Genomic DNA, 57,488 nt, shown 5'->3' on the forward strand with positions numbered 1-57,488 from the left:
GAGCAGAAGCGGGTCCTGGCGGCGCTGTGCACGGAAGGCGTCGCGCCGCGCCCCTGCGGCTCGGCGGGGCTGGAGTACCTGCACGTGGCGCAGGGCTCGCTCGACGCGGTGGCCTTCTCGTGGGAGAACGCCTGGGACCACGCGGCCGGGCTGCTGCTGGTCGCCGAGGCGGGCGGGGTCAGTGGGACGGTCGCGGGGGAGCCGTTCCGGATCGCGGGCGGCAACGCCCTGCCGTTCAGCGCGGCGCGGGACGAGCCGACCCTGCGGCATATCCTGGGCCTGCTGGCGTCCGCCGGCTGACAGGCAGGGACGAGGGGAGTCCATCCGGTGGCCACCATGCTCGACGCCGTCGTCGTGGGAGCGGGGCCCAACGGGCTGACCGCCGCCGTCGAACTGGCCCGCCGCGGCCTCGCCGTCGAGGTGTTCGAGGCGGCCGACGCCATCGGCGGCGGAGCCCGCACCGAGGAGCTGACGCTCCCCGGCTTCCGCCACGACCCGTGCTCGGCCGTGCACCCGCTCGCGGTGCGCTCGCCTGCGTTCCGTGCGATGCCCCTCGACCGGCACGGCCTGGAGTGGATCCACCCCGACCTGCCCATGGCGCACCCCTTCCCCGACGGCACGGCCGCGGTCCTCTCCCGGCTCGTCGGCGAGAGCGCCTCCTCGCTCGGACCGCGCGACGCGGGCGCGTACCGGCGGCTGGTGGCGCCCTTCCACGGCCGGTGGGACACCCTCTCCGCGGACTTCCTGCGCACGCAGTGGGACGGGCTGCCGCGCGACCCGGTCACCTACGCCCGGTTCGGGCTGGTCGCCGCCCAGTCCGCCACGCTCCTGGCCAGGAGCCGCTTCCGGGACGAGAAGGCCCGCGGGCTCTTCGCCGGGCTCGCCGCCCACGGCATCGCCCCGCTCGGCGGCTTCGGCACGGGCGGCATGGCCCTGATGTTCGCCCTCGCCGCGCACGAGTGCGGCTGGCCCGTCCCGCGCGGCGGCTCGCAGTCCATCGCCGACGCGCTCGGCTCCTACCTGCGCGAGCTGGGCGGCACGATCCACACCGGCTTCGAGGTCAAGCACCTGGACGACCTGCCGCCGGCCCGCGCGTTCGTCTTCGACACCTCGCCGACCGCCCTCGCCCGGATCGCCGGACTCGGCGACGCCTACCGCCGCTTCCGCTACGGCCCGAGCGTCTTCAAGCTCGACTACGCCCTGGACGGGCCCGTGCCGTGGACGGCCGAGGCGGCCCGCCGGGCCGGGACGGTCCACATCGGCCCGACCATCGGCGAGATCGACGGTGCCCTGCGGGCCGCGATCGGGGGCGACGACCCGTCCGTCCCCTTCCTGATCACCGCCCAGCCCAGCATCATCGACCCCACCCGGGCCCCGGAGGGCAAGCACACCTTCTGGGTGTACGGGCACGTACCCAGTGGCTGGGAGGGCGACGGCACCGAGGTGATAGAGCGTCAGATCGAGCGCTTCGCGCCCGGCTTCCGCGATCTCGTCCTCGCCCGCGCCGCGGCCGGGCCGCCGGAGCTGGCGGCCCGCAACGCCAACTACGTCGGCGGCGACATCGCCACCGGCTCCGTGGCCGGCCTGCGCCTGCTGATCCGCCCCCGGCTGGCCCGGGTGCCGTACGCCACCTCGCACCCCGCCGTCTTCCTCTGCTCCTCGGCGACCCCGCCGGGGCCGGGGGTGCACGGAATGTCCGGGCACCACGCGGCGAAGGCGGTGTGGCGGAGCCTGCGCGACGCCTGACCGGGGCTCCCGCCCCTGGGCACCCGGCCCTCGGACGCGGTGGAAAATCAGGCGGCCTGCGCCAGGTCCGCCAGCACCCCGGACCGCAACGTCGCCGGATCCGTGCCCAGCCGCCGCAGGACCCCCGCCGTCACCTCGTCCTCCGCGTCCAGAATGCCCAGCAGCACGTGCTCGACGCCGATGTGCCGGTCCCGCAGCGCCAGCGCCTCCCGCAGGGATCGCTCCAGCGCCTTCTTGGCGCGGCGCGTGAACGGGACGTGCGCCTTGGTGCCGCCGCCGCGTCCGAACAGCCGGCGCGGGGCCGGGCCGGCCGGCGGCGCGTCGAGCGCGCCCGGGCCGAACGCGTCCTCCGCCCTGCCGCGCACGGCCTCGAGGTCGATGCCGAAGGCGCGCAGCGCCTCCGCGTCACCGTCGTCGAAGGGCCGGGGCGAGCCGATCGCGGCCCGGCACGCCTCGGGGGTGATCCCGAGCCGGGCCAGGGTGCGGGCACCCGGCGCCCCGGTGCGGGCGACCACCCCGAGCAGGAGGTGTTCCGGGCCGATCCACGCGTGGTCCAGGGCGCGCGCCTCTTCCTGCGCGCTGACGACGGCGGCGCGCGCGTCCTTGGTGAACCGTTCGAACATGCCTACCTCCTGGCGTGCTTCTTGTGAACTGCCTGCCTGCTGACGCCCAGCGCGGCCCCGATCTCCTCCCAGGACCAGCCCTGCCGGCGTGCGCTGTCGACCTGGAGTTCCTCCAGGCGCTCGACCAGCCGCCGCAGCGCGGCGACGGCCCGCAGCCCCACGTGGGGGTCCGCGTTCATGGCGGCCTCGGTGGTGCCGACCGCGTCCTTCGCATCCGTTCCGGCCATGCTGTCAACCTAGGATGACACCGCCGTCGTGTCAACCAGTGTTGACGTGTGCGGCGGGGAGCACCGCGAACGGTGATGTCGGATTTCCGCGAGCCCCGCTGCCCCGGAAGCCGGATCCTTGAGACATGCACACCGACTTCGACCGCTGCGTACGGGCCGTGCGCTCCAAGGACGCGCGCTTCGACGGCTGGTTCTTCACCGCCGTGCTGACCACGCGCATCTACTGCCGCCCGAGCTGCCCGGCCGTGCCGCCGAAGGACCGGAACATGACCTTCTATCCCAGTGCGGCCGCCGCCCAGCAGGCCGGGTTCCGGGCCTGCAAGCGGTGCAGACCCGACGCCAGCCCCGGCTCCCCGCGCTGGAACGAGCGCGCCGACCTCGTCGCCCGAGCCATGCGCCTCATCGGCGACGGCACGGTCGACCGCGAGGGCGTACGCGGCCTCGCCGACCGCCTCGGCTACAGCACCCGCCAGATCGAACGCCAGCTGCGCGCCGAGCTCGGCGCCGGTCCGCTCGCCCTGGCCCGCGCCCAGCGCGCCCAGACCGCCCGCGTGCTGATCGAGACCAGCGCGCTGCCCATGTCCGACGTCGCCTTCGCCGCGGGCTTCTCCTCCATCCGCACCTTCAACGAGACCGTCCTCGAGGTCTTCGCCCTCACCCCCACCGAGCTGCGCGCCCGCGCGTCGCGCGGCCATGCCCCGGCCACCCCCGGCACGCTGACGCTGCGTCTGCCGTTCCGCGAGCCGCTGTGCCCCGACAACCTCTTCGGGCTCCTCGCCGCCACCGCCGTCCCCGGCGTGGAGGAGTGGCGCGACGGCGCGTACCACCGCACCCTGCGCCTGCCCTACGGCCAGGGGACGGTCGCGCTGCGCCCCCGCCCCGGGCACGTCGAGTGCCGCCTCGCCCTCACCGACCAGCGCGACCTGGCCGGCGCCATCAGCCGCTGCCGCCGACTGCTGGACCTGGACGCCGACCCCGAGGCCGTCGACGGGCTCCTGCGCACCGACCCCCACCTCGCGCCCCTCGTCGACAAGAGCCCCGGCCGGCGCGTGCCGCGCACGGTGGACGCCGAGGAGCTGGCCGTCCGCGCGGTCCTGGGCCAGCAGGTCTCGACCGCCGCCGCCCGCACGCTCGCCGCCCGGCTGGTCGCCGCGCACGGCGAACCCCTCGCGATACCCGGCGCCCCCACCGGCGGCCCCGGCACGGGGCTGACCCACCTCTTCCCGACGGCCGGGGCGCTGGCCGACCTGGACCCCGCGGCGCTGGCCATGCCCGCCGGCCGCCGCGCCACGCTCGTACGGACGGTCGAAGCCCTCACCGGCGGCGAGCTCGCCCTCGGGCCCGGCAGCGACTGGGCGCGGGCCCGGGCGCACCTCGCCGAGCTGCCCGGCATCGGGCCCTGGACGGCCGAGCTCATCGCCATGCGGGGCCTGGGCGACCCCGACGCCTTCCTCCCCACCGACCTGGGCGTGCGGCGCGCGGCGGCCCGGACCGGACTGCCCGCCACCCCCGCCGCCCTGACCCGGCACGCCACCGCCTGGCGGCCCTGGCGCGCGTACGCCGTCCAGTACCTGTGGTCGGCCGACGACCACGCCGCCGCCCGACCGCCCCTCACCAGCTGAAGGAAGCCACCATGTCCCGCGTCCACACCGTCGTCGACAGCCCCTACGGGCCGCTCACGCTCGTCGCCGACGACGGCGTCCTGTGCGGCCTCTACATGACCGGCCAGCGGCACCGGCCGCCCGAGGAGAGCTTCGGCGACCGCGCCGAAGACGGCCCGTTCCCGGAGGTGGTGCGGCAGCTGGAGGCCTACTTCACCGGCGCGTCGGACCGGTTCGACCTGCCGCTGAGCCTGGCGGGCACCCCCTTCCAGCGCCGCGTCTGGGAGGCGCTGCGGGAGATCCCCTACGGCCGGACGGTCTCCTACGGCGAACTCGCGGACCGCATCGGCTCCCCGGGCGCCTCCCGCGCGGTCGGCCTCGCCAACGGCAAGAACCCCATCGGCATCATCGTCCCCTGCCATCGCGTCATCGGCTCCACCGGGAGCCTCACCGGTTACGGCGGCGGGCTGGACCGCAAGCGCCGGCTGCTGGCCTTCGAGCGGGCGGGGGAGCGGTTGTTCTGACGTGTACGACGCGTCGACGACCGGGGCCGACCGCTAGGTGTCGTCGCCGTCCCCGTCGCGGTCCCGGGCGCCCTCCGCCACCCGGCGCAGGCGGTGGTGGCGCACCGGGCCCTGTTCCAGGACGGCCTCGCCGACCATCGTGCGCAGGGCGTCCCGCAGGCCGTGCATCGCGTGGTGGCGGGCCGGCCCCGCGCCCGGGTCGGTGCGCAGCTCGCTGAGCAGGGACCAGCACAGCGCCAGCATGACCAGGACGAACGGCAGCGCGACCAGGATCGTCGCCGACTGCAGGGACTTCAGGCCCCCGGCCACGAGCAGCACGGCGGCGACGGACGCCATGAGCACGCCCCAGACCACGACCAGCCAGGTGCGCGGGTGGAGGGCGCCGCGGCTGGAGAGCGAGCCCATCACCAGGGACGCGGAGTCCGCGCTGGTGATGAAGTACGTCATCACCAGCGCCATCGCGATCCACGAGGACAGCGTGGCCAGCGGCAGGGTGTCCAGCAACGCGAACAGGGAGGCCTCCGCCCCCTCCTTGACCGTGCCCGCCATGTCGGCGGCGCCGGTCATGTCCAGGCGCAGGGCGCTGCCGCCCATCACGCAGAACCACACCACCGTCGCCCCGCTGGGCACCAGGAGCACCCCGACGAGGAACTCGCGGATCGTCCGGCCGTGGGAGATGCGGGCGATGAACGTGCCGACGAACGGGGCCCACGACAGCCACCACGCCCAGTAGAAGATCGTCCAGGCGCCCAGCCACTCCGAGTCGGTGAACGCCCCCGTGCGGGTCGCGAAGATCAGCAGGTCGTGGAGGTAGCCGCCGGTGGCGGCCGGGATGGCGTTGAGGACGAAGACGGTCGGGCCGAGCAGGAAGACGAAGAGCATCAGGCACGCGGCGAGCGCGATGTTGAGCGTGCTCAGCCACTTCACGCCCTTGTGCAGGCCGGAGAAGGCGGAGAGGACGAAGGCGGCCGACAGCGAGGCGATGATGACGAGCTCGAGGGATGTGGAGTCCTTGACGCCCGTCGTGATGTTGAGGCCCTTCGAGACCTGCAGCGCTCCCAGGCCCAGGCTGGTGGCCGTGCCGAAGACCGTGGCGAAGACGGCGAGGAGGTCGATGGCCCGCCCCGGCCAGCCGGCCGCCCGCTCCGCCCCGAGCAGCGGGACGAACGCCGAGCTGAGGCGGTTGCCGCGGCCCTTGCGGAAGCCCGCGTACGCGAGCGCCAGGCCGGCCATGCCGTAGATCGCCCAGGGGTGCAGGGTCCAGTGGAAGAAGGAGTACTCCAGCGCCGTGCGGGCCGCGGCCGGGGAGCCGGCGGAGACCCCGCTGCCGGGCGGCGGGACGACGAAGTGCTGCAGCGGCTCGCCGACGCCGTAGAACATCAGGCCGATGCCCATGCCGGCGCTGAACATCATCGCGATCCACGCGAGGTTGCCGAACTCCGGCTGCGCGTCGTCCGTGCCGAGCCGGATCCGGCCGTAGCGGCTGACGGCGATCACCACGCACAGCGCGAGGAACACATCGGCCGCGATCACGAACAGCCAGGCGAAATTGGACAGCACCCAGCTCAGAGCCGTCGTCGAGACCCGGTCGAAGGAGCGCTTGCCCAGCGCCGCCCAGGCGACCACCGCCAGGACCGCCACGCCGCCGATGACGACGAGCGGCACGTCCGGGGGCTCGTCCTGCGGTGTGCGCACGTCGGTGCTCTCGGTGCTCATGACGCCCCACTATGGCCGGGAAAGGCCGTATTGGGCGGCCTGGCACGCCGCCGCGGGGCATGGGCGGCGCGACAGTCCCCCGGGTAGGGTCACCGCGGCGCGACCCGGAAGCGAGGGGATGCACGGTGGCGGATGCGACACGCGTACGACACGTACTGATCGCCGCGGACAAGTTCAAGGGGTCGTTGACGGCCGTGGAGGTCGCCCGGCACGTCACGGCCGGCCTGCGGCGCGCCGTGCCGGGCGTGGCGGTGCGGGCGCTGCCCGTCGCGGACGGCGGCGACGGCACGGTGGACGCCGCGGTGGCGGCGGGTTTCGAACGGCGCACGGCGACGGTGACCGGGCCGGTCGGCGAGCCGGTCGCCGCCGCGTACGCGCTGCGTCCGGCCGACGGCACGGCGGTGGTGGAAATGGCCGAGGCGTCCGGCCTGCGCCACCTGCCGCGCGGGGTCTTCGCCCCGCTCACCGCCACGTCCCTCGGCACCGGGGAGCTGCTGCGGGCCGCGCTGGACGCCGGGGCCCGCACGGTCGTGCTGGGCGTGGGCGGCAGCGCCGGCACGGACGGCGGGGCGGGGATGCTGGCCGCCCTCGGGGCCCGGTTCCTCGACGCGGACGGGCGGGCGCTCGGCCCCGGAGGCGGCCCGCTGGCGGCGCTCTCGCGCGCCGATCTGTCCGGGCTGGACGCACGGCTCCCAGGGACCCGCATCGTGCTCGCGAGCGACGTCGACAACCCGCTGACGGGCCCGCGGGGGGCTGCCGCGGTGTACGGGCCCCAGAAGGGCGCCTCGCGGGAGGACGTCGCGGTGCTGGACGCCGCCCTGGCCCATTACGCGCGCGTGCTGGACGGCGGCGCGCGGGCCGGTGCGGCCGGGGCCGGGGCGGCGGGCGGACTGGGCTACGGGGCCCTGGCCGGCCTGGGGGCGGCCTTCCGGCCCGGCATCGAGGTGATGCTCGAGGTGCTGGGCTTCGCGGCGGCACTCGAGGACGCCGACCTCGTGATCACGGGGGAGGGCTCGCTCGACGAGCAGACGCTGTACGGCAAGGCGCCGGTGGGGGTGGCCCGGGCCGCCCGTGGCACGCGCGTGGTGGCGGTCTGCGGCCGCCTCGCCCTTGGCGGTGCCGCTCTCGCGGGCGCGGGCATCGAGCGCGCGTACGCCCTCGGGGACCTCGAACCGGACCCGGCGCGGTGCATGGCCGAAGCCGGGCCGCTCGTGGAGCGTCTCGCCGAGCGCATCGCGCGCGACTACCTGGCCTGAGGCCAGGACCCTTCCCACCCACCCACCCGTCACCCGGCAAGGAGACGCGAACCACCCGGCCCAGGGCCGGGGGCGGCCCCGGCCCCGGCCCCTGGCCCCGGGCCCGGCCCTTGCTCCGGCCCTGGCCCTTGCTCCGGCCCTGGCCCGGGCCTCCGGCTCCGTACCCACCCCGTGCCGGGTAACGGGCGGGTGGGTGGGAGAGGGCCCCGCGCAGCGGGGGTCGGGTGGGTACGCCAACGGCGTGGGGCCCGGGCGATCAGCCCGGGCCCCACGCCGTTCGCCGTCCACGCCGCCTACGGCGGCTACGGCAGCTGCGTCGCCCGTGCCTCGCGGCGGTTGTCGCGGAACGTGTTCACGCGACGCGCCGTGGCGAAGAGCGGGATCACCGCGCCCAGGACGACCTGCAGTGCGCAGCCCGTCTGGAGCAGGAGCTCACCGCCGGGGGCGTCGAAGGCCCACGCGGCCAGCAGGCCCATGCTGAGCACGATCCAGCTGAGCATGGCCACCGCCAGCGGCCCGCGCGGCTTGGGGTACTCGACCCGGCTGACCATCAGCCACGCCACACCCATGATCGCGAGCAGCGTCGGCACGAACGGCAGCTCGAGCAGCACGATCGAGACGACCGTCAGCGCCCCGAAGGGGCTCGGCATCCCCTGGAAGATGCCGTCCCGCAGCTGGACGCACGAGAAGCGGGCGAGCCGCAGTACCACCGCGAGCAGCACCACGATCGCCGCGACCGCCGAGACGCGCTGGTGGGCGTCGTCGGCGACCATGCCCCAGACGACCACGAAGTACGCGGGCGCCAGGCCGAAGCTGATCAGGTCGGACAGGTTGTCCAGCTCCGCACCCATCGCCGAGCTGCGCAGCTTGCGCGCCACGAGCCCGTCGAAGAGGTCGAAGACCGACGCGAGCAGCATCAGTATCACGGCCGTGGCCGCGCTGTGGCGGGCCATGCCGCCGTCCTCGTTGCCCGTCAGGTGCGGGATGAGGACGCCGGTGGTGGTGAAGTACACCGCCATGAAGCCGCAGATCGCGTTGCCCAGGGTGAGGGTGTCCGCTATTGACAGACGCGTGGACAGCGGCATGTCGTCCGTGTCGTCGGCGTCGGCTTCGGGAACCCAGGCGGCCTGTGTGTCCGGCTCAACCACGGTCAAGGCGTGTCACCCCTGCCGTGGTGGCCTGTCCGACCTCGACCGCGACCTCCACGCCCTCGGGCAGGTAGAGGTCGACACGGGAGCCGAAGCGGATCAGGCCGATCCGCTCGCCCTGCTCGACCTTGGTGTCCGCGTCGATGTACGGCACGATGCGGCGGGCGACGGCGCCGGCGATCTGGACCATCTCGATGTCACCGAGCTCGGTGTCGAAGTGCCAGATGACGCGCTCGTTGTTCTCGCTCTCCTTGTTGAAAGCCGGAACGAAGCCGCCGGGGACGTGCTCGACCGAGGTCACCGTGCCGGCCATCGGGGCGCGGTTGACGTGGACGTTGAGCGGGCTCATGAAGATCGCGACGCGGGTTCGTCCGTCCTTCCAGGGCATGATGCTCTGCACCACGCCGTCGGCCGGGGAAATGACCCGGCCCTGGGTGATCTCACGATCGGGGTCGCGGAAGAACCACAGCATGCCCGCCGCGAGTGCGGTGGCGGGCACGGCCAGTGCCGCCCAGCGCCCGGAGCGGCGGGCCTGGGTGAGGCTGACCGCCGCGGTGGCGACGGTGGGAAGGAGCCACGGCGATGCTCCGCGCGCGAGGCGGACGCGGCCGCGAGGTGCAGAGGAAGAGCTGTGGGGCATGGGTGACCTTCGTAGCGGAGGGTGCCGCGTAACGATATGGGGGACGGCGGCTTTCCGGGGATGCTATCGGTTTCGGACGGCAACTGGCTAAGCGCCGGGGCCAGTAGATGGCCGAACGCCGATGACAGGGTGTGATCTTCTTCTCTGTTAAAACACCCCCAGATACCTCCAAACCGGGCATTTACCCCTGGATTCGGTACTCCTCCAGTAGCCGGCGCCCGATGATCATTTTCTGGATCTCGGCCGTACCTTCACCGATCAGGAGCATCGGCGCCTCACGGTAGAGCCGCTCGATTTCGTACTCCTTGGAGAAGCCGTAGCCGCCGTGGATGCGGAAGGCGTCCTCGACGACCTCCTTGCAGTATTCGGAGGCCAGATACTTGGCCATGCCGGCCTCGAGGTCGTTGCGCTGACCCGAGTCCTTCTTCCGCGCGGCATTCACCATCATTGCATGGGCCGCCTCGACCTTTGTCCCCATTTCGGCCAGCTTGAACTGAATGGCCTGGTGCTGGGCGATGGCTTTTCCGAAGGTGTGACGCTGTTGTGCGTAGGAAACACCCAGCTCGAACGCACGCTGAGCGACGCCGCAACCACGTGCCGCGACGTTGACGCGGCCCACCTCGACGCCGTCCATCATCTGATAGAAGCCCCGCCCGGTGGCCCCGCCGAGCACACGGTCGGCCGGCACACGCAGCCCATCCATGATCAACTCGGTGGTGTCGACGCCCTTGTAGCCCATCTTCTCGATCTTGCCGGGGATGGTCAGACCCGGCTTGACTTGGCCGAAGCCCGGTTCCTTCTCGATCAGGAAGGTGGTCATCGACTTATGGGCGGGGGTGCCCTCGGGATGGCCCTCGTCCGTCCGGCACAGCACCGCCACCAGCGTCGACGACCCGCCGTTGGTCAGCCACATCTTCTGGCCGTTCAGGACGTACTCGTCGCCGTCCCGTACGCCCTTGGACGTGATGGCCGACACGTCCGAGCCCAGTCCGGGCTCCGACATCGAGAACGCGCCCCGCACCTCGCCCGTCGCCATCCGCGGCAGGAAGTACTCGCGCTGCTCCTGCGTGCCGTGCTGCTTGAGCATGTAGGCGACGATGAAGTGCGTATTGATGATTCCGGACACACTCATCCAGCCCCGGGCGATCTCCTCGACGCAGAGCGCGTATGTGAGAAGTGACTCACCCAGCCCGCCGTACTCCTCCGGGATCATCAGACCGAAGAGCCCGAGTTCCTTGAGGCCCTCGACTATCCGGGTCGGGTACTCGTCGCGGTGCTCCAGCTCGGTCGCGACCGGGATGATCTCCTTGTCGACGAATTCACGGACCGTGGCGAGAATTTCCCGCTGGATGTCCGTCAGTCCGTCGGTCTGCGCCAGGCGGCCCATCTCACTTCTCCCGGATGATCGGCTCGGGGCGGCCGGGCTGCTCCCCGCCGCGCTCCTTGATGTACGTGGCGGTGGGGACCATCACCTTGCGCCGGAAGGTGCAGACGACGGTGCCGTCCTGCTTGTAGCCGATGGTCTCGACGTACACGATCCCGCGGTCGCTCTTCGACTTCGACGGCGTCTTGTCCAGCACGCGCGTCTCGCCGTAGATGGTGTCGCCGTGGAAGGTCGGCGCTATGTGCTTGAGCGACTCGACCTCGAGGTTGGCGATCGCCTTGCCCGAGACGTCGGGCACGGACATGCCCAGCAGCAGCGAATAGACGTAATTGCCCACCACGACGTTCCTGCCGAAGTCCGTGGTCTTCTCGGCGTAATTGGCGTCCATGTGCAGTGGGTGGTGATTCATGGTGAGCAGGCAGAAGAGGTGGTCGTCGTATTCCGTGACCGTCTTGCCGGGCCAGTGCTTGTAGACGTCGCCGACGGTGAACTCTTCGTAGGTGCGGCCGAACTGCATCGCTCTCACGCCTCCGGGATCTCGAACTTCGACGTACGGGTCATCCCGGCCGCGCGGCCCTTGCCCGCGATGACGAGCGCCATCTTGCGGCTGGCCTCGTCGATCATCTCGTCGCCGAGCATCGCCGAGCCCTTCTTGCCGCCCGCCTCGGAGGTGCACCAGTCGTACGCGTCCAGGATCAGCTCGGCGTGGTCGTAGTCCTCCTGCGAGGGCGAGAACACCTCGTTGGCGGCCTCCACCTGGCCCGGGTGCAGCACCCACTTGCCGTCGAAGCCCAGCGCGGCCGCGCGCCCGGCGACCGCCTTGTAGCCGTCCACGTTCTTGATCTGCAGGTACGGGCCGTCGATGGCCTGCAGATCGTGGGCGCGGGCCGCCATCAGGATGCGCATGAGGATGTAGTGGTAGGCGTCCGCCGGGTAGCCGGGCGGCTGCTCGCCGACCACGAGGGACTTCATGTTGATGGAGGCCATGAAGTCGGCCGGGCCGAAGATGATCGTCTCCAGGCGCGGCGACGCGGCGGCGATGTCGTCGACGTTGACCAGGCCCTTGGCGTTCTCGATCTGCGCCTCGATGCCGATGCGCCCGACCTCGAAGCCCATGGTCTTCTCGATCTGCGTCAGCAGCAGGTCCAGCGCGACGATCTGCTGGGCGTCCTGCACCTTCGGCAGCATGATGCAGTCGAGGTTGGGGCCGGCGCCCTCGACGACTGTGATCACGTCGCGGTACGTCCAGTGCGTGGTCCAGTCGTTGACCCGGACGACCCTGGTCTTGCCCGTCCAGTCGCCGTTGTTCAGCGCGTCGACGATGGTGTGTCGGGCGCCTTCCTTGGCCAGCGGCGCGCAGGCGTCCTCCAGGTCGAGGAAGACCTGGTCGGCGGGCAGGCCCTGGGCCTTCTCCAGGAAGCGCGGGTTGCTGCCGGGCACGGCGAGGCAGGAGCGCCGCGGGCGCAGCCGGTTGACAGGGGCCGGCGCGGGGGTGGTCATGCGGAGACCTCCAGAGGGTCGAGCTGGTTCGCTTTGCGGATCTCGTCGACGATACGGCCGATGATCTCCGTGATCCCGAAGTCCTTCGGGGTGAATACGGCCGCGACCCCGGCCGCCCGCAGGGCGGCGGCGTCGGCGGAGGGGATGATGCCACCGACGATGACGGGCACGTCGTCCGCCCCCGTGCGGCGCAGCCGGGCCAGTACGTCCGGTACGAGCTCGGCGTGCGAGCCCGAGAGGATCGACAGGCCCACGCAGTGGACGTCCTCGGCCACGGCGGCCGAGACGATCTGTTCCGGGGTGAGCCGGATGCCCTGGTAGACCACCTCGAAGCCGGCGTCGCGGGCCCGTACGGCGATCTGTTCGGCGCCGTTGGAGTGCCCGTCGAGGCCGGGCTTGCCGACCAGCAGCCGCAGCTTGCCGCTGCGCAGCTCCTCGGCGGTGCGGGCGACCTTCGCACGGACGGTCGCCATCGGGGTACCCGCCTCGGCGGTCACGGCCACCGGGGCGCTGCTGACGCCCGTCGGGGCGCGGAACTCGCCGAAGACGTCGCGCAGGGCCCAGGACCACTCGCCGGTCGTGACGCCCGCGCGCACGCACTCCAGCGTGGCGGCCATCAGATTGTCGGAGCCCGCCGCGGCCTTCTTCAGGGCGGAGAGCGACTCCTGGGCGCGGCCCTCGTCGCGGTCGTCGCGCCAGGAGTGCAGGGCCGCCACCACGCGGGCCTCGTTGGCGGGGTCGACGGTCATGATGGCCGTGTCGAGGTCCGCGGTCAGCGGGTTGGGCTCGGTGGACTCGTAGCAGTTGACGCCGACGATCTTCTCCTCGCCGGCCTCGATGCGGGCCCGGCGCTCGGCGTGCGAGGAGACCAGCTGCGACTTGAGGTAGCCGGACTCGACGGCCGCCATCGCCCCGCCCATGGCCTGGATGCGCTCGATCTCCTCCAGGCACTCGGTGACCAGGGCGGCGACCTTGGCCTCGACGACGTGCGATCCGGCGAAGATGTCCTCGTACTCCAGCAGGTCGCTCTCGTGCGCGAGGACCTGCTGGATGCGCAGCGACCACTGCTGGTCCCAGGGCCGGGGCAGGCCCAGGGCCTCGTTCCAGGCGGGCAGCTGCACGGCGCGGGCGCGGGCGTCCTTGGAGAGGGTGACGGCGAGCATCTCCAGCACGATGCGCTGGACGTTGTTCTCCGGCTGGGCCTCGGTCAGGCCGAGGGAGTTGACCTGGACGCCGTAGCGGAAGCGGCGCTGCTTGGGGTTCTCGATGCCGTAGCGCTCGCGGGTGATGTGGTCCCAGATGCGGCCGAAGGCGCGCATCTTGCACATCTCCTCGATGAAGCGGACGCCCGCGTTCACGAAGAAGGAGATGCGGGCGACGACGTCGCCGAAGCGCTCGGCCGGGACCTGGCCGGAGTCGCGGACCGCGTCGAGCACGGCGATGGCCGTGGACATCGCGTACGAGATCTCCTGGACGGGGGTGGCCCCGGCCTCCTGCAGGTGGTAGCTGCAGATGTTGATCGGGTTCCACTTGGGGATGTGGTTCACCGTGTAGGTGATCATGTCGGTGGTCAGCCGCAGGCTGGGGCCCGGCGGGAAGACGTGCGTCCCGCGCGAGAGGTACTCCTTGACGATGTCGTTCTGCGTCGTCCCCTGCAGCCTGGTGACGTCGGCGCCCTGCTCCTCCGCGACCACCTGGTACATCGCCAGCAGCCACATCGCGGTGGCGTTGATGGTCATGGAGGTGTTCATCTGCTCCAGCGGGATGTCCTGGAACAGCCGCCGCATGTCACCGAGATGGGCGACCGGGACCCCGACCCGCCCGACCTCGCCGCGGGCGAGGATGTGGTCGGGGTCGTAGCCGGTCTGCGTCGGGAGGTCGAACGCGACCGAGAGGCCGGTCTGGCCCTTGGCGAGGTTGCGCCGGTACAGCTCGTTGGACGCCTCGGCCGTGGAGTGCCCGGCGTAGGTCCGCATCAGCCACGGACGATCCTTCTGACGCTCAGTCATCGCAGGTTTCTCACACGTTCCTGAAGCGGTTGATGGCCTCGATGTGCTGCGCGCGCATCTCCTCGTCGCGCACGCCCATGCCCTCCTCCGGCGCCAGGCACAGCACGCCGACCTTGCCCTGGTGGAGGTTGCGGTGCACGTCGTAGGCCGCCTGGCCGGTGTCGGCCAGGGCGTAGGTCTTCGACAGCGTGGGGTGGATCTTCCCCTTGGCGATGAGACGGTTGGCCTCCCACGCCTCGCGGTAGTTGGCGAAGTGCGAACCGACGATCCGCTTCAGCGACATCCACAGATAGCGGTTGTCGTACTGGTGGTTGTAGCCCGAGGTCGAGGCGCAGGTGACGATGGTGCCGCCCTTGCGGGTGACGTACACCGAGGCGCCGAAGGTCTCGCGGCCCGGGTGCTCGAAGACGATGTCGACGTCCTCGCCGCCGGTCAGTTCGCGGATGCGCTTGCCGAACCGCTTCCACTCGCGCGGGTCCTGCTCGTGCTCGTCCTTCCAGAAGCGGTAGCCCTCGGCGCTGCGGTCGATGATCGCCGTCGCGCCCATCCGCCGGCAGATCTCCGCCTTCTGCTCGCTGGAGACCACACAGATCGGGTTCGCCCCGCCGGCGAGCGCGAACTGGGTGGCGTACGAGCCGAGTCCGCCGCTCGCGCCCCAGATCAGGACGTTGTCGCCCTGCTTCATCCCGGCGCCGTTGCGGGAGACCAGCTGGCGGTAGGCGGTGGAGTTGACCAGCCCGGGCGCCGCGGCCTCCTCCCAGCTGAGGTGGGCCGGCTTGGGCATGAGCTGGTTGGACTTCACCAGCGCGATCTCGGCCAGGCCGCCGAAGTTGGTCTCGAAGCCCCAGATGCGCTGCTCGGGGTCGAGCATCGTGTCGTCGTGGCCGTCGGCCGACTCCAGCTCCACCGACAGGCAGTGCGCGACGACCTCGTCGCCGGGCCGCCAGGCGTTGACGCCGGGTCCGGTGCGCAGCACGACGCCCGCCAGGTCGGAGCCGATGACGTGGTACGGCAGGTCGTGCCGCTTGCCGAGCGGGGAGAGCTTGCCGTAGCGCTCCAGGAAGGCGAAGGTCGACACGGGCTCGAAGATGGAGGTCCACACCGAGTTGTAGTTCACCGAGCTGGCCATGACGGCCACGAGGGCTTCGCCGGGTCCCAGTTCGGGCACCGGCACCTCCTCGAGGTGCAGCGACTTGCGCGGGTCCTTCTCCCGGGTGGGGAGTCCGGCGAACATCTCCGCCTCGTCCTTGTGCACGGTCACCGCGCGGTAGGACTCGGGAAGGGTCAGCGCGGCGAAGTCCTCGGCGCTGGTGTCGGGCGCGAGTATCGCGTCCAGGATCTGGTTCACGGTTTGCCTCCGGCGAAGCACGTGTGGAACGGGCTTGAGGGAACGTCGGGGGTGGTGCAGAGGCGGTGCCGTCGGTTCGGCGATGGTGCTCGGCTGCGCGGGTGAGCGCGGTGGGGCCTGGTGACGCAGGCATCCGGGCGCACGGCGTACGGGTACGTAGTGGGGACAGCCGGCACACGACGGTTGTGTCTGCGCGCCGGCCGCCCGGACACCCACAAGGTATGGCACCGCGTGCCACGCGACAAGACACTGGGTGCCAACAATTTCTCTCAGATGTCATCCGGAGGGCACGTATGAGCAACAACGGCCGCCCCGATGGGGCGGCCGTTGGAGGACTTCTATTCGTTGATATCCGCTTATGTCTTAGTTTTTCTTGAGCGCCTTCTCGATGGCGCGCATGACATCGCCCAGCGGTGCGTCCGTACGGGCCACCGCCACCAGCACCTCGTCCTCGGTCCGCACCGACGCCGCGGGCGCGTCCGCGGCGCCGGAGCGCCCCGCCCCGATGCCCGTGCCGAAGGTCTCGCGCACGATGGCGAAGGCGTGGTCGAGCTGGGCCTCCACGTCCCCCTCGCCGCCGTTGCGCAGCCAGCGGCGCAGGACGTGGTTGTGCGCGGTGACGACCGCGGAGGCGGCGACCTCGGCCAGCAACGGGTCGTCGTCGCCCACGTGATGGGCGCTCTCGTCGAAGTGGCCCAGCAGATAGCGGGTGAACAGCCGCTCGTAGCGGGCGACCGAGGCGATCTCGCGCTCGCGCAGGGCGGGCACCTCGCGGGTCAGCCGGTAGCGCTCGACGGAGACGGCCGGGGAGGCCGCGTACATCCGCATGACCTCCTTGATCCCCCGGCAGACGGTGTCCAGCGGGTTCTCGTGCGGAGGGGCGGCGTCCAGGACGCCCGCGGCACGGACGAGCGTGTCGTCGTGATCGGGGAAGATCGCCTCTTCCTTGGAGCGGAAGTGGCGGAAGAACGTCCGCCGGGCGACCCCGGCCGCCGCGGCGATCTCGTCGACGGTCGTCGCCTCGTAGCCCTTGCGTGCGAACAACTCCATGGCCGCCGCGGCCAGTTTGCGGCGCATCGTGAGCCGCTGGGCGGCGGCACGGCGGGATCCGGCGCTCCCGGGGACGTTCTCGTGCGGGTCCTGGACGGCCTTCGGGCCCTTGACTCCCCTGGACTCGGTGGCGGCCCCGCGCGGTGCGCGGGCGGACTTGGCGGGCTGGGACATGTGGGGAACGTAACACGCGTCCGTATGGGTGTGCCGGGGCGGACTTCCCGACGGTTCGAGCAGTCCGCCCCACCCCACCGCTTGATCGAGCACGGCCCGGTCAGGCCTTCGCGTACTCACGGAAGCCGCGGCCCGTCTTGCGGCCCAGGCAGCCCGCCGCCACCAGGTGCTCCAGCAGCGGAGCCGGCGCGAGGCCCGGATCGCGGAACTCGCGGTGCAGCACCTTCTCGATGGCCAGGGACACGTCCAGGCCGACGACGTCGAGGAGCTCGAAGGGGCCCATCGGATAGCCGCCGCCCAGCTTCATCGCCGCGTCGATCTCGTCCAGGGAGGCGTAGTGCTCCTCGACCATCTTGATCGCGTTGTTGAGGTAGGGGAACAGCAGGGCGTTGACGATGAAGCCGGCCCGGTCCCCGCAGTCCACCGGGTGCTTGCGCACCTTCGCGCACACCGCGCGCACGGTGGCGTGCGCGTCGTCGGCGGTCAGCACCGTACGGACCACCTCGACCAGCTTCATCGCCGGCGCCGGGTTGAAGAAGTGCATGCCGACGACGTCCTGCGGGCGCGAGGTGGCGCGGGCGCAGGCCACGACCGGCAGCGAGGAGGTGGTGGTGGCCAGCACCGCGCCCGGCCTGCACACCTTGTCGAGCGTGGCGAACAGCTGCCGCTTGACCTCCAGGTCCTCCGCCACCGCCTCGATGGCCAGGTCCACCTCCGCGAACGCGTCCAGCGAGCCGGCCGGGGTCACCGCCGCGAGGGCCTCCTCGGCCTGCCCGGCCGACAGCCTGCCCTTGTCCACCGCACGCGCCAGGGACTTCGCGATCCGCGCCTTGGCCGCCTCCGCCTTCTCCTGCGAGCGCGCCGCGAGCACCACCGCGTAGCCGGCCTTCGCGAAGACCTCGGCGATCCCGCTCGCCATCGTCCCCGAGCCCGCGACCCCCACGGACCGCACCTCGCGGACGCCCGCCTCCCGCGCCGCGGGCGCCGGGGTGTGCGCGTCCGGCACGACGACGGCGGAGCCCGCCGCCTCGTACGTGTAGAAGCCGCGCCCCGCCTTGCGCCCCGTCAGCCCGGCCGCGGCCAGCTGGCCCAGGATGGGCGCGGGAGCGTGCAGCCGGTCGTGCGAAGCGGCGTACATCGCCTCCAGGACCGTGCGGGCGGTGTCGACGCCGATCAGGTCCAGCAGGGCGAGCGGGCCCATCGGCAGCCCGCAGCCCAGGCGCATCGCCGCGTCGATGTCCTCGCGGGTGGCGTAGCGGGACTCGTACATCGCGGCGGCCTGGTTGAGGTAGCCGAACAGCAGCCCGTCGGCGACGAAGCCGGGCCGGTCGCCCACCGCCACCGGCTCCTTGCCGAGCTCGCGCGCCAGGGCGGTGACCGCGGCGACCGCGCCCGGCGCCGTCAGCACCGAGGAGACGACCTCCACCAGCTTCATCGCCGGCGCGGGGTTGAAGAAGTGCAGGCCCAGCACGCGCTCGGGGCGCGCCGAGTCCGCGGCCAGCCGGGTCACCGACAGCGCGTTGGTGCCCGTCGCCAGGATGGCCGTGGGGCGGACGACGGCGTCGAGGGCGGTGAACACCTCGTGCTTGAGCTCGTAGTGCTCGGGCACGACCTCGATCACCAGATCGGCGTCGGCGGCGGCCTCCAGCTCGCGCGCGGTACGGAAGCGGGCGAGCGCGGCCCGGCGCTCCGCCTCGGTGATCCGGCCGCGTTCGACCGCGCGGGCGGTGGCGGCCTCCAGCGCGGCACCGGCCCGCAGGGCGGCGGCGTCGCTGACGTCGATGCCGACCACGTCACGGCCGGCCAGGGTGAGGACCTCGGCGATCCCGGTGCCCATGGTGCCGAGGCCGATCACGGCTATGGTCCTGAGGGGGGCGGGCGATGCCGAGGAGCTGAGAGGGGACGGCTCAGGGGTGGACGTACGGTCCATCGCGAGACTCCAGGGGATGTTCCCCGTACGCAGGGGAGACGGCGGTTGGCGGCGGCCCCGGCCAGGGGGCGGCGACTGAGAGAATCCGCGGACGGGTAAGGGGCGTCCACGGAGAGGGAGTTGTACGACCGGCAGGCCCTGTCCCGGGGCGGTGCCGTACTCGAAATGCCGAACCGACGTCAACGCTGTGGCGGCTGCGTCACCAGAACGCCAGAGCGGGAATGCTGCTCTTGCCGGGAGATTAACTCACGGGTAACCAAGAGCGCCAGGGGCGTGCGCGCGACTTACGATGTGGCCCAGGCCACTCGGGGAGGAGAGCGGGAAATGGAAGAGGAATTCCGCGCGCTGCTGAAGCGGGTACGGGCCGAACTGGTCTCCCCGGCCGAATTCGCGGCGCACGACAAGCTGATCGCGCTCGTACGCTCCGACAGCCGCGCGGCGCGCGACCGGCTCGCCCAGGTCCTCGTCGCCCCCGAACAACCGCTGTGGGCCCGCGAGATCGCCGCCTTCGCCCTGGGCACCAAGGGCGACCGGCGCGCCTTCGAGACGCTGATCCTCCTCCTCAACTACCGCGAACCCGTGCGCTGCGCCACCGCCGCCCACGTCCTCGCCCGCCTGCGCGACCCCCGCACCGCCCGCGCCGCGGCCGCGCTCGCCACCAATCCGCTGCGCACCGCCTACGCCCTCTACCCCGTCCGCCTGCTGACCGAGCTGCGCGCCCCCGAGTCCGTGCCGGCCCTGCTGGCCACCCTCGAGCGGCTGCTGGCCGCCCGCGACCACTGCTGGCCGGTCGCCCGCGCCTGCGTCGAGGGCCTGGGCGTGCTGGGCGACCGGCGCGCCGAGGCCACGCTGGTGGCCGCGCGCGAACACGAACGGCTGCGGCCGGCCGCCGTCGTGGCGCTGACCCGGCTGACCGGCCGCGGCGGCACTCAGGGGCTGCGCAGCGGATCCAGTACGTAACGCACCTCCGGCACGGCGGCGCCGTCGATGTCGTCCGTCCGCTCGGCGCCGTCGCGACTGCAACCGGCGCGTTCGTAGAAGCGGCGGGCGTGCGCGTTGCCCTTCAGCACCCACAGCACCATGCGCGCATCCCCGCGCTGCCGTGCGCCCTCGAGCGCCGCCTCCCACAGGGCGCGGCCGATCCCTGTGCCGATCAGGTCGGGCCGCACGTAGACCGCGTACAACTCGGCCGTCCCGGGCGGCTGGTCGGCGTCCCGGCACGGCCCGTGGCAGACCCAGCCCACCACGCCGCCCGCCGCCTCGGCCACCGCGTTCACCGCAGGATCGACGCCGCTCGCCAGGCGCGCCCGGTGGGCGGCGGCGTTCGCACTCGCGTCCATGGCGTCCAGATGGCGCCGCGGCACCAGGCCGGTGTACGCGTGGCGCCAGCCGGCCACCCGGAGGGCGGCCACGGTCTCGATGTCGGCGTCCGTCATCTCCCGTATGTTCACCATGCGCGGAGGCTAACGCCCGGCGCCCAGGATTTGGGCGGTTGTGACGAGGGTGGTTGGCTTTGCCCGCACACGCACAACGGCAAGCACAGCTTTTATCGTCCCGGAGGACTAGCCATGGGCCAGGTCGAGGCCACCACGGAGCGGATCATCGCGGCGGGCGCGGAGGACGTCTTCGACGCCCTCGCGGACTACAGCGGCACCCGCGCCAAGCTGCTGCCCGAGCACTTCAGCGAGTACGAGGTGCGCGAGGGCGGCGACGGCGAGGGCACGCTGGTGCACTGGAAGCTCCAGGCCACCAGCAAGCGCGTCCGCGACTGCCTGCTGGAGGTCTCCGAGCCGTCCACGGGACAGCTGGTGGAGAAGGACCGCAACTCCACCATGGTCACCACCTGGACCGTCACCCCGGCGGGCGAGGGCAGCTCGAAGGTCGTCGTCACCACCACCTGGACCGGCGCCACCGGCATCGGCGGCTTCTTCGAGCGCGCCTTCGCCCCCAAGGGCCTCGGCCGGATCTACGACGCCGTGCTCGCCCGGCTCGCCGCCGAGACCGAGGGCAAGCCCAGCGCCGCCTGATCCCCGGGGCAGCCCGGGCCCCCACCGGTCCGGGCTCACCGGTTCGAGTGGTTCTCGCCGTGCCGTACCAGTGCACCGAAACCGCCTCCGACCGGCCGAAAGCCCCTCGTTCGGCGCTCCCACGCAAATCGTCGCGCTTGCTGGCCGTTGTCGCGTAATGCGAGAAATGGGCGGCAGCGCAGGCGCGACGAGGGGAGCGGTACGTGGGCGGGTCCACCTTCGAGACCACCTTGGAGAAGAGCGACAGGACGCTCGCCCTGCCCCCGTCCGTACCGGCCCCCAGCGGCCCCCCACCCCCGCCCGGCCCCGCCAGAGTGCGGCTGGTGTTCACCGGGCTGATGCTCACGCTGCTGCTCGCGGCGCTCGACCAGACCATCGTGGCCACCGCCCTGCCGAAGATCGTGGGCGAACTGCACGGCCTGGACCGGATGTCCTGGGCGGTCACCGCCTACCTGCTGACGTCCACGGTCGTGCTGCCGCTCTACGGCAAGCTGGGCGACCTCTTCGGCCGCAAGGCCGTCTTCGTCCTCGCGATCGTCGTCTTCGTCGCCGGCTCCGCCCTCGCCGGCTGGTCGCGCACCATGGACCAGCTCATCATCTTCCGCGCGGTCCAGGGCATCGGCGCCGGCGGCCTGCTGATCGGCGTGCAGGCGATCATCGCCGACATCGTCCCGCCCCGCCGGCGCGGCCACTACATGGGCGTCATCAGCGCCGCCTACGGACTCGCCTCCGTCGCCGGCCCCCTGCTCGGCGGGTTCTTCACCGACCACACCGGCTGGCGCTGGTGCTTCTACGTCAACGTCCCCTTCGGCCTCGTCACGCTCGCCGTCGTCGTCCTCGCGCTCGAGCTGCCCCGGCCGCCGCGCCGCGCCCGCTTCGACGTCCTGGGCGCCCTGCTGCTCACGGCCTCCTCCACCTGCCTGGTGCTGCTGACCACCTGGGGCGGCAGCGAGTACGAGTGGACCTCCCGCACCATCCTCGGGCTCGGCGCGGGAGCGGTCGGCACCGCCCTGCTCTTCGCCGTCGTGGAGCACTTCGCCGCAGAACCGATCATCCCACCGCACCTGTTCCGCGACCCGGTCTTCACCGTCACCGCGCTCGTCGGCGCCGTCGTCGGCGTCGCCCTCTTCGGCGCCGCCACCTATCTGCCCACCTTCCTGCAGATGGTCGACGGCGTCGACGCCACCGAGTCCGGAATGCTCATGCTGCCCATGATGGGGGGAATCGTCGCCGCCTCGCTCGTCGCCGGCCACCTCATCAGCCGTACGGGCCATTACAAGCTGCTGCCCATCCTGGGCGGCGCCCTCTCCGCCGAGGGCATGTACCTGCTCTCCCACCTCGACGCCCAGACCGGACGGCTCGTCTACAGCCTCTGGATGGCCATCCTCGGCGTCGGCATCGGCCTCGCGCTGCCCGTCCTCGTCCTCGCGGTGCAGAACTCCGTGCGCCCCGCCGACCTCGGCACCGCCACCAGCGCCCACAACTACTTCCGGCAGATCGGCGGCTCGGTCGGCGCGGCCGTGTTCGGCACGCTCTTCGCCCACCGCCTCACCGCCGCCCTGGCCGCCGAACTGCCGCCCCGCGCCGGCCTGCCCGCCCCCGACTCCATCACCCCGCAGCTGGTGCACGCCCTGCCCGCCCCGCTGCGGGACGGATACGTCCGGGCCTACGCGGAGGCCATGCCACGGATCTTCCTCTACCTCGTACCGGTGCTCATCGTGGGCTTTGTGCTCGCCTTCCTGCTGAAAGAGAAACCACTGGTGTCCCACAACGCCCCCGAAGCCGCCATTCCGTCCGCGCGCACCGTCCCGCCGGCCGATCCGGCGCCCTTCGTCGCGGGCATCCCCGTGACCGGCGCCGTCCAGCACCACGACGGCACCACCGTCCCGCGCGCCGCCCTCACCCTCATCGACGTCCAGGGCCGCCAGATCGGCCGGGGCGCGAGCGGCGAGGACGGACGGTACGCGATCAGCACCCCCGGCACCGGCTCGTACGTCCTGATCGCCGCCGCCGGAGGGCACCAGCCGCAGGCCGTCACCGTCACCGTCGGCGAGCGGCCCGTCGAGCTCGACGTCGTCCTCGGCGGCGCCGGACGGCTGGCCGGCACCGTCCGCACCGCCGACGGCACCCCCGTCCGCGAGGCCCTGGTCACCCTGACCAATGTGCACGGCGAGGTCGTCGCCTCCACCCGCACCGGCCCCGAAGGCGGCTACGTCATCGACGAGTTGATCGCCGGCGAGTACACCCTCGCCTCCAGCGCCCCCGCCTTCCGCCCGGCCGCCCTGCCGGTCACCGTCCAGTCCGCCCGCGAGACCCGCCAGGACGTCGAGCTCGCCGGCGGCGCGGTCCTGCGCGGCACGGTGCGCGCCGGCGGCGGCCGGCCCGTGGAGGACGCCCGCGTCAGCCTCCTGGACGCCGCCGGCAACGTCGTGGACTCCACCATCACCGGCGCCGACGGGGCATTCCGCTTCGTGGACCTCTCGGCGGGCGAGTACACCGTCGTCGCCGCCGGCTACCCGCCCGTCGCCACCGTCCTGCAGGTCGCCGGCGGCGGAAGGACCGAACGGGACCTGCAGTTGGGCCATGCGGACCATTGACCTCCAGGGCCGTCCGGGCACGGCGGACGGCCCGGCACCCCGGTGCACGACATATTCCGTTATTGGCCCGCGCCCGGTCCCGCGCGGCCTCTACGGTGGTAGGCGGTGGGGAGATCTTGCGTACGCGTGCGAAGGAGCAACCGCCCATGGACCGTGGCACGTCCGGACCCGTGCCCGCACAGCGGGAAGCCGCCTTGGGGCGCGTCCCCCTCGCGGTGGTGGTGGCGGGCGCCTCCGGGCTCGTCACCCACTGGAGCAGCGGCGCCCGCACGCTCTTCGGAGCCGGGCGGGCGGACGCCGTCGGCAGGCCCCTCGCCGATCTCCTGCCCGTCTACGGGGCGTTACACGAACCGGGCGACCCGGACGGACGTGACGCCTACGCCGGTGGACCCGACACCGGCCTCGGCGCCGAACCGCCCGGCATCCCGGCCGCACCCGGCTACCCCCGGGCCGGACGCGCCCGGGCCGGCGACGACGACGGCACGATCGACATCCTGTGGTGGGCCTACCCCCTGGCCGGCCCCGGCCCGGAGCGGCTGCTCGTCCTGGCCGCCGACGCCACCGCCCTGCCCGGCCTCGAACGGGTCCTTCCGGCCTTCGCCCCGCACACCGCGTTCCCCGACGCCGACGGCCTCGCCCGCCGCCTCCCCGACATCCTGCCCGGCATGGGCCCCGCCGCGAGCGAACGCATCGTCGCCCAGGTCCTCGAACTCGGCTACCCCGCCCTGGAGATCAGCCACCACGAACAGATCCCCGTCACCCACGACTGGGGCGTGCCCGAGTACGTACGGCGGCGCGCCCGGCAGCAGCACACCCGGGCCGCCGCACAGCGGACGGCGGCACCACAGGCGGCGGGGGAGCCGGCAGAGGAGACCGACCTCGAACACGCCGCCGTGCGCGAACGCCTGGAGTTCCTCAACGAGGTCAGCGGCGGCATCGGCACCTCCCTGGACCTGGAGCGGACCATCCGCGAGGTCACCAGCGCCGCCGTACCCCGCTTCACCGACTTCGCCGGCACCCACCTGCGCGCCGCCGTCCTCGCCGGCGAGGGCTTCCCCGACGGCCCGCCCGACGTCACCACCGTCTGGCACCGCGTCTGGGTCGAGCACAACGACGAGCCCGGCCGCTGGGACGACACCGTGCCCGTCGGCGAGGCCATCGCCTTCCCCGAGCACACGCCGTTCTTCCAGTGCATGGTCTCCGGCGAACCCGTCCTCATCCCGCGCATCGGCGAGGAACTGGCCAACCGCATCTCCGGCCGGTTCGAGAAGCGGGACCTGCGGCCCCTGATCACCGGCCGCTCGATGCTGGTCGTCCCCCTCAAGGCCCGCAACGTCGTCCTCGGCTTCATGGTCCTCATGCGCCGCGACGGCCGCGAGCCCTTCGACGACATGGACCGCACCACCGGCGCCGAACTCGCCGCCCGCGCCGGGCTCGTCCTCGACAACGCCCGCATGTACACCTACCAGGAGAACGTCGCCGACACCCTCCAGGACAGCATGCTGCCGCAGCTCACCCCGCGCACGGCGGGCTGCGACACCGCCACCCGCTACCTCCCCGGCACCCGCCTCGGCCGGGTCGGCGGCGACTGGTTCGACAGCGTCAAGCTCCCCGGCTCCCGCACCGCCCTCGTCGTCGGCGACGTCATGGGCCACGGCCTGAACTCGGCCGCCATGATGGGCCAGCTGCGCACGGCCGTACAGACCATGGCCGCCCTCGACCTGCCGCCCGGACAACTCCTGCGCAACCTCGACGACCTCGCCCAACGCCTCGGCGAGCACTACCTGGCCACCTGCCTGTACGCCGTCTACGACCCCATCCGCTCGGAGCTGCGCATCGCCAACGCCGGGCACATCCCGCCCGTCCTCGTGCGCGCCGAGGACGGCCGCAGCAGCCTGCTGGACCTGCCCACCGGGGCACCCATCGGGGTCGGCGGCGTGCCCTTCGAGACGACGACGGTACGCGTGGCCCCCGGCGACCGGCTCGTGCTGTGCACCGACGGGCTGGTGGAGGTGCGCGGCCAGGACATCGGCACGGGACTCGCCGCCCTCTGCGAATCCGCGGCCCACCCGGCCGCCTCCATGGACGCCGCCTGCGACACCATCATCCGCGCGCTGAACACCGGCGACAGCCGCAAGGACGACGTCGCCCTGCTCATGGCCCGCCTCAACGGCATCCCGCCCGGGCACGTGGCCCAGTGGACCTTCCCGGCGCAGGCCCACGAGGTGCCCCGGGCCCGGCGGCTGGTCCGCGACCGGCTGGCGGCGTGGGGACTGCGGTCGGCCGCCCCGGTCGCCGAGCAGCTCGTCGGCGAGGTCGTCGGCAACGCCGTGCGCCACGCCGACACCCGGCAGGTGGGGCTGCGCCTGGTCCGCACGGAGGTGCTGCTGTGCGAGGTCACCGACGACGACCACACCCTGCCGGGGCTGCTCGACGCGGCGGCGGACGAGGAGTACGGACGCGGCCTGCGGGTAGTGGGCGCCCTGGCGCGCGAGTGGGGCGCCAGCCATACGGGACGGGGGAAGACGGTGTGGTTCGAGCAGACGCTGGTGCGCCCGTGAGCGTGACGGACCGGTACCTGAACGCCTGGGAAGGATTCTGGAGCGAGACCTCCGACGAACAGGGCGACGCGATCTGGGACTCCGACCCCTCCCTGACCGCCGCACCCCACCTGGACCTCCTCGTACCCCACGCCGACCGCACCCTGCCGGTCGTCGACCTCGGCTGCGGCAACGGCACCCAGACCCGCTTCCTGGCCGGCCGCTTCGCGCGCGCGGTCGGGGTGGACCTGTCCCGGGCCGCGGTGGAGCGCGCACGCCGTGCCGACCGGCGGGCGCTGGCGGAGTACGCCCGGCTGGACCTGGTCGACGCGGCTGCGGTCCGCGCCCTGCACGAGCGGCTCGGCGACAGCAACGTCTACCTCCGGGCCGTGATCCACCAGAGCGACGCCCAGGACCGGGCGCCCGTCGCGCGGGCCGTCGCACGGCTCGCCGGCCGGCGGGGGCGGGCCTTCGTGGTCGAGCCGACCCGGGCGGCCGGCGACGTACTGGCCGGCCTCGCCCAGGGCCCGGACGGCCCGCCCGCCAAGCTGCGCCGCGTCCTGACGCACGGTCTGCGGCCCGCCGCCGCCCCCGACGGCGAGGTGTCCGCACTGCTGCGTTCGGCCGGGCTGGAGATCCTCGCCGAGGGGCACACGGAACTGGCCATGACGGCCTTCCACCCGGACGGCCGACGGATCCACCTGCCGGCCCAGTGGTTCGCCGCCGGCCGCCCCTGACACCACCGCACTGCTGCCGCGAGCACCCCACCTGAGATAGAACGGGTGCATGGTGAAGATCCTGATCTCCGCGGACATGGAAGGTGCCACCGGTGTCACCTGGCCCGGTGACGTGCTGCCCGGCGCATCGCAGTGGGAGCGGTGCCGACACCTGTTCACCTCCGACGTGAACGCGGCGATCGCCGGGTTCTTCGACGGTGGCGCCGATGCCGTCCTCGTCAACGAAGCGCACTGGAGCATGCGCAATCTGCTGCTGGAGCAGCTGGACGAGCGAGCGGAAATGCTCACCGGAAAGCACAAGACCCTGAGCATGGTCGAGGGGGTTCAGCACGGAGACGTCGACGGCATCGCGTTCGTCGGCTACCACACGGGGGCCGGCACCGAGGGGGTGCTGGCCCACACCTATCTGGCCAACTCCCTCACCGGCGTATGGGTGAGCGGCGCGCGGGCCAGCGAAGGGTTGCTGAACTCCCTGGTCGTCGCCGAATACGGTGTTCCGGTGGTGCTGGTGACCGGTGACGACCGTACGTGCGAGGACGCCAAGGGCTATGCGCCCGAGGCCCGTTCGGTCGCGGTGAAGGACTACGTCTCGCGGTACGCGGCCGTGTGCCGTCCCCCGGCCCGTACGGCCCGGGAGATCAGGGCCGCGGCGAAGGCCGCCACCGCGCTCGCGGTGCGGCACGAGCCGGTGCGCGGCGGGCCGTTCGCCATGGAGCTGGAGTTCGACGCCGAACACCTCGCCGGCGCGGCCACGGCCGTGCCGGGCGTCGAACACAGCGGCGAGCGCCGGGTCTCCTACACCATGCCGACCATGTACGAGGCAATCCGCTGCTTCAAGGCGGTCACCACCGTCGTGTCCGCGGCGGTGGAGGACCAATATGGCTGATGCGATCAACGGGGGGCACGGGGGTCACGGGGGGCACGGGGGCGTCGACGAACGGGCGCTGGAGGAGGTGGTGAGGTTCACCTCGGACCTGATCAGGATCGACACCACCAACCGGGGCGGCGGCGACGGCCGGGAGCGGCCCGCCGCCGAGTACGTCGCCGAGCGGCTCGCCGAGGCGGGCCTCGAACCGCTCCTGCTGGAGAAGGAGCCCGGGCGCACGAACGTCGTCGCCCGGGTCGCCGGCACCGATCCGGGCGCGGACGCCCTGCTCGTCCACGGCCACCTCGACGTGGTCCCGGCCGAGCCCGCCGAGTGGAGCGTGCACCCCTTCTCGGGCGAGGTCCGCGACGGCCAGGTGTGGGGCCGGGGCGCGATCGACATGAAGAACATGGACGCGATGGTCCTGGCGACCGTACGGGCCTGGGCCCGTGCCGGGGTGCGCCCGCCCCGCGACGTCGTGCTCGCCTTCACCGCCGACGAGGAGGACAGCGCCGTCCCCGGCGCGGGCTTCCTCGCCGACGAGCACGCCGCCCTGTTCGAGGGCTGCACGGTGGGCATCGGCGAGTCCGGCGCGTACACCTTCCACGCCGACGGAGGGCTGCGGCTGTACCCCGTGGGCGCGGGGGAGCGCGGCTCGGCCTGGGTCAGGCTGACCGCGCACGGCACCGCCGGGCACGGCTCGAAGGTCAACCGCCGCAACGCGGTGGTCGCCCTCGCCGCCGCCGTCGCCCGGATCGGGTCGCACCCGTGGCCGGTGCGGCTGACCCCGACCGTACGCGCCGCGCTGCGCTCGATCGCCGCCGCGCACGGCATCGAGGCCGACCCGGACGCACCCGGTCTCGACATGGACGAACTCCTGGGCAAACTGGGCAGGGCGGCCGCGCTGGTGGCCGCCACCGTCCGCAACAGCGCCAACCCCACCATGCTGGACGCCGGGTACAAGATCAATGTCATTCCGGGGGCCGCCGTCGGCTTCGTGGACGGGCGGACCGTGCCGGGCGGGGAGGAGGAGTTCCGCACCACGATGGACATGCTGACCGGCCCCGACGTGGAGTGGGAGGTGTACCACGGGGAGTCCGCGCTGCAGGCCCCGGTCGACGTCCCGGTGTTCGCGCGCATGCGTGCGGCGCTGGAGCGCTTCGACCCGGAGGGACAGGTGGTGCCGTTCTGCATGTCCGGCGGTACGGACGCCAAGCAGTTCTCCCGCCTGGGCATCGCCGGCTACGGCTTCTCACCGCTCAAGTTGCCCGTGGGCTTCGACTACCAGGCGCTCTTCCACGGTGTCGACGAGAGGGTGCCCGTCGAGGCGCTGCACTTCGGTGTCCGCGTGCTCGATCATTTCCTGATGGACCGTTTTGAGGAGGCGTAGCAATCATGGTGTCCACGGCGCCCTACGGAGCCTGGCAGTCACCCATCGACGCGGAGCTCGCCGCGGCGCACGACGGCAGGCCGGACTACGTGGGCACGGTCGGTGACGAGGTGTGGTGGGTCGCGCCGCGCCCGGCGGAGAACGGCCGCTCGACCCTGGTCCGGCGGCTGCCCGACGGACGGGAGGTGGAGGCGCTGCCCGCGCCGTGGAACGTCCGCAGCCGGGTGCTGGAGTACGGGGGCGTCCCCTGGACGGCCGTCCCCCGGCCCTCCGGCGGGCCGCTGGTGGTCTTCGCGCACTTCGCGGACCAGCGGCTGTACGCCTGGGAGCCGGACGACCCGGCGGGCGGCGCGCCCAGGCCGCTGACCCCGGTGTCGGAGGTGGGCGGCGGGCTGCGCTGGGCCGACCCGGTGCTGCGGGCGGACGGCGGCGAAGTGTGGTGCGTGCTGGAGGAGTTCACCGGCGAGGGGCCGTACGACGTGCGGCGGGTGATCGCGGCCGTGCCGCTGGACGGCTCCGCCGCCGGGGACCGCGCGGCCGTGCGCGAGCTGAGCGACGACGGCCACCGCTTCGTCACCGGCCCCCGGCTCTCCCCGGACGGCCGGCGCGCGGCGTGGCTCGCCTGGGACCACCCGCGCATGCCCTGGGACGGCTCGGAGCTCAAGCTCGCCGACGTCACGGCCGGCGGGGACGGGCCGCGCTTCTCGGGCGCCCGGACCGTCATGGGCGGTGCCGGGGAGGCCGTGGCGCAGGTGGAGTGGGCGCCGGACGGCAGGCTGCTGGCCGTCACCGACCGCACCGGGTGGTGGAACCTGCACCGTCTCGATCCGGAGACCGGCGAGAGCGTCAATCTCTGTCGCCGCGAGGAGGAGTTCGCGGGGCCGCTGTGGAAGGTGGGGCAGCGCTGGTTCGTCCCGCTGGCCGCCGGGCCGATCGCCGTCGTGCACGGCCGCGGCGCCCAGACGCTGGGGATACTCGACCCCGAGACCGGGGAGTTGGTGGACGCCGCGGGGCCGTGGACGGAGTGGGCCGCGACGCTGGCGGCCGGCGACAGCCGCGTCATCGGTGTGGCGGCGAGCCCGCGCACGGCCTTCGAGGTGGTCGAGCTCGACACCCGCACCGGCAGGGCCCGGGCGATCGGCGCCCGGCACACGGACGCGGTCGACCCGGCGTACTACCCCGAGCCGCTCATCCGCACCTTCACCGGACCGGACGGACGCGAGGTGCACGCCCACATCTATCCGCCGCACAGCCCCGACCACACGGCGCCCGCCGACGAGCTGCCGCCGTTCGTGGTGTGGGCCCACGGCGGCCCCACCAGCCGCTCGCCGCTGGTGCTGGACCTGGAGATCGCCTACTTCACCTCGCGCGGCATAGGCGTGGCCCAGGTCAACTACGGCGGCTCCACCGGCTACGGGCGCGAGTACCGCGACCGGCTGGCGGGGCGGTGGGGGATCGTGGACGTGGAGGACTGCGCGGCCGTGGCCGAGGCCCTCGCCGACGAGGGCGGTGCCGACCGGCACCGGCTGGCGATCCGGGGCGGCAGCGCGGGCGGCTGGACCACGGCGGCCTCGCTGGTCTCCACGGGGCTGTACGCCTGCGGGGCCATCAGCTTCCCGGTGATGGACCTCATGTCCTGGGCCGACGGGGGCACGCACGACTTCGAGTCACGCTATCTGGAGACGCTCATCGGGCCGTTCGCGGAGTTCCCCGACCGCTACCGCGACCGGTCCCCGCTCAGCCGGGTGGACCGGGTCACCGCGGCCTTCGTGCTGCTGCAGGGCCTGGAGGACCCGGTGTGCCCGGCGGCGCAGAGCGAGCGGTTCGTGACGGCGATGGCCGGGCGGGGCGTGCCGCACGCCTACCTCGCCTTCGAGGGCGAGGGCCATGGCTTCCGGCGGGCCTCGAGCGTGGTCCGCGCGCTGGAGGCGGAGCTGTCCCTCTACGCCCAGACCTTCGGCATGGAGGTGCCGGGCGTCCCCGTCCTCGAACTCGTCAAATGACCGTCAGCTGACGGCGGCCGCCGCCGTGACGGGCGCCCCGGCGGCGCCCGTGCGGGCGGCGGGGACGACGACGGGGGAGCCGTCGCCGGGGGCGGCCAGGACGTCGGCCTCGATCCCGTACAGCTCGCGGACGAGGGCGGCGTCGACGACCTCGCGGGAGGGGCCGTGCGCGACGATCCGGCCGTCGCGCATGGCGACGATGGTGTCGGCGTAGCGGGCAGCGCTCGCCAGGTCGTGCAGCACCATCACCACGGTGCGGCCGGCGGCGGCGACCTCGCGGACGAGTTCGAGGACGTCCACGGCGTGCCCGAGGTCCAGGGCGCTGGTCGGCTCGTCCAGCAGCACGATGGGCGTCTCCTGGGCCAGGACCATGGCCAGCCAGCAGCGTTGGCGCTGACCGCCGGAGAGCTGGTCGAGGCGGCGCGAGGCCAGGGCGGCGGTGCCGGTGGCCTCCAGCGCCTCGCGGACGGCCCGCTCGTCCTCGCGCGACCACTGGCGGAAGAGGCCCTGGTGCGGGTGGCGGCCGTAGCGGACGAGCCCGGCGACGGTCACGGCCTCGGGCGCCTGAGGCGACTGGGGGAGCAGGGCGATGCGGTGCGCCGCCTTGCGGGGGGTGAGCGCCCAGACGTCGGCGTCACCGATGCGGACCGTGCCGGAGTCGGGCTGGTGCAGGCGCGCGATGGAGCGCAACAGGGTGGACTTGCCGCAGCCGTTGGGCCCCACGACGGCGACGACCTGTCCCTCCGGGACGGTCAGGTCCACGCCGTGCACGACCGGGTGGCCGGGATATCCGGCGGTGAGCTGTTCGACGACGAGTCGCATGAGGTTAGCCTAACCTAATGGTTGCCTTCTGTTTCTCCCCCGGTTTTCCCCGTCCCCTTGGATTCTGACGCGTCGGGACGTCATGGCCTCGCACGTCAATTCCCTTCGAGCGGGTCTGTCATGTAAGGTAAGGCTTACCTTAATTCAAATGGAATGGGGGAAACCGCCGTGGAGCAGTCCGAACTCGCCGGCCGTATCGCGCTGGTCACCGGCGCCGGCCAAGGCATAGGCGAGGCCGTGACCCGCGCCCTGGTCGCAAAAGGGGCGCGGGTCGCGGCCCTCGATTCGACGCCGGACGGCATCAAGGAGCTCGAAGCGGAATACGGCGCCGGCTCGGTGACCGCGTACACCGCCGACGTCTCCGACAGCCATGCCGTCGAAGCCGTCGTCGACGACGTGGAGCGCACGCTCGGTCCGCTCGGCATCCTCGTCAACGTCGCCGGAGTGCTGCGCACTTCGCCCGTCGTCGAGATCACCGACGAGGACTGGCAGCGGACCTTCGCCGTCAACTCCACGGGCGTCTTCAACACCTCCCGCGCCGCGGCCCGCCGCATGGGCGAGCGCCGCAGCGGATGCATCGTCACCGTCGGCTCCAACGCGGCCGGAGTGCCGCGCACGAGCATGGCCGCGTACGCCGCCTCCAAGGCGGCCGCCACCATGTTCACCAAGTGCCTCGGGCTCGAGCTGGCCCGCAGCGGCGTCCGCTGCAACGTCGTCTCGCCCGGCTCCACCGACACCGCGATGCAGCGCCAGCTGTGGACCGGCGACCAGGTCCCGGACCGCGTCATCGACGGCGACCCCGCCTCGTACCGCGTCGGCATCCCCCTCGGCCGCATCGCCGACCCCTCGGACGTGGCCGAAGCGGTCCTCTTCCTGGTCTCGGACCGCGCCCGCCACATCACCATGCACGACCTCTACGTCGACGGCGGCGCCACGCTGCGCGCCTGACGGCGCGCGATCGACCGGACCGGCCGAACCCGGCCGGTCGCCGGGCGTGCCGCCGGACGGCCCTTCGGGCCGCCGGAACCGGTCGCGGTACCGCACCACGGCGCGGCCGGCCCCTCACGGGGGCGGTGGCCGGACCGGCCGTCAGGCGGCCGCACGGCCGGGCCCTTCGGCCCGTGCCGGGCCATCGGCCCGGCGCGCAGCGCCACCAGGGCGTCCGGCCCCTGGCGGGGCCGGTGCCCGATCCGCCGTCAGGCGGTGCAAGGCCCCTAGGGCGTCCATCCCCGCGTAGGGGCAGTCGTCCGACCCGCCGTCAGGTGGGCGGGTGGTCGGGCCCTTTCGGGCCCGGTGCCTGTCCGTGGTCGGCGGCGCCAGTGCCACCAAGGTGGCCGGCCTCCCGCCGGGGCCGGTCGTCCGACCGCCGCCAGGCGGCCGGGAAGCCGGGCCTTTGGGCCCGTCGTCCGGGCCCCTGTCCGACGGCGCAATGCCATCCGGGCGTTCGGCCCCGCCGCAGGGGCCGGTCGTCCGACCCGCCGTCAGGCGGCCGGGTAGCCGGGGCCTTTCGGGCCCGGCGCTTGTCCGCCCGGCGGTGCCAGTGCCACCAGGGCGTGCGGCCCCTCGTCAGGGGCCGGGCGTCCGAACCCCGCCGTCGTGGCGGGATCGCCCAGGGCGGCAGTGCCCCACCGGGTCCGTCCGTCCCTACCGCCCTCGTGGCGGGAGGCGGGGTGCCCGAACCGGGGCGGTCCGTCATTACTTCACAGCCTTGCCCGGTGCGATCCACCGGGGGAACGGAGCAGCAGGTGACCACGGTTCACCACGTCGCCGGCCGGCCGAGCGAGCCCGCCGCCCGCCCGGACGGGCGGTCCGGCACCCGGCCCGAGGGGCGGGCCGCAGCCGTCGGCGCGGCGACCTCGCTGCTCGACGCCTTCGAACCCGGCCGCGCCCGTTTCTTCGCCTCGCCCACCCGCACCCTCCTCGCCCACGGCACCCGGGCCGAAGTACCGCACGGCGACGCCCCGCTGGCCCGCCGCGTGGCCGACACCCTCGACGCGCAGCTGCTCGCCGGCAACCCCGCGCCGCTCGTCGTCGGCGTCGTCCCCTTCGACCACACCGCCCCCGCCGCGCTCGCCGTGCCCGAGGCCGTCCGCTGGGCGCCGCCGCTGGCCGAGGACCCGCTCATCGCGCTGCCCGCCGCCGAGCCCGCCGCGGCCGACTGGGACATCCGGCCCGTGCCCGAGCCCGCCGGCTACGGCGACGCCGTCGCCGAGGCCGTACGCCGCATGAAGCGCGGCGACTTCAGCAAGGTCGTCCTCGCCCGCACCCTGGAGCTGCGCTCCTCCCGCGACCTCGACCTGCCGGGGCTGCTCCAGCGCCTGGCCCGCCGCGACCCGTCCGGCTACACCTTCGCCCTGCCCTCCGGCCCCGGCCGCACCCTCCTCGGCGCCAGCCCCGAACTGCTGGTCTCCAGACGCGGCGGGCGCCTCGTCGCCAACCCGCTCGCCGGCTCCACGCCCCGCAGCGCCGACCTCGCCGAGGACGTACGCCGGGCGGCCGCGCTCCTGGAGTCCGCGAAGGACCTGCACGAGCACGCCGTCGTCGTGGACGCCGTCCGCGAGGCCCTCGCCCCCTACTGCCGCACCCTCGACGTGCCCGCGCGCCCCACGCTCGTACGGACCGCCACCATGTGGCACCTGTCCACGACCGTCACCGGCGAACCGGCCGACCCCGCCGTCTCCGCCCTCGAGCTGGCGTGCGCCCTGCACCCCACCCCGGCCGTGTGCGGCACCCCCACCGCCACCGCCCGCGAGGTCATCGGCGAACTCGAACCCTTCGACCGGGGCGCCTACACCGGCATGGTGGGATGGGGAGACGCCGGTGGCGACGGCGAATGGGTCGTCACCATCCGCTGCGCCGAGGCCGAGGAGCGCACGCTGCGCCTCTTCGCGGGCGCCGGCGTCGTCGAGCAGTCCTCGCCGGAGGCCGAGACCGCCGAGACCGGCGCCAAGTTCCAGACGTTCCTGCAGGCAGTGGGGGTAGACCAGTGACCGTGCCGACCATCGACGCGCCGGGGTACCCGGCCGAGTTCGCCGAGCGCTACCGCGCCACGGGCTACTGGCGCGGCGAAACGTTTGGTCAGATGCTGCGCGACCGCGCCGAGAAGCACCCGGACCGGGTGGCGGTCGTGGACCCCTCGGGCGAGGGCCGCCGCTGGACCTACGGCGAGCTCGACGAGCGCGCCGACCGGCTGGCCGCCGGCCTGCTCGCGCGGGGCATCGGCAAGGGCGACCGCGTCGTCGTCCAGCTGCCGAACGTCGCCGAGTTCTTCGAGGTGATCTTCGCCCTCTTCCGCATCGGCGCCCTCCCCGTCTTCGCGCTGCCCGCGCACCGTGAGACCGAGATCCGCCACTTCTGCTCCTTCAGCGAGGCCGCCGCCTACGTCATCGCCGACGTCGCCGAGGGCTACGACTACCGGGAGCTGGCGACGAAGGTGCGGGCCGAGGTGCCCACCCTCGAGCACGTCTTCGTGGTCGGCGAGCCCGGCGAGCACACCGCCCTGGCCGACGTCCCCACCGAGCCCGTCGCCATCGAGGACGCCCCCGAGCCCCACGAGCTGGCGTTCCTGCAGCTCTCCGGCGGCTCCACCGGCGTGCCCAAGCTCATCCCGCGCACCCACGACGACTACATCTACTCGCTGTGGGGCTCCAACGAGATATGCGGCGTGGACGAGAACAGCGTCTACCTCTGCGCGCTGCCCGCCGCCCACAACTTCCCCCTCAGCTCGCCCGGCACGCTCGGCGCCCTCTACGCCGGCGCCCGCGTCGTCCTGGCCCCGCGCCCGAGCCCGGACGTCGCCTTCCCGCTCATCGCGCGCGAGGGCGTCACCATCACCGGCCTCGTACCGCCGCTGGCCCTGGTGTGGACCGAGGCCGCGGCGGCCGGCGAGCACGACCTCTCCAGCCTCGACGTCCTCCTCGTGGGCGGCGCGAAGTTCAGCGAAGAGGCCGCCCGCCGCGTGCGCCCGGCGCTCGGCTGCACCCTGCAGCAGGTCTTCGGCATGGCGGAGGGCCTGGTGAACTACACCCGGCTCGACGACCCCGAGGAGACCATCGTCACCACCCAGGGCCGCCCCATCTCGCCCGACGACGAGGTCCGCGTCGTGGACGACGAGGACAACGACCTGCCCGTCGGCGCGACCGGACACCTCCTCACCCGCGGCCCGTACACCATCCGCGGCTACTGGCGGGCGCCCGAGCACAACGCCGCGTCCTTCACCGCCGACGGCTTCTACCGCACCGGCGACATCGTCCGGCTCACCGGGAGCGGCCACCTCGTGGTCGAGGGCCGGGCGAAGGACCAGATCAACCGCGGCGGCGAGAAGGTCGCGGCCGAGGAGATCGAGAACCACATCCTCGCCCACCCCGCCGTCCACGACGTCGCCGTCGTCTCCATGCCCGACGACTACCTGGGCGAGCGCACCTGCGCGTACGTCGTGCTGCGCGAGGGCGCGGAGCCGGTGAAGTCCATCGCGGTCAAGAAGTTCGTCCGCGAGCGCGGCCTCGCCGCCTTCAAGGTCCCCGACCGCGTGGAGTTCGTCGACGCCTTCCCGCAGACCGGCATCGGCAAGGTCTCCAAGAAGGACCTCCGCGCGGCCATAGCCGCCCGGCTCCGCGACACCGCCGCCGCCCCACAGCACTGAGAAAGGCCCCACACCACCATGGCGCTCCCTGCCATCGCCCCCTACCCCATGCCCACCGAGGCCGACCTGCCGGCCAACAAGGTGGACTGGACCGTCGACCCGGACCGCGCGGTCCTGCTCGTGCACGACCTGCAGAATTACTTCATGGACGCCTTCACCGCCGGCGCCTCGCCCGTCACCGAACTGCTGGCGAACATCGGGCAGCTGAAGAAGGACTGCGCACGGCTGGGCATCCCGGTCGTCTACTCCGCCCAGCCCGGCGGCCAGAGCGCCGCCGAGCGCGGCCTCCAGCAGGACTTCTGGGGCCCCGGCCTGCCCGACGACGCCCGCGCCAAGGCCATCGCGGAGGCGGTCGCCCCCGATGAGGGCGACACCGTCCTCACCAAGTGGAAGTACAGCGCGTTCGTCCGCACCGACCTCGCCGAGCGCATGGCGGCACAGGGTCGCGACCAGCTGATCATTGTCGGGGTATATGCCCACATCGGTGTCATGATGAGCGCCTGCGACGCCTGGATGCGCGACATCCGGCCCTTCCTCGTCGCCGACGCCGTCGCCGACTTCTCCGCGGAGGACCACGCCATGGCACTGCGCTGGGCGGCCGCCAAGTGCGCGGTCGTCACCACCACCGACCGCGTCTTCGAAGGAAAGTGACCCCCATGGCCCTCACGATCGAACAGATCCGCGCCGACGTAGCCGACGTCCTGGGCGAGGACCCCGCCGACATCCCCGACGACGAGAACCTCGTGGACTACGGCCTCGACTCCGTCCGCATCATGACGCTCGTCGAGCGCTGGCGCCGCGACCACGGCACCGAGGTCACCTTCGTCGACCTCGCCGAGAAGCCGGCCATCGAGCAGTGGGCGCCGCTGCTGGGGGCCCGGGCATGACCGTCCCCGCTCTGGAGCGGCCCGTCGACGGCACGGCCCCCGCCCGGCGCCACGCGCCGCGCGGCGGCCTGCCGCTGACGGCCGCTCAGGCGGGCATGTGGCGCGCCCAGGCCCTCGACCCGGGCAGCCCCGCCCTCAACACCGCCGAGTACCTCGACATCCACGGCGACGTCGACCCGACGCTGTTCGCCGAGGCCCTGCACCGCACCGTCGGCGAGGCCGACGCCCTGCGCGTCCGCATCGCCGACACCCCCGCCGGACCCCGCCAGCTGCCCCTGGACATTCCCGCGCCCGGCCACGGCTTCCCGCTCCACACCGCCGACCTGCGCGAGCGCAGGGACGCCCGGGCCGCGGCCCTGGCCTGGATGCGCGCCGACTCCGCCACCCCCTTCGACCCGGCCGCCGGACCGCTCTTCGCCCACGCCCTGTTCCGCGTCGGCGACCACCGCTGGCTGTGGTACCACCGCGCCCACCACGCCGTCCTCGACGGCTACGGCCACTCCCTGATCGCCCGCCGCGTCGCCGAGACCTACACCGCCCTCGTCGCCGGCGGCGACCCCGGCCCGAGCCCCTTCGGACGGCTCGCCGCCCTCGTCGACGAGGACACCGCCTACCGGGCCTCGGCCACCTACGACCGCGACCGCGAGCACTGGCTCGGCCACCTGGCGGAGGGCCCCCGCGTCCCCACCCTGGCCGGCCGCACCGCCCCGCCCTCGCGCACGTCCCTGCGCCACACCGCGCACCTCGACCCCGCCGCGAGCGCCCGGCTGCGGGAGCTGGCCGCCTCCGTCCGCGCCACCTGGCCCGACGTGCTGCTGGCCGCGCAGGCCCTCTACCTCGCCCGCGCCACCCGCAGCGAGGACATCGTCCTGGGCCTGCCCATGATGGGCCGCATGGGCTCCGTCGCCCTGCGCGTACCCGGCATGGTCATGAACGTCCTGCCGCTGCGCTTCACCGTGACCCCGGACGCCACCTTCGCCGAACTCGCCCGCCAGGCCGACCTCGGCATCCGGGCCGCCCGCCGCCACCAGCGCTACCGCGACGCCGACCTGCGCCGCGACGCCGCTGCCGTTGGCGTTGCCTCCGTCGGCCCCCTTGTCGGCCCGCTCGTCGGTCCTCTCGTCGGTCCTCTCGTCAACGTGATGCCCTTCGACTACGGGCTGACCTTCGCCGGCGCCCCCTCCGAGGCCCACAACGTGTGCGCCGGGCCCGTCGAGGACATGGACGTCAACATCTACGACCGGGCCGACGGCTCCGGCCTGCGCATCGACTACGACGCCAACCCGGCCCTCTACGACGACGCCGAAGTCGCCGCCCACCAGCGGCGTTTCCTCGACCTGCTCACCCGCATCGCCGACGGCGACCCCCACCGGCCGCTCTCCGCGCTGGGCCTGGCCACCGGCGAGGAGCGCGAGCGCGTCCTGGGCGAGTTCAACGACACCACCGTCGCCCTGCCCCCGACGACCCTGATCGGCCCCGTCGAGGCCCGCGCCGCCCGCACCCCGGGCGCCCTCGCGCTCGTCACCGACGGACAGCGCCTGACCTACGCGGAGCTCAACTCCCGCGCCAACCGCCTCGCCCGCCACCTCATCGGCCTGGGCCTGCGCCCCGGCACCCGGGCGGCCGTGGCCCTGCCGCGCTCCGCCGAGCTGGTCGTCGCCCTGCTGGCCGTCCTCAAGACGGGGGCGGCGTACGTCCCCGTGGACCCCGGCCACCCGAAGGACGGCCTCACGTTCCTGGCCGACGACGCCGCGCCCGTGTGCGTCTTGACGGACACCGCGGGCCGGGCGGCGCTCCCGGACACCGCGCCCCCGGCCGTGGCGCTGGACGACCCCGCGCTGACGGCGGAGCTGGCCGACCACTTGCCCACCGACCCGGGCCGCGCGCTCACCCCGCAGCACCCCGCGTACGTCCTCCCCGCCGCGCCCCGTGACGTCGTCGTGCCCCACTCGGCCGTCGACAACCGGCTGCGCTGGATGCAGGACCGGTTCCGGCTGGAGCCCGGGGACCGGGTGCTGCAGCGGACCGGCGCCGGCGCCGACGCGTCGGCGTGGGAGTTCCTCTGGCCGCTGCGGGAGGGCGCCACCCTCGTCCTCGCCGGGCCGGACGCCCTGGCCCGTACCATCCGCGAACACGGCGTCACCACCGCCCACTTCGCGCCGTCCGCGCTGGCCGGCTTCCTGGCGGAGGCGGAGGCGGATTCGGGTACGGAGGTGGCGCACTGTGCCGGGCTGCGCCGGGTGCTGTGCGGCGGTGAGGTGCTGCCGCGCGAGACGGTGAACCTCTTCCACCACGTGCTGCCCGGCGTCCGGCTGCACCACCTCTACGGACCCGCGGAAGCGGCCGCCGTGGCCTCCCACCACCGGTTCGAACCGGCGGAGCCCGGCGCGCCCGTACCGCTGGGGCAGCCCGTGTGGAACACCCGGCTGTACATCCTCGATGCCGCGGGGCAGCCCTGCCCGCCCGGCGTCACCGGCGAGCTGTACGTCGCCGGTGACCGGCCGGCGGACGCGGGCCGCGGCGAGGGGTTCGTGGCGGACCCGTTCGGGCCGCCCGGCGCGCTCATGTACCGCACGGGCGACCTCGCCCGCTGGCGGGAGGACGGCGCCGCCGAGTACGCGGGCCGCGCCGACGGCGACCGCACGGCGGTCGCCCCTGTGACTCCGGCCTCGGCGGATGCCGCCGCCGAGGCCGGGCCGACGGAACCCGCGCGGGCGGGGGAGCGCGACCGGTGCGCCTGAGGGTGCTCGGCCACGACCCGCTGCCCGGCCCGTGGCCGGCCGGCGGCGGGTCGCCGCACGCCTGGCTGCTGCGCATCCCGGCCGACGGCGCGCGCTACCGCGCCGACGTGCTGGACGCGCAGGAGCGCTCCCGCGCCGCCGCGTTCGTACGGCCGTTGCACCGGGAGCGCTTCGTGGCCGCGCACGCGGGGCTGCGCCACCTGCTGGGCGCCTACCTGGGCCTGGACCCGGCGGCGGTCGAGCTGACCCGTCGGCCGTGCCCCGGCTGCGGCGGGCCGCACGGCCGCCCGGCCGTCGCGGGCCCGGTGCCGCCGCTGCACTTCAACCTCTCGCACGCCGGGGACCTGGCGCTGTTCGCGTTCGCCGGCACCCCGGTGGGCGCGGACGTCGAGGAGGTCCAGCCCCCGTCCGTGGCGGCCGAGGTGGCGCGCGTCCTGCACCCGGCCGAGACCGCCGAACTGGACGCCCTGCCCGACGCGGAGCGCCCCGCGGCCTTCGCGCGGTGCTGGACCCGCAAGGAGGCCTACCTCAAGGGCACGGGCCGGGGGCTGTCCGAGAGCCCCTCCGTGACGTACGTCGGGACGGGCCCGCAGCCCGCGTCGCCGCCGGGCTGGGCGCTGCGCGACACCGATGCCGGGCCGGGGTACGCGGCGGCCGTGGCGCTGTCCATGCCGCTGTCCGTGCACTGACCGTCTGCTGCTTGCGGGAGGCAACGCCGGTTCTTCAGGAGAGGGGGCCGTTCAGCAGGGCCGGTACGTCCGCGATCGAGTCGACCGTGTACCGCGCCCCCACCGCGAGCCCCTCGGCGGCCTGCCCCGCGTACTTGCCGGTGCGCACCTGGATCGTGGTCGCGCCGATCCCGTTCCCGCCGGCGTTGTCGGTCGTGGCGTCGTCACCGACGACCGCCGTCTGGTGCGCGGTGAAGCCCGTCGACGTGGCGGCGAGCCCGAAGTACTCGTGGGAGGGCTTGCCCAGCAGCCGGGCGGAACGGCCCGTGCCGTACTCGAGGGCGGCGACGATCGCCCCGGTGTCGATGAACTCCTCGCCCTCCGGGGTGCGGTAGAGCGCGCCGCGCTGCAGCGCGATGAGCTCCGCGCCCGCGCGAACCGCCCGGAAGGCCCGGTTCAGGAGCTCGTAGTCCAGCACCTTTTGGCAGTCGCCGACCACCACGTGTGTAGGGCCGTTGCCCTCTGGCCCGTCGGGATGCAATGACCTGCGCAGCTCCTCGGACATCAGCGACAGCACGCGCGGGGCGGCGCATGTCTCCAGCAGCGTCCGCGCGGCGACCACCGGCGTGAAGAGTTCGTCCCGCTTGATGTCCAGACCGCAGGCGCACAGGCTCTCCAGCGTCGCCTCGACGGTTTTGGACTCGGTATTGGTGAGAAAACGCAGCGCATATCCACGGTCCCGCAGGCTGTTCACGGCCTCCGGCGCGCCTTCTATGGCAATTCCGTGGTCGAAGACGGTTCCATTGATGTCGATCAACAGTGCTCGGATGTGAGACTGCACGTGAGTTCGAACCTGGGATTCCATGGCTGTCTCCCCTCGTGCGATGGAGAAACGCCTGTCGATCCTACCCCGGCGGGCGGAACACCACGACCCCTGCCATCCTGAGAGCGGCCGGTCACCTTTCTGGCCGAACGCTGTCCTCCGTGCCGCACGGAAGGGGGCTCGCAAATGACCGCAGGCTTTGATCCGGCAAGGACGATGAGACCGTTCCGGCGAATAGGGCTCGCGGCGGAGCATGAATCACCGGAGAATCCATGTGGCTCCGAGATGCGGGTCGCGCTGACCCCTGGCGGTGTGAAAGCACTGGTCAGGCATGGTTGCGCGGTAGCCGTCGAGCGTGGCGCCGGGGCGGCCACGGGATATCCCGACACCGCCTACGTCGCGGCCGGTGCGGCCATCGAATCACGGGCCTCCCTCTACCGCTCGAAAGACCTGGTCATCAAGCTCAAAGGGCCGGCCCATCACGACCTCGCGCACATGGACCCCGGATCCAGCCTGCTCTGCATGGCGCATGTGCAGTCCATTCCCGAAAGAGTGGCCGTCGCCGACGAGAACGCGGTGAACATCGTCGCCATGGAATTGATATGCGAAAGCCCTGAACTCCTCGCGGATCCTTACGTTCGTAGTCGGCTGGCCATGGAGCGGATTCTCGGCGGGCACCACTCCGCACATTCCGTGCCGCCCGCGCCCGATGCTCGGTCCCTCGCCTTCGTCGGGTTCCCCGCCGACTCCTATGGGGCCCTCCAGTACGCCGCCCGCTGTCTGCCGCGCTCCCTCCAGGTGCTTCAGGCCCACCCCCCGCGCCCCGCGGACCCTGCCGTCCTCGCCATCGGCGCCGACGAGCTCGCGGAGATCGCCGCCGCCATTCCGCCGGACCGCGTGGACGAGCACCGGGCCGGCCGGACCCTGAAGGCGTACGGCGGGAGACGGATCCACTGCCTGCACGAGACCGGGCGGGCCGGCGCCCGCTTCGGCATCGACCTCGTCCTCGAACACAACCGGCACATCCCGGGCCCCGCCGCCGTCAGGACCACCGTCCTCGGCTACGGCAACGTCGCCTTCGGCGCCCTCGACGAATGCGTCCGGCAGGGTGTGGCCACCGTCGACATCCTCACCAAGCGGGCCACCGCCCGCCCGGCCGTCCGCCGCTACCTGCGGTCCAGCGACCTCATCATCAACGGGGTCGAACTGGCCGCGCAGTTCCGCGGAACGCACTACATCGTCACCGACGACGACCTGAAGTCCGTCCTGCGCCCCGGCACGGTCGTCGTCGACCTGGTGGGCGGCTGCGCCACCAACCGCACCCCCGTGGAGCCGATCGTCGAGTGCACCCACCCCGCCGACCCGTACATCGTCCGCGACGGCGTCTGCCTGGCCTCCGTCTGGGGCTGGCCCCTCATGGGATTCCAGCGCGAATCCGTGGAGCGCTACAGCCGCCAGATCGTCCGCGTCCTGCTCGGCGAGGAACAGCTGATCAACGGGCTGGCCACCGCGCCTCCCGGCGTCCAACGCGCCCTCGTGGCAGGTCCGGTGCTGTCCGGGCGGCCCTCTTCCCAGTCGATGGCACTCAGTGCCACACTCGGGGGATGATCAAGAGATCGACCGATGCGACGGACCACGTCTGGGCGCTGCTCGGCGGGGACCCCGCCCTCACGGCGGCCGTCGGCCTCGGCGGGCCCGGGCCCGGAGGCGCGCTCCGGGCCCGGCTGCCTGTGCGCGAGATGGCCCGGTCGACCGTGGCCGTCTGCGCGCTCGCCGCGGCCGAGCTGGCCGCCGCGCGGCGCGGCGGCGGCCCGCTTCCCGCCGTACGCGTCGACGACGGCGCCGTGGCGGCCGCGTTCGTCAGCGAACGGCACCTGCGCGTCGGGGGACGGGCGGCCACCACGTTCGCGCCGCTGTCCCGCTTCTGGCGCACCGCCGACGGGTGGGTGCGCACCCACGCCAACTACCCCCACCACCGGGCGCGGCTCCTGGCCGCCCTCGGGCAGCCGGACGCCGGTGCCGGCGGCGACGAGGCGCTCGCCGGCCGCGTCGCCGACGTGCTCGCCGGGCGCGAGGCCGCCCAGGTGGAGGAGGAGATCCACGCGGCCGGCGGGCTGGCCGTCGCCGTGCGCACGCCGCACGAATGGGCTGTCCATCCGCAGGGGGCCGCGGTCGCGCAGCGGTCGCTGCTCTCGTTGGAGCGGATCGGGGGTGGGGCGGTGCGGAGGTTCGGCGGCCACGTCGGCGGGCTTCCCGCCGCCGGGCTTCGGGTGCTCGACCTCACCCGCGTCATCGCCGGGCCCGTCGCCACGCGCACCCTCGCCCTGCTCGGCGCGGACGTGCTGCGCGTCGACTCGCCCTCCCTGCTGGAGAGTCAGGACGCCCACAACGACACCGGTTTCGGTAAGCGCTCCACCACGCTCGACCTCGCCCGGGCGGCCGACCGCGCCACGTTCGACGAGCTGCTCGCCACCGCCGACGTCGTCGTCACCGGCTACCGGCCGGGCGCGCTCGACCGCCACGGCCTGTCGCCGCAGGCCCTGGCCGAGCGCCGGCCCGGGCTGGTCATCGGCCAGTTGAGCGCGTGGGGCACGTACGGGCCGTGGGGCGGGCGGCGCGGCTTCGACAGCCTGGTGCAGGCCGCGTGCGGCATCGCCGCCGTCGAGGCCGGTCCGGACAGCCGGCCCGGTGTGCTGCCTGCGCAGGCCCTGGACCACGGTACGGGGTATTTGCTGGCCGCCGCTGTGCTGCGGGGCGTTACGGATCAGCGGGCCGGGGGCGGGACGTACTTGGCGCGGCTTGCTCTTGCGCAGACTGCTGCTTGGTTGGCGCGTGGTGTGGGGCGCGACGAAACGTTGCGGGATGTGGGGGAGTGCGACGTTGAGCCCTGGATGCGGGAGCGGCCTGGGGCGTTCGGGCCTGTGCGGTATGTCTCTTCGCCCGTTGTCTTTGACGGTGGGCCGTCCGACTGGGCTTGTGTGGCGGGGCGTTGGGGTGCTGACGCCGCTGTCTGGGGCGGGGCCGGGGGCGGTGCGGGCCCTTCTGGGGCTGCATGATTTACGGCGGGTGCCGTTTCGCGTTGACGGCACCCCCAATGCCGCCGCAAATCACGCTTTACGCCCCTGCCAGGGCCCACACCGCCCCCGGCCCCTCCGGTCGGTTCCGGGCGAACTGGCACCCCGAAGCGTCCGGCTCCGTCGCTTGGGGAATCGATCACCGTATCCGCCCTGCTGGAAGCCGAGGTTGCCGTGGTCACGTCCGTTCGTCCTGCTGTTCTGACTCTGCCTGCCGCTCCTTTGGGGCCCGAGAATCCCCTGGCTCCGCTCAAGGCTCCTCGCGACGTGCACCGGGACATTCGGGCCGTTGACCGGATGCCCTCGGATATGGCTCGGCAGATGCGGTACGGACCTCTGCGGTCCCTGCTGCCCGTGCGGCGGCGTGATGGGTATGGGCGTGAGCGTGTGCCGACGGACTTTGACGCGATCGTCATCGAGAACGACCGGCTGCGTGCCACCGTGCTGCCTTCTCTCGGCGGTCGCGTGCACTCCCTTGTGCACAAGCCGACCGGCCGCTCGCTCCTGTACACCAACCCCGTGCTCCAGCCCGCCGGCTTCGCCCTCAACGGTGCCTGGTTCTCCGGCGGCATCGAGTGGAACATCGGCGCCACCGGACACTCCACCCTGTCCGTCGCCCCGCTGCATGCCGCCCGTGTGCCCGCGCCCGACGGTGGGGAGATGCTGCGGCTGTGGGAGTGGGAGCGGCTGCGTGATCTGCCCTTCCAGGTCGATCTGTGGCTGCCCGACGGTTCCGACTTCCTGTACGTCGGTGTGCGCGTGCGCAATCCGCACGATCGGCCCGCTCCTGTGTACTGGTGGTCCAACACCGCCGTCCCGGAAGGGGCGCGCACCCGTGTCCTCGCCCCTGCCGACTCCGCCTGGCACTTCGGGTACGAGCGTTCCCTGCGTCATGTTGCGGTGCCGGTGTCTGGGGATTGCGACGGCACTTATCCGCTCAGTGGGGATCGGCACGCCGATTTCTTCTATGACCTGCCTGAGGGTGAGCGGCCCTGGATCGCCTCGTTGGACGAGCGTGGGCGGGGGCTTGTGCAGACCTCGACCGGTTTGCTGCGGGGGCGCAAGCTCTTCGTCTGGGGTGCGGGAGCCTCCGGGCGGCGCTGGCAGGAGTGGCTCACCGAGCCGGGCACCGGCGGCTACGCCGAGATCCAGGCGGGGCTCGCCCGTACCCAGCTCGAACACCTGCGGCTGGAGGCGGGCGGCGAGCTGGCGTGGCTCGAGGCGTACGGGCCGCTGGACGCCGACCCCGGGCGGGTGCACGGGGCCGACTGGGCTGCTGCCCGTGCCGAGGCCGCCGGGCGGCTGGAGGAGGCCCTGCCGCGTGCCACCGTGGACGCCGCGTACGCGGACTGGCGGCCGTACGCCGACCATGAGCCCAAGGACATGCTGGCCACCGGCTCCGGGTGGGGTGCGCTCGAAGTCGAGCGCGGGCGGCTCGACCTGCCCGGCACGCCGTTCCGGGCGGCGACCCTGGGCGACGAACAGCGGGCGTGGCTGGGGCTGTTGCGCACCGGTGTCCTCGCCGAGGACGGGCCCGAGCCCGGGCACTCGCTGGTCTCGCCGCGCTGGCGGGAACTGCTGGAGGCCGCCGACCCCGGGCCGTCCGCCTCCTATCACCTCGGCGTCGCCCAATGGCACGCCGGCGACCGGTCGCAGGCGGTCCGCAGCTGGGAGCGCGCCCTGCGGGAGGGCCTGACCTGGCCCGCGCTGCGCGCCCTGGCCGCTGCCGACCAGGCCGACGGCCACCCCGAGCGGGCCGCCGACCGCTACGCCGCCGCCGTGACCGAGGCACGCGTCGCCGGGGCCTCGCGAGCCGCCCGGTCCGCGCTGGCGCTCGAGGCGGCCGGTGCGCTGCTGGACGCCGGGCGGGCCGACGACGCCGCCGCCGTCCTGGCGGCCGAGCCGTCCGGCGCTCGCGCGCACGGCCGCTTCCGGCTGCTCCGGGCCCGCGTCCTGCTCGCCCAGGGGGACGCGGCGGGGGCGCGCGCGGTCTTCGACGAAGGCTTCGACATGGACGACCTGCGGGAGGGCGAACACACCCTCGCCGACGTCTGGTACGCCGTCGCCGAGCGCCTGGTGGCGGGGAAGGGGCCGGTCACGGAGGCCGTACGCGCCCGTGCTCGCCAGGCGCATCCGCTGCCGGCGCGGTACGACTTCCATTCCTGAACCAGCCGGCCCACCACCTTCACCTCTCTGTTGCAGGCCGACCTTTGGGCACTTACGGTGATTTTCTTGGTGCTTTCGGTGATCGATGGAGGCGGCGGTGAGGGCATGGCGGTGGATTGCGCTGGCCTCCGCGTCGATCGGGTGGTGGGTCGCGCAACCGGCACAGGCCGCCGAAAGGGCTTATTGCCCGGAAATCCGGCAACCCGAGAAGACTGTCGTCAAGTACAACCTTGTCTTCGACCAGCGCCATGCCGATTTCGTCAAGGTGCAACAGGTGACAAGCGTCGAAATTTCGGATCGTCAGTGGGATTTCGCGAACGCCCTGACGCTCAGCGCGGACAGTAGCGAACATCGAGATGCCATGCAGTGCCTGTTGTACGAGGGCAGAAAAACGAAGAAAAAGTTCAACCAGTGGCATCCGGAGTGGCAATCCATCAGCTCCCAGGCGACCAAGGAAAAAGACCTGGTCACTGTGCGATACGAGTCATGGAATCTGATCAGCAGTCCTGGTGAATTCGAAGTGGGTCCATGGACGGTCCTGGTCAGACGGGGCAAGGACTGGGAGGCCGTCCTCCGCTCACCGGATGCTCTGAAGGGGGCCTCGCGCAAGATGGTCGAGGTCAAGACGGGCGGCCTGGAGATCAGCGGAGCACCCGGAGCCTCGAGCGCAAGCAAAGCCAGCAGGGTTTGGGCCATGAACGGCTCGGGTGCCGAGGTCAAGATAGTGCCACCACGGAATCTTTCCGCGGTGCTGAGTCGCCGCGATTCCTGGATCGAGTCGCTGGGTGTCGTCTCCTGGTGGATCTGCAGCTCGGCCGTGATCGCCCTGTCGGTATGGCCTTTCCTTGAGAAGAAGACCGTCGGCAGAGACAAGAAGGCCGTCGGTAACCCCAAGAAGGCTGCTGCCAGGGTTTTGGCCACCACGGCTTTGCAGTGGGCCGGGCTGAGTGCGGCCCTCGCCCTGGCATTGCTCCTGGTGCTCCAGCCCTCTCCCAGCGCAAACCGTTGGCGCGCCCTTGTCGGAATCACATCGGGACTTGCTCTCGTCCTCCTCGCACGGCCATGGCTTCCATTGGCGCAGGGTTCCGACGAAAGTCAGAAAGCACTGAAGAGGCGAATTGTCGTCGTCGCCGCCTCCGCAGCGGCAGCGATCGGCCTGCTGGTGATCGTGGCTCCCCAGCTCTTCGGCCTCCCGTCGAATCTCATGCCGGCAGCCCAGCCTCCGCTCCCAGGGATTGTCGGGCTGGTCCTGTTGGACATGTCCGTGCTGTGGCTGTGGTTTACCGCGATGGCTGCATGGGGCTGGCGTTTTGCGCGGGAAGGAAGGTTGGGTAGACCTTCGATCGGAAACGAGCCTGACCATCACCTCCGGAATATCACTGTAATCGGAGCGGTGCTCGCCGTTGCCGCAGCCATGGTGGTGGTCTGCTATGCACTGTCCTTTGAGCTCAGGTGGGAACGCGCCAACTGGATCGGTGGGGCAAGTGCGCTGTTCGATAACACCCGAGGTAGCGCCCTGAGCCAGCAACTCGCGGAACTCTCGTCTGTCGGTCCGCTATGGGCGTACGCCCACACATGGGTATTGACGGGAGTCGCGCTTGTGGCGCTGCTCCATATCAGTTCCCGGCTCAAGCCCCGAAAAAATTCCCTTGGCCCCAAGGGATGGGATCTGCTGCTGGTGACCGCTGTCTTCGCCATCGTGACATTGAGGGGGGTCAAGTTTGCGGGAAGCTCATCGGAAGTGTACGGCCTCTGGCTGCCTCTGAATATGGTGGCTCTCTATGCCATGGTGAAGGCCGGGCGTCGATGGTCGGTGCTGGGTCGAATGGACCGAGAGGTGAAGAAATGCATGACAGAAGAAGCAGCAGCAGAAAAAGAGAGTTACGTCGCGGCAGAGCTGGGCACTCGGGCCGGGCACCGGCGGTTGATGGACGAAGCCCGCCGCTGTCGCGATCTGCTCCACCGACTGCATCTCGTTGATCACGGGCGCGCGGAGGGAGTCACGAGACGGAATCTGGAGAAGCAGCTCAGTGCACTGCACCACTGGCGGCCCACCGAATGCAGCCACGACTGCCTACCGGACCCTGTATCCGTGGTCGACGTCGCCCTCAGCTGGGGGCCGCGTCGGCGCTGGTGGAAGAACGCCATCAAGGCTGCGCGCTGGGCTGCCATCTTCGGAATTATCCCGAGTATGGTCACCGCCTGGTATGAGAACGCCTACGACATCGAGCATTGGACGTTCACGCTCGACGCGCCTACGGGCATTCCGGATATGTTCTGGGAGTTCGTGAGGCAGGAGATCTTCTTCGCCGGTGCGGGGCTGGTCCTGGGGGCGTTGTGGCGCGTGCTGCCCGGAGAGCGTGGCCCGGTGCGGGCCTTCAACCTGTTCATCGCCTGGCTCGTCCCCATCGCTGTGCTGGCCATGCTCAACCACAGCATCGACCGCAAGGCGCTGGGCCTGGCGGTCCTGAACGTCGTCCTGATGCTCATGGTGCTGACACTGACGAGCATGTGGATGGACACGGAAACGTTCAGTCGTGAACGGCCCTACTGGACCAAACGCCTCGGCCTGCTGGCGTCGGTCTACCAGGTGCACGGCCTCTCCGGGCAGCTCGCCTTCCTGATCGTGCAGGCGGGGGCCGCGGTGACGATCTGGCGTCAGATCGTCACCGCGTGATCACCGGGTATCACCCCGGTCGGCGGTCGACGTACTCGAAGACCGAGCCGTCCGGGTGGCGGGCCACCAGGTTGCGGCCGATCGGCGTCGGCAGGGGGCCCGCGATGATGTCGGCCCCCACAGCCTGGAGATCGGTGAGGGCCTCGTCCACGTCCGTGACGGCGACGGTCGCGGTGATCTTCCGCAGGATGGAGAGCTCCGCCTCCGGCCCGCTCATGAGGAAGAAGCAGCCGACGGCCGCCACCGCCACCCCTCCGCGCCGGAAGCGGAGCGCCTCTTCCCCGGTCAGCCGTTCGTAGACCGCGATCGCCGCTTCCAGATCGGCGACGCACACCCGTAGCGAAGTCCCCAGAATGTTCATGTGCAGCAGGCTAGTTGACCCTGCAGAGCAGTTCGCCGTTGAGCACCGAGAACCACGCGTCCTCGTGACGGCCCCACTCCCGCCAGGCCCGGGCGATCGCCTCCAGGCCCTCCCGGTCGGTGTGGCCGCCCGCGAGCGCGAGGTCGGCGTAGGGGGAGGAGAGCGTGCGGTCCGCCCACAGGCCGCTCCACCAGGCGCGCTTCTCCGGGTCCGCGTAGCACCAGGCGCCCGCCGTCGCCGTGACGTCGGTCAGGCCCGCCTGCCGGGCCCAGGACAGCAGCCGGCTCCCGGCGTCCGGCTCCCCGCCCCCGGCGCGGGCCACCCGTACGTACAGACGCTGCCAGTCGTCCAGGCCGGGCACGTGCGGGTACCAGGTCATGGCCGTGTAGACGACGTCGCGGACGGCGACGAGGCCGCCGGGGCGGCATACGCGGCGCATCTCGCGCAGCGCGGCCACCGGGTCGTCGAGGTACTGGAGCACCTGGTGGGCGTGGACGACGTCGAAGGAGTCGTCGGGGAAGTCCAGGGCGCGTATGTCGCCGGTGGTGAAGTCGATGTTCCTCAGGCCCCGTTCACGGGCGATCGCGCGGGCGTGCTCCAGGATTCCCGGGGCCGCGTCCAGGCCCGTCACCCGGCCCTGCGGGACCAGGGCCGCCAGGTCGGCGGTGATGCTGCCCGGGCCGCAGCCGATGTCCAGGACCTGGTGGTGCGGCCTCAGCTCGGGCAGCAGATAGGCGGCGGAGTCGGCGGCCCCGCGCCTGCCGTGGGAGCGCAGCACCGACTCGTGGTGGCCGTGGATGTAGACCGTGGTCGCGTCGTTCCGCTTCTTCCGTTCCTCGGGCATGGTGGTCCCCTCGCTGCTGGGTGCGGTGGCGCTTTTCACCGTACGCAATCGATCTCGCATCGCGAGAGCCCCGTCTTGCGATGCGGGACGGTCCGTCACCCGCCCGCCCGTGTCGGCCCGCCGCGCACACCAAGATCTGCGAAGGTGGACGGAGGACCGGGCCGGGTGAGGTACGGAGGTACGGATGCAGCAGGGCTCCGCGGCACCCTCCGCCCTCCCCGGGCCCGAGCGCGGACTGCCCGTCCTGCCCGAACTCGCCGCACGGCTGGCGGAGGCGGCCGGCCGCTCCGGCCCCGAACCCCTCGGCGGCGGGCCCGAGCTGCGCACCGCCGCCTGCGCCTACTGGACCCGGCGCGGGCTGCCCACCGCCCCCGAGCACGTCGTCGCCGGCCCTGGCCCACAGCCTCTGCTGCTGGCCCTGTTCGCCTCGGCGGGCGGCGAGGTGCTGCTGACCCGGCCCTGCGCCGCCTGGTACGGCCCGCTCGCCCGGCTCGCCGGGCGGCTCGCCTACCACGTGCCCGTGCCGGCCGAGTGCGGCGGCGTGCCCGACCCGTTCGCGCTGCTGGAGACCGTACGGCGGATCCGTGCCGAGGGCGGGCGGCCGCGGTTCCTCGTGCTGTCCGTCGCCGACGACACCACCGGCACGGTGGCCCCGCCGGAGATCCTCCACGAGGTCTGCGAGGCCGCGGCCGCCGAGGAACTGACCGTCATCAGCGACGAGACCTGGCGCGACGTCCTGCACGACCGGCACGCCACGGTCTTCGTCGGCCCCGCCGAGATGTACCCCGACCGCGTCGTCGTCCTCGCCGACCTCGCCGGGCCCCTGGCCCCCGCCGCCTGGCCCGTGGCCGTCGCCCGCTTCCCCGCCGGCGGCAGCGGGCCGGCCCTGCGCGCACGGGCCGGCACGGTCCTGACCGCCCTGGGGGCCGAACTGCCGCCGCCCGTCGCCGCCGCGGCCCGCTGGGCGCTGACCGAACCCGGGCCCGTGCGCGAGCGCACCGCCGCCACCGCACGGCTGTACGGGGCGCTGGGCGCCGCGGCCCGCGAACGGCTGGACGCCGCCGGGGTGCTGTGCCGGCCGCCGCAGACCGGCCCCCACCTCTACGCCGACCTCGGCGAGCTGCGCGACGCCCTCGCCGCCCGCCGCATCACCGACTCCGTCGAGCTGGAGGGCTACCTCAGCGCGGTCCTCGGCCATCCCGTGCCCGGCGGGCACCGCTTCGGGGACGCCCCCGACGCACTGCGGGTCCGGCTCTCCACGCCGCCGCTGCTGGGCGCCTGTGACGAGGGGCGGCAACGCGCCCTGGATGCCGCCGACCCGGCGGCGGAGCCGGATGTCGCGGAGGCGTTGTCCACTTTTGGATCGGCGTTCAGTGAACTCGCAGGTATCTGATCTACCGTCGAGCGGTGAGCGTGCCGCGGCCCCCGCCTGCCGCACCGTCCAGGTTCCGGTTCCCCACGAATGGAGCCCCAGATGACCGAACAGACCGAGCGGCCCCTCGCGCAGCCGCGCCCCCTCGGCGAGATCCGTTCCTGGCCCCCGTCGTTCGCCGACCGCCTCACCGCGCCCCTGCCGGGCGTGCGCGCCCTGGCCCGCCTCGCCCGCGAGGGCCGGCTGCGGCCGAGCGCCGAGGCGCTGCTGGAACTCCCCGACCTGCCCTTCGAGCCCGGGCCGCTGCCGGCCGTCGACGCCGGCTCGCTCGCCCTCACCTGGGCGGGGCACGCCAGCTGGGTACTGCGCGTGGGCGGTCTGACGGTCCTGACCGACCCCGTCTGGTCCCGCAGAATCCTCGGCACCCCCGCCCGCGTCACCCCGGTGGGCGTGGCGTGGGAGGACCTGCCGAGGATCGACGCCGTCGTCATCAGCCACAACCACTACGACCACCTCGACGCCCCCACCCTCAAGCGGCTGCCCCGCGACACCCACCTCCTCCTCCCCGCCGGCCTCGCCTCCTGGGCGCGCCGCCGCCGCTTCACCCGCGTCACCGAACTCGACTGGTGGGAGGCCGTGGAGCTGCCCGGCCCGGCCGGCCCGGTCCGCTTCGACTTCGTTCCGGCCCACCACTGGAGCAAGCGCACCCTCATCGACACCTGCCGTTCGCTGTGGGGCGGCTGGGTGCTGACCGCGCCGGGCGGGCGGCGCGTGTACTTCGCGGGGGACACCGGCTACGGCTTCTGGTTCGAGCGGATCGGCCGCCGCTACCCCGGCATCGACGTGGCGCTGCTGCCCATCGGCGCCTACGACCCGCGCTGGATGCTGGAGACGGTGCACACCGACCCGGAGGAGGCCGTACGCGCCTGCGGGGACCTGGGGGCCCGGGCGATGGGGGCGATGCACTGGTCGACGTTCCTGCTGTCCGCCGAGCCGCCGATGGAGCCGCTGCGGCGGGTGCGCGCGGCCTGGGAGGCGGCGGGGCGGCCCCGGGAGGACCTGTGGGACCTTCCGGTGGGGGCCTCGCGGGTGCTGTCGGCCCTGTGAACCCCCGGCCCGCCGGTCAGCCGCTCCAGGCGAAGGTGAAGCGGTTGGCGCCGTGGCCGGTGCAGGTCAGGAACGAGGGGAAGCGGCTGGCCCGGGTGTCGACGCCGACGACGCCGGTCGGCTCCTCGTAGGTGAAGCACACCGATCCGATCGCCACGACCTCCTCCTCGCGCCGCACGACGAGCTGCACGGGCGCACCCTCCCTGATGCCGAAGTCCCGGGCGGGAGCGCCGGATTCCAGGCGGACGTCGAGGCCGTCCGGCTCCCGCAGGAACTGCAGCGTGACGGCCCGGGCCGGATCCCGGAGGCCCGCGAGGTCCACCCGCACCTCCCGGCCCCTGGGCCCGTCGGGCGCGGCCACCGCCAGGCTGTGGAAGCCGCCGGCGGCCACCAGCGTGACGGTCCTGTCCTTCGCCTCCGCGAGGATGCCCGAGACCTGGCCGTCGCCGTCCTTGCCGGCGCCCAGGAGCGCGCCGTCCCGCGTCACCGCGAGGCTGTGCAGATAGCCCGCGGCGATCGCGGCGACCTTCCGGCCCTGTGCGGCCCTGACGATGCCCGACACCTGGTGGTTACCGTCCCGGCCGGCGGCCAGCAGCCGGCCGTCGTCGGTCAGCGCCAGGCTCTGCAGGGCGGCCGCGGACACGGCGACGACCTTCGCGTCCCCGGCCGCCGCCAGGATGCCGGACACCTGCCCGTCCTCGTCCCGCCCGGCCGCCAGCAGCCGCCCGTCCCGGGTGACGGCCAGGCTGTGGAAGTCACCGGCGGCCGCCGCCGCGACCTGCCCGCCCCGGGCCGCCGCGAGGATGCCCGAGACCTGCCGGTCGCCGTCGTGGCCGGCGCCGAGCAGCTCCCCCTCGTCGGTCACCGCCAGGCTGTGCACGGAACCGGCCGCCACGGCGGTGACCTTCCCGCCCCGGGCGGCCTCGAGGAGGCCCGACACCTGCCGGTTGTGGTCCTTGCCCGCGCCCAGCAGCAGCCCGTCGCGGGTGACGGCCAGGCTGTGGAACCCGCCGCCGGCCACCGCGGCCACCGCCCGGCCCCGCGCGGCCGCGAAGATGCCCGTCACCTGCTCGCAGTCGTCCAGCCCCGCCGCGATCAGCCGCCCCTCCTCGGTCACCGCCAGGCTGTGGTAGCCGCCCCCGGCCATCGCCACGACCTTCCGCTCCCGTGTCCCCCGCAGGATCCCCGGTACCTGCCCCTGAAGGCTCAGCCCCGCGGCGAACAGCTGCCCGCCGGCGCGGGTCGGTACGACCGCCATGAGCCCTCCAGTCGATTCGGCACGGTGAGGTCCACGCTGGTCGCTCGCACAGGCTGCGGCACGTGCGGCAAGGCCGAACAGGTGAGCTCAGCGCAGCCGGCGTCGCAGCGTCGGCACCGCGCCCACCGCCAGGGTCAGCAACACCGCCGCCACCACGCCCTCCCACGGCCGGGCGAAGAGCGAGCCGCCGACCACCCCGATGACCTGGTACGTGGCCGCCCACGCCAGGCACGCGGGGAAGTCCCCGCGCGCGAAGCGCACCGCAGGAACCCGCGCGAGCAGACAGGCCAGCATCACCGGAACGCGCCCGGCGGGCACCAGCCGGGACAGCACGAGCACGGTCACCCCGTGCTCCTCCAGCCGCGCCCGTGCCTGCGCCAGCCGCTCGGGCGCGGCCCGCTCCCGCAGCCGGCGCAGCCAGCTCGAACCGCCCCGGGAGCGGACACCGCGCTCGCCGAGCCAGTACAGGACCATGTCGCCGAGGAAGGCGGCGAACGCGGCGACGAGGAAGACCCACAGCAGCGAGAACGGCGAACCCTGGTGGAACGCCACCACCGCCGCCGAGCTCACCAGCGCACCCGTCGGCACGACGGGCACCAGCGCCCCCAGGACCACCAGCACGAACAGGGAGGGGTAGCCGACCGCCTGCTGCGTCGACTCCGGCGGCACCGACCGCTGCGCCGCCTCCGCCACCACCCCGGCCAGGGCCGCCGTCACGGCCTCACCGACTCGCCGTGCGCCGGCCGGTGCACGGCCGCCCCGGGCGCGTAGCGGGCCGCCTGCCGGGCGAACTCCTCGCCGGGCGCGTGGAATTCGTACGGCCGGACCGCGTCCATGCCGATCGGCCAGAACGTGCCGTAGTGCACCGGCACCGCGCTGCGGGCCCCCAGCAGGGCCAGCACCCGGGCCGCGCGCCGCGCGTCCAGATGGCCGTGGCCCAGGAACGGGCCCCAGCCGCCCACCGGCAGCAGCGCCACGTCCACCGGGCCGACCTCGTCGGCCATCGAGGCGAACCAGGCCGTGTCCCCGGCGAAGTACGTGGTCGCCGCGCCCCGCACCACGTACCCCAGCGCCGGCGCCCGGTGCGGCCCGCACGGCAGGCGCCGCCCGTCGTGCTCGGCCCGCACCGCCCTCACCCGCACGTCCCCGATCACCACCTCGTCGCCGGGCGCGGCCTCGGTGACCGCCAGCCGGCGCTCGGCCGCCAGCCTGCGCAGGCCGCGCACGGCGCCGGCCGCGCCCCGGGGGACGACCAGGGCGGTGCCGGGGGCGAGCCGGGCCAGCGAGGGCAGATGCAGATGGTCGGCGTGCAGATGGGAGACCAGCACGACGTCCGCGACGGCCGCCTCGGGCGGCGGCACGGCACCCCTGCGGCGGCGCAGATGCGCGAGCCGCCGCACGAAGAGCGGATCGGTCAGGACCCGGACGCCGGAGTCCTCCACCGTCACGGTGGCATGGCCCCACCAGGTGATTTCCATGGGCGCGTCCGGCACGTTACGGGCGCGCCTCGAGCACGTGCACGCACAGCGGCACCCCGTACGCCGGATGCGTCGTCTCGCGCTCCCGGCGCATGCCGAGCTTGCGCACGACCCCCTCGGCGGCGGAGTTGCCGACGGCGTGCACGCTGACGACTCTGGCCAGCCCCCGGTCCCGCAGCGCGAAGTCCAGCACCGCCCGCGCCGCCTCGGTCGCCAGCCCCTGCCCCCAGAACGGCCGTCCGAGCCGCCACCCGAGCTCCACGGCCGGCAGGATCTCGGGCAGGAAGGCGGGCACGGACAGCCCCGCGAAGCCGGCCAGCCGGCGGCTGCTCCGGTACTCCACCGCGAAGAGCCCCACCCCGCGCTCCTCCCACTCCCGCTCCCAGGCGGCGATCCGGTCCTCGGTCTCCCGCCGGTCGCACACCGACCCGTCCCCGATCCAGCGCATCACTTCCGGATCGGCGTTGATGGCCGCCATGGGCGCGATGTCGTCCTCGCGCCAGCGGCGCAGCGTCAGTCGGGGCGTACGAAGGCAGGTCATGCCGCCATCCTGCCCAGCCGCCGCACGGAAGCCACCCCGGGCGACGGATCCGGCCAGCCCGGCCGGAACGTCCCCCAAGGGTCTACGCTTTGAGGCGCAACGGTCATCGCGCGCAAGGGCTGGTCGGTCCCGGTGAGTGAACACAAGTCCCCGCACGGACCGGAGCCGCAGGCCAGGGCGTGCCCGTGGTGCCACGGCTCCGGATACACCTCGCGCGCGCTCGCCTACACCGTCGGCGCCCATCCGTTCAGAGGGCCGGCCGAGACCGTCCACCGCGCCGGCCAGTGCCCGCACTGCCTGGGCGTCGGTGCCTACGACTCCGCTCTGGACCCCACGTTGGATCAGGTGCGCCGCCGGCCGCGGCCACCCGCCTGAGGGCGGGCTGAGGGCAGGCGTCCGCCGGTTCCGGTGGCCGGAACCGGAGGCGTAGTGACCGGTTCCCTTCCTTAGTGATCCGGGCCACCGTGCACCCGGCCCGCCCGTCCTACTCTGCAGTCATGGGGCAACTGCGCAGCGTCATCCGCCGTGCGGGCAGGCTGGTCGGGGAAAGATGGCTGGGGGCGGTCCTGCCCTGGGCCGTCTCCACCGTCACCATGCTCGCCCTCGCCGGCCTCCTGCCCGACTTCCGGCTGCGGCCCGCCGGCGGCGACGGCGCCGCCCGCTTCGTCCTCGCCGCCGCGCTCGGGGCCGGGGCGTTCGGACTGCTCACCGCCGTCGTCTGGCCCATGCTCGTGCGCGCCTTCCTGCTCGTACCGGCCTGCGTCCTCGGCCTGCTGGTCTTCTTCCTCAACGGCACGCTGCTGGTGACCGCCCTGGCCCTGGTCCCCGTCGGCGGGGGCACCGCCGAACCGGAGACCGCGGTGGTGGTGGCCGCCGTGGTCTCCGCCGCCTCCTCCGCGGCCGGGGGCTTCGTCGCCGTGCGCGACGACGGGGCCTACCGCCGCCGCCTCGCCCGCCTCGCCGACCGCAAGCGCCGCCGCCGGGGCCAGCCC

Annotated in this window: 49 protein-coding genes (2 of these 49 only partly in view); 28 read left to right on the forward strand and 21 right to left on the reverse strand. The window is 73.1% G+C overall.

The features are described from left to right. Both AB0G59_RS03115 and AB0G59_RS03120 read left to right on the forward strand, forming a co-directional pair. Positions 1-300 carry the 3' portion of an inositol monophosphatase family protein gene (locus AB0G59_RS03115; protein WP_360907353.1) on the forward strand. The gene continues 528 nt to the left of window position 1, outside the view, so only the last 300 of its 828 coding nucleotides appear in the window; its start codon lies off the left edge, out of view; its stop codon occupies positions 298-300. Positions 301-327: 27 nt separating this feature from the next. Next, entirely contained in the window at positions 328-1,746 is a 1,419-nt protein-coding gene (locus AB0G59_RS03120; protein ID WP_360907355.1) for an NAD(P)/FAD-dependent oxidoreductase, read from the forward strand. 47 nt (positions 1,747-1,793) lie between these two features. On the opposite strand, the gene AB0G59_RS03125 is transcribed toward AB0G59_RS03120, so the two are convergent. Further along, the gene (locus AB0G59_RS03125) at positions 1,794-2,369 is read right to left on the reverse strand and encodes a Clp protease N-terminal domain-containing protein (RefSeq protein WP_360907357.1); all 576 of its coding nucleotides are present in this window, start codon (positions 2,367-2,369) and stop codon (positions 1,794-1,796) included. 2 nt (positions 2,370-2,371) lie between these two features. Further along, positions 2,372-2,596 (reverse strand): hypothetical protein, encoded by a 225-nt coding sequence (locus AB0G59_RS03130; protein ID WP_360907359.1) that lies wholly within the window; start codon positions 2,594-2,596, stop codon positions 2,372-2,374. Positions 2,597-2,721: 125 nt separating this feature from the next. Between AB0G59_RS03130 and AB0G59_RS03135 the strand changes: the two genes are divergently transcribed. Then, a complete protein-coding gene (locus AB0G59_RS03135) occupies positions 2,722-4,218 on the forward strand; it encodes an AlkA N-terminal domain-containing protein (protein WP_360907361.1) in 1,497 nt (498 codons plus the stop codon). Positions 4,219-4,229: 11 nt separating this feature from the next. Then, the gene (locus tag AB0G59_RS03140) at positions 4,230-4,721 is read left to right on the forward strand and encodes a methylated-DNA--[protein]-cysteine S-methyltransferase (RefSeq protein ID WP_360907363.1); all 492 of its coding nucleotides are present in this window, start codon (positions 4,230-4,232) and stop codon (positions 4,719-4,721) included. Between the two features lie 33 nt (positions 4,722-4,754). Here AB0G59_RS03140 and AB0G59_RS03145 read toward each other — a convergent pair whose 3' ends face one another. Further along, positions 4,755-6,437 carry a BCCT family transporter gene (locus AB0G59_RS03145; protein ID WP_360907365.1) on the reverse strand — a complete coding sequence of 561 codons (1,683 nt, stop codon included), beginning with the start codon at positions 6,435-6,437 and terminating at the stop codon, positions 4,755-4,757. Between the two features lie 125 nt (positions 6,438-6,562). Between AB0G59_RS03145 and AB0G59_RS03150 the strand changes: the two genes are divergently transcribed. Next, positions 6,563-7,693, forward strand: a complete 1,131-nt coding sequence (locus AB0G59_RS03150; RefSeq protein ID WP_360907367.1) for a glycerate kinase — start codon at positions 6,563-6,565, stop codon at positions 7,691-7,693. A 302-nt stretch (positions 7,694-7,995) separates the two neighbouring features. Here the strand turns inward: AB0G59_RS03150 and pssA are convergent, their stop codons facing one another. The 9 genes from pssA to AB0G59_RS03195 form a co-directional block, all read right to left on the reverse strand. Beyond that, positions 7,996-8,847: a CDP-diacylglycerol--serine O-phosphatidyltransferase gene (gene pssA, locus AB0G59_RS03155; protein ID WP_177337566.1), complete on the reverse strand. Its 852-nt coding sequence runs from the start codon at positions 8,845-8,847 to the stop codon at positions 7,996-7,998. Next, complete coding sequence (locus AB0G59_RS03160; RefSeq protein WP_360907369.1) at positions 8,834-9,481, reverse strand: phosphatidylserine decarboxylase; 648 nt, start codon at positions 9,479-9,481, stop codon at positions 8,834-8,836. Before AB0G59_RS03160 ends, pssA begins: the two co-directional genes overlap by 14 nt. A gap of 181 nt (positions 9,482-9,662) precedes the next feature. Continuing rightward, on the reverse strand, positions 9,663-10,868 hold the full coding sequence (locus AB0G59_RS03165) for an acyl-CoA dehydrogenase family protein (protein ID WP_071962109.1): 1,206 nt from the start codon (positions 10,866-10,868) through the stop codon (positions 9,663-9,665). Position 10,869: 1 nt separating this feature from the next. After that, a complete protein-coding gene (locus tag AB0G59_RS03170; RefSeq protein ID WP_360907582.1) occupies positions 10,870-11,382 on the reverse strand; it encodes a MaoC family dehydratase in 513 nt (170 codons plus the stop codon). Between the two features lie 5 nt (positions 11,383-11,387). Continuing rightward, positions 11,388-12,365 (reverse strand): CoA ester lyase, encoded by a 978-nt coding sequence (locus AB0G59_RS03175; RefSeq protein ID WP_360907371.1) that lies wholly within the window; start codon positions 12,363-12,365, stop codon positions 11,388-11,390. Continuing rightward, the gene (locus tag AB0G59_RS03180; protein ID WP_360907373.1) at positions 12,362-14,374 is read right to left on the reverse strand and encodes a protein meaA; all 2,013 of its coding nucleotides are present in this window, start codon (positions 14,372-14,374) and stop codon (positions 12,362-12,364) included. The genes AB0G59_RS03175 and AB0G59_RS03180 overlap by 4 nt, the downstream gene beginning before the upstream one ends. Before the next feature lie 10 nt (positions 14,375-14,384). Then, positions 14,385-15,722: a crotonyl-CoA carboxylase/reductase gene (gene ccrA, locus AB0G59_RS03185; RefSeq protein ID WP_360907375.1), complete on the reverse strand. Its 1,338-nt coding sequence runs from the start codon at positions 15,720-15,722 to the stop codon at positions 14,385-14,387. A gap of 363 nt (positions 15,723-16,085) precedes the next feature. Further along, a complete protein-coding gene (locus tag AB0G59_RS03190) occupies positions 16,086-16,946 on the reverse strand; it encodes a TetR family transcriptional regulator (RefSeq protein WP_360907377.1) in 861 nt (286 codons plus the stop codon). Between the two features lie 100 nt (positions 16,947-17,046). Beyond that, on the reverse strand, positions 17,047-18,876 hold the full coding sequence (locus tag AB0G59_RS03195; protein WP_360907379.1) for a 3-hydroxyacyl-CoA dehydrogenase family protein: 1,830 nt from the start codon (positions 18,874-18,876) through the stop codon (positions 17,047-17,049). Between the two features lie 324 nt (positions 18,877-19,200). Between AB0G59_RS03195 and AB0G59_RS03200 the strand changes: the two genes are divergently transcribed. Then, positions 19,201-19,836 (forward strand): HEAT repeat domain-containing protein, encoded by a 636-nt coding sequence (locus AB0G59_RS03200; RefSeq protein WP_360907381.1) that lies wholly within the window; start codon positions 19,201-19,203, stop codon positions 19,834-19,836. On the opposite strand, the gene AB0G59_RS03205 is transcribed toward AB0G59_RS03200, so the two are convergent. Next, positions 19,806-20,330 carry a GNAT family N-acetyltransferase gene (locus AB0G59_RS03205; protein WP_360907383.1) on the reverse strand — a complete coding sequence of 175 codons (525 nt, stop codon included), beginning with the start codon at positions 20,328-20,330 and terminating at the stop codon, positions 19,806-19,808. The genes AB0G59_RS03200 and AB0G59_RS03205 overlap by 31 nt on opposite strands. Positions 20,331-20,444: 114 nt before the next feature. Here AB0G59_RS03205 and AB0G59_RS03210 point away from each other — a divergent pair, with 114 nt between their 5' ends. The 7 genes from AB0G59_RS03210 (at position 20,445) to AB0G59_RS03240 (ending at position 31,035) form a co-directional block, all read left to right on the forward strand. Further along, positions 20,445-20,903 (forward strand): SRPBCC family protein, encoded by a 459-nt coding sequence (locus tag AB0G59_RS03210; protein WP_071962118.1) that lies wholly within the window; start codon positions 20,445-20,447, stop codon positions 20,901-20,903. A 257-nt stretch (positions 20,904-21,160) separates the two neighbouring features. After that, complete coding sequence (locus tag AB0G59_RS03215; protein WP_360907584.1) at positions 21,161-23,500, forward strand: MFS transporter; 2,340 nt, start codon at positions 21,161-21,163, stop codon at positions 23,498-23,500. Between the two features lie 146 nt (positions 23,501-23,646). Beyond that, positions 23,647-26,061 carry a SpoIIE family protein phosphatase gene (locus tag AB0G59_RS03220; protein ID WP_360907386.1) on the forward strand — a complete coding sequence of 805 codons (2,415 nt, stop codon included), beginning with the start codon at positions 23,647-23,649 and terminating at the stop codon, positions 26,059-26,061. After that, complete coding sequence (locus AB0G59_RS03225; RefSeq protein ID WP_360907388.1) at positions 26,058-26,777, forward strand: class I SAM-dependent methyltransferase; 720 nt, start codon at positions 26,058-26,060, stop codon at positions 26,775-26,777. The genes AB0G59_RS03220 and AB0G59_RS03225 overlap by 4 nt, the downstream gene beginning before the upstream one ends. A gap of 52 nt (positions 26,778-26,829) precedes the next feature. Then, entirely contained in the window at positions 26,830-27,663 is an 834-nt protein-coding gene (locus AB0G59_RS03230) for a M55 family metallopeptidase (protein ID WP_360907586.1), read from the forward strand. Next, positions 27,656-29,032 (forward strand): M20/M25/M40 family metallo-hydrolase, encoded by a 1,377-nt coding sequence (locus AB0G59_RS03235; protein WP_360907390.1) that lies wholly within the window; start codon positions 27,656-27,658, stop codon positions 29,030-29,032. Before AB0G59_RS03230 ends, AB0G59_RS03235 begins: the two co-directional genes overlap by 8 nt. Positions 29,033-29,037: 5 nt before the next feature. Next, a complete protein-coding gene (locus AB0G59_RS03240) occupies positions 29,038-31,035 on the forward strand; it encodes a prolyl oligopeptidase family serine peptidase (protein ID WP_360907392.1) in 1,998 nt (665 codons plus the stop codon). A gap of 3 nt (positions 31,036-31,038) precedes the next feature. Here the strand turns inward: AB0G59_RS03240 and AB0G59_RS03245 are convergent, their stop codons facing one another. Beyond that, positions 31,039-31,857 (reverse strand): ABC transporter ATP-binding protein, encoded by an 819-nt coding sequence (locus AB0G59_RS03245; RefSeq protein ID WP_360907394.1) that lies wholly within the window; start codon positions 31,855-31,857, stop codon positions 31,039-31,041. A gap of 153 nt (positions 31,858-32,010) precedes the next feature. Between AB0G59_RS03245 and AB0G59_RS03250 the strand changes: the two genes are divergently transcribed. The 7 genes from AB0G59_RS03250 (at position 32,011) to AB0G59_RS03280 (ending at position 40,816) form a co-directional block, all read left to right on the forward strand. After that, positions 32,011-32,805, forward strand: coding sequence for a 2,3-dihydro-2,3-dihydroxybenzoate dehydrogenase (locus tag AB0G59_RS03250; RefSeq protein WP_360907396.1), 795 nt, complete (start codon positions 32,011-32,013; stop codon positions 32,803-32,805). A gap of 911 nt (positions 32,806-33,716) precedes the next feature. Beyond that, a complete protein-coding gene (gene dhbC / locus AB0G59_RS03255) occupies positions 33,717-34,847 on the forward strand; it encodes an isochorismate synthase DhbC (RefSeq protein ID WP_360907588.1) in 1,131 nt (376 codons plus the stop codon). Positions 34,848-34,849: 2 nt separating this feature from the next. Then, the gene (locus AB0G59_RS03260; protein ID WP_360907398.1) at positions 34,850-36,499 is read left to right on the forward strand and encodes a (2,3-dihydroxybenzoyl)adenylate synthase; all 1,650 of its coding nucleotides are present in this window, start codon (positions 34,850-34,852) and stop codon (positions 36,497-36,499) included. 18 nt (positions 36,500-36,517) lie between these two features. Then, positions 36,518-37,150: an isochorismatase family protein gene (locus AB0G59_RS03265; RefSeq protein ID WP_360907400.1), complete on the forward strand. Its 633-nt coding sequence runs from the start codon at positions 36,518-36,520 to the stop codon at positions 37,148-37,150. Positions 37,151-37,155: 5 nt separating this feature from the next. Then, entirely contained in the window at positions 37,156-37,386 is a 231-nt protein-coding gene (locus tag AB0G59_RS03270; RefSeq protein ID WP_360907402.1) for a phosphopantetheine-binding protein, read from the forward strand. Further along, positions 37,383-40,127 carry an AMP-binding protein gene (locus tag AB0G59_RS03275; protein ID WP_360907404.1) on the forward strand — a complete coding sequence of 915 codons (2,745 nt, stop codon included), beginning with the start codon at positions 37,383-37,385 and terminating at the stop codon, positions 40,125-40,127. The genes AB0G59_RS03270 and AB0G59_RS03275 overlap by 4 nt, the downstream gene beginning before the upstream one ends. Further along, positions 40,118-40,816, forward strand: coding sequence for a 4'-phosphopantetheinyl transferase superfamily protein (locus AB0G59_RS03280; RefSeq protein WP_360907406.1), 699 nt, complete (start codon positions 40,118-40,120; stop codon positions 40,814-40,816). The genes AB0G59_RS03275 and AB0G59_RS03280 overlap by 10 nt, the downstream gene beginning before the upstream one ends. Positions 40,817-40,850: 34 nt before the next feature. Here AB0G59_RS03280 and AB0G59_RS03285 read toward each other — a convergent pair whose 3' ends face one another. Continuing rightward, a complete protein-coding gene (locus AB0G59_RS03285) occupies positions 40,851-41,636 on the reverse strand; it encodes an HAD hydrolase-like protein (RefSeq protein ID WP_360907408.1) in 786 nt (261 codons plus the stop codon). Between the two features lie 267 nt (positions 41,637-41,903). Here AB0G59_RS03285 and AB0G59_RS03290 point away from each other — a divergent pair, with 267 nt between their 5' ends. The 4 genes from AB0G59_RS03290 to AB0G59_RS03305 all read left to right on the forward strand — a co-directional run bounded on the left by AB0G59_RS03290 (position 41,904) and on the right by AB0G59_RS03305 (position 49,535). Next, positions 41,904-43,226 (forward strand): hypothetical protein, encoded by a 1,323-nt coding sequence (locus AB0G59_RS03290; RefSeq protein WP_360907410.1) that lies wholly within the window; start codon positions 41,904-41,906, stop codon positions 43,224-43,226. Next, the gene (locus AB0G59_RS03295; protein ID WP_360907412.1) at positions 43,223-44,674 is read left to right on the forward strand and encodes a CoA transferase; all 1,452 of its coding nucleotides are present in this window, start codon (positions 43,223-43,225) and stop codon (positions 44,672-44,674) included. The genes AB0G59_RS03290 and AB0G59_RS03295 overlap by 4 nt, the downstream gene beginning before the upstream one ends. A 192-nt stretch (positions 44,675-44,866) precedes the next feature. Continuing rightward, positions 44,867-46,858, forward strand: coding sequence for a DUF5107 domain-containing protein (locus AB0G59_RS03300; RefSeq protein WP_360907414.1), 1,992 nt, complete (start codon positions 44,867-44,869; stop codon positions 46,856-46,858). A 97-nt stretch (positions 46,859-46,955) separates the two neighbouring features. Beyond that, positions 46,956-49,535 (forward strand): DUF6185 family protein, encoded by a 2,580-nt coding sequence (locus tag AB0G59_RS03305; RefSeq protein ID WP_360907416.1) that lies wholly within the window; start codon positions 46,956-46,958, stop codon positions 49,533-49,535. A 10-nt stretch (positions 49,536-49,545) separates the two neighbouring features. On the opposite strand, the gene AB0G59_RS03310 is transcribed toward AB0G59_RS03305, so the two are convergent. Both AB0G59_RS03310 and AB0G59_RS03315 read right to left on the reverse strand, forming a co-directional pair. Then, positions 49,546-49,896, reverse strand: a complete 351-nt coding sequence (locus AB0G59_RS03310; RefSeq protein WP_071962139.1) for a VOC family protein — start codon at positions 49,894-49,896, stop codon at positions 49,546-49,548. Positions 49,897-49,906: 10 nt separating this feature from the next. Next, positions 49,907-50,740: a class I SAM-dependent methyltransferase gene (locus tag AB0G59_RS03315; protein ID WP_360907419.1), complete on the reverse strand. Its 834-nt coding sequence runs from the start codon at positions 50,738-50,740 to the stop codon at positions 49,907-49,909. 184 nt (positions 50,741-50,924) lie between these two features. Here AB0G59_RS03315 and AB0G59_RS03320 point away from each other — a divergent pair, with 184 nt between their 5' ends. Together AB0G59_RS03320 and AB0G59_RS03325 are read left to right on the forward strand one after the other, a co-directional pair. Beyond that, entirely contained in the window at positions 50,925-52,133 is a 1,209-nt protein-coding gene (locus AB0G59_RS03320; protein WP_360907421.1) for an aminotransferase class I/II-fold pyridoxal phosphate-dependent enzyme, read from the forward strand. 81 nt (positions 52,134-52,214) lie between these two features. Beyond that, positions 52,215-53,219 (forward strand): MBL fold metallo-hydrolase, encoded by a 1,005-nt coding sequence (locus tag AB0G59_RS03325; RefSeq protein ID WP_360907423.1) that lies wholly within the window; start codon positions 52,215-52,217, stop codon positions 53,217-53,219. Between the two features lie 16 nt (positions 53,220-53,235). Here the strand turns inward: AB0G59_RS03325 and AB0G59_RS03330 are convergent, their stop codons facing one another. From AB0G59_RS03330 to AB0G59_RS03345, 4 genes are all read right to left on the reverse strand, one after another. After that, positions 53,236-54,477 (reverse strand): hypothetical protein, encoded by a 1,242-nt coding sequence (locus tag AB0G59_RS03330; protein WP_360907425.1) that lies wholly within the window; start codon positions 54,475-54,477, stop codon positions 53,236-53,238. Between the two features lie 87 nt (positions 54,478-54,564). Further along, on the reverse strand, positions 54,565-55,194 hold the full coding sequence (locus AB0G59_RS03335) for a VTT domain-containing protein (RefSeq protein WP_360907427.1): 630 nt from the start codon (positions 55,192-55,194) through the stop codon (positions 54,565-54,567). After that, on the reverse strand, positions 55,191-55,955 hold the full coding sequence (locus AB0G59_RS03340) for an MBL fold metallo-hydrolase (RefSeq protein ID WP_360907429.1): 765 nt from the start codon (positions 55,953-55,955) through the stop codon (positions 55,191-55,193). Before AB0G59_RS03340 ends, AB0G59_RS03335 begins: the two co-directional genes overlap by 4 nt. Positions 55,956-55,971: 16 nt before the next feature. Next, on the reverse strand, positions 55,972-56,496 hold the full coding sequence (locus tag AB0G59_RS03345) for a GNAT family N-acetyltransferase (protein WP_360907431.1): 525 nt from the start codon (positions 56,494-56,496) through the stop codon (positions 55,972-55,974). A gap of 132 nt (positions 56,497-56,628) precedes the next feature. Here AB0G59_RS03345 and AB0G59_RS03350 point away from each other — a divergent pair, with 132 nt between their 5' ends. Next, complete coding sequence (locus tag AB0G59_RS03350) at positions 56,629-56,871, forward strand: hypothetical protein (RefSeq protein WP_360907433.1); 243 nt, start codon at positions 56,629-56,631, stop codon at positions 56,869-56,871. Between the two features lie 122 nt (positions 56,872-56,993). Next, positions 56,994-57,488, forward strand: partial view of a hypothetical protein gene (locus AB0G59_RS03355; RefSeq protein WP_360907435.1) — the start only. Its footprint extends 1,611 nt past the window's final position; the window shows 495 of its 2,106 coding nt (coding positions 1-495); its start codon is at positions 56,994-56,996; its stop codon lies off the right edge, out of view.

Source organism: Streptomyces sp. NPDC021096 (assembly GCF_040641275.1).
GTDB lineage: Bacteria > Actinomycetota > Actinomycetes > Streptomycetales > Streptomycetaceae > Streptomyces.

What these genes read in the sequence shown, in the direction of transcription:
- AB0G59_RS03125 (WP_360907357.1), bottom strand. Translation starts at nt 2,369, where the DNA reads ATGTTCGAACGGTTCACCAAGGACGCGCGCGCCGCCGTCGTCAGCGCG.
- AB0G59_RS03130 (WP_360907359.1), bottom strand. Translation starts at nt 2,596, where the DNA reads ATGGCCGGAACGGATGCGAAGGACGCGGTCGGCACCACCGAGGCCGCC.
- AB0G59_RS03135 (WP_360907361.1), top strand. Translation starts at nt 2,722, where the DNA reads ATGCACACCGACTTCGACCGCTGCGTACGGGCCGTGCGCTCCAAGGAC.
- AB0G59_RS03140 (WP_360907363.1), top strand. Translation starts at nt 4,230, where the DNA reads ATGTCCCGCGTCCACACCGTCGTCGACAGCCCCTACGGGCCGCTCACG.
- AB0G59_RS03145 (WP_360907365.1), bottom strand. Translation starts at nt 6,437, where the DNA reads ATGAGCACCGAGAGCACCGACGTGCGCACACCGCAGGACGAGCCCCCG.
- AB0G59_RS03160 (WP_360907369.1), bottom strand. Translation starts at nt 9,481, where the DNA reads ATGCCCCACAGCTCTTCCTCTGCACCTCGCGGCCGCGTCCGCCTCGCG.
- AB0G59_RS03165 (WP_071962109.1), bottom strand. Translation starts at nt 10,868, where the DNA reads ATGGGCCGCCTGGCGCAGACCGACGGACTGACGGACATCCAGCGGGAA.
- AB0G59_RS03170 (WP_360907582.1), bottom strand. Translation starts at nt 11,382, where the DNA reads ATGCAGTTCGGCCGCACCTACGAAGAGTTCACCGTCGGCGACGTCTAC.
- AB0G59_RS03175 (WP_360907371.1), bottom strand. Translation starts at nt 12,365, where the DNA reads ATGACCACCCCCGCGCCGGCCCCTGTCAACCGGCTGCGCCCGCGGCGC.
- AB0G59_RS03180 (WP_360907373.1), bottom strand. Translation starts at nt 14,374, where the DNA reads ATGACTGAGCGTCAGAAGGATCGTCCGTGGCTGATGCGGACCTACGCC.
- AB0G59_RS03190 (WP_360907377.1), bottom strand. Translation starts at nt 16,946, where the DNA reads ATGTCCCAGCCCGCCAAGTCCGCCCGCGCACCGCGCGGGGCCGCCACC.
- AB0G59_RS03195 (WP_360907379.1), bottom strand. Translation starts at nt 18,876, where the DNA reads ATGGACCGTACGTCCACCCCTGAGCCGTCCCCTCTCAGCTCCTCGGCA.
- AB0G59_RS03200 (WP_360907381.1), top strand. Translation starts at nt 19,201, where the DNA reads ATGGAAGAGGAATTCCGCGCGCTGCTGAAGCGGGTACGGGCCGAACTG.
- AB0G59_RS03205 (WP_360907383.1), bottom strand. Translation starts at nt 20,330, where the DNA reads ATGGTGAACATACGGGAGATGACGGACGCCGACATCGAGACCGTGGCC.
- AB0G59_RS03210 (WP_071962118.1), top strand. Translation starts at nt 20,445, where the DNA reads ATGGGCCAGGTCGAGGCCACCACGGAGCGGATCATCGCGGCGGGCGCG.
- AB0G59_RS03220 (WP_360907386.1), top strand. Translation starts at nt 23,647, where the DNA reads ATGGACCGTGGCACGTCCGGACCCGTGCCCGCACAGCGGGAAGCCGCC.
- AB0G59_RS03235 (WP_360907390.1), top strand. Translation starts at nt 27,656, where the DNA reads ATGGCTGATGCGATCAACGGGGGGCACGGGGGTCACGGGGGGCACGGG.
- AB0G59_RS03240 (WP_360907392.1), top strand. Translation starts at nt 29,038, where the DNA reads ATGGTGTCCACGGCGCCCTACGGAGCCTGGCAGTCACCCATCGACGCG.
- AB0G59_RS03245 (WP_360907394.1), bottom strand. Translation starts at nt 31,857, where the DNA reads ATGCGACTCGTCGTCGAACAGCTCACCGCCGGATATCCCGGCCACCCG.
- AB0G59_RS03250 (WP_360907396.1), top strand. Translation starts at nt 32,011, where the DNA reads ATGGGGGAAACCGCCGTGGAGCAGTCCGAACTCGCCGGCCGTATCGCG.
- AB0G59_RS03265 (WP_360907400.1), top strand. Translation starts at nt 36,518, where the DNA reads ATGGCGCTCCCTGCCATCGCCCCCTACCCCATGCCCACCGAGGCCGAC.
- AB0G59_RS03270 (WP_360907402.1), top strand. Translation starts at nt 37,156, where the DNA reads ATGGCCCTCACGATCGAACAGATCCGCGCCGACGTAGCCGACGTCCTG.
- AB0G59_RS03275 (WP_360907404.1), top strand. Translation starts at nt 37,383, where the DNA reads ATGACCGTCCCCGCTCTGGAGCGGCCCGTCGACGGCACGGCCCCCGCC.
- AB0G59_RS03290 (WP_360907410.1), top strand. Translation starts at nt 41,904, where the DNA reads ATGCGGGTCGCGCTGACCCCTGGCGGTGTGAAAGCACTGGTCAGGCAT.
- AB0G59_RS03295 (WP_360907412.1), top strand. Translation starts at nt 43,223, where the DNA reads ATGATCAAGAGATCGACCGATGCGACGGACCACGTCTGGGCGCTGCTC.
- AB0G59_RS03310 (WP_071962139.1), bottom strand. Translation starts at nt 49,896, where the DNA reads ATGAACATTCTGGGGACTTCGCTACGGGTGTGCGTCGCCGATCTGGAA.
- AB0G59_RS03315 (WP_360907419.1), bottom strand. Translation starts at nt 50,740, where the DNA reads ATGCCCGAGGAACGGAAGAAGCGGAACGACGCGACCACGGTCTACATC.
- AB0G59_RS03320 (WP_360907421.1), top strand. Translation starts at nt 50,925, where the DNA reads ATGCAGCAGGGCTCCGCGGCACCCTCCGCCCTCCCCGGGCCCGAGCGC.
- AB0G59_RS03325 (WP_360907423.1), top strand. Translation starts at nt 52,215, where the DNA reads ATGACCGAACAGACCGAGCGGCCCCTCGCGCAGCCGCGCCCCCTCGGC.
- AB0G59_RS03330 (WP_360907425.1), bottom strand. Translation starts at nt 54,477, where the DNA reads ATGGCGGTCGTACCGACCCGCGCCGGCGGGCAGCTGTTCGCCGCGGGG.
- AB0G59_RS03340 (WP_360907429.1), bottom strand. Translation starts at nt 55,955, where the DNA reads ATGGAAATCACCTGGTGGGGCCATGCCACCGTGACGGTGGAGGACTCC.
- AB0G59_RS03345 (WP_360907431.1), bottom strand. Translation starts at nt 56,496, where the DNA reads ATGACCTGCCTTCGTACGCCCCGACTGACGCTGCGCCGCTGGCGCGAG.